The organism is Corallococcus sp. AB038B (assembly GCF_003668955.1).
Classification (GTDB): Bacteria; Myxococcota; Myxococcia; order Myxococcales; family Myxococcaceae; genus Corallococcus; species Corallococcus exiguus.
In genome coordinates, this window is record NZ_RAWO01000003.1 from 206614 (window position 1) to 262754 (window position 56141).

48 protein-coding genes (2 of these 48 only partly in view) are annotated in these 56141 nt (G+C 70.4%); 23 read left to right on the top strand and 25 right to left on the bottom strand.

The annotated features are described in order from the left end of the window. The 3 genes from D7Y04_RS17165 to D7Y04_RS17175 form a co-directional block, all read right to left on the bottom strand. A protein-coding gene (locus tag D7Y04_RS17165; RefSeq protein ID WP_121760009.1) for a serine/threonine-protein kinase crosses the window boundary here: on the bottom strand, positions 1 to 211 show its 5' end (the start). Its footprint begins 1667 nt before the window's first position; only the first 211 of its 1878 coding nucleotides appear in the window; the start codon lies at positions 209 to 211; the stop codon falls past the left edge of the window. 379 nt (positions 212 to 590) lie between these two features. Then, positions 591 to 1760, bottom strand: coding sequence for a TfuA-like protein (locus D7Y04_RS17170; RefSeq protein WP_120598031.1), 1170 nt, complete (start codon positions 1758 to 1760; stop codon positions 591 to 593). Between the two features lie 164 nt (positions 1761 to 1924). After that, entirely contained in the window at positions 1925 to 3079 is a 1155-nt protein-coding gene (locus D7Y04_RS17175) for a YcaO-like family protein (RefSeq protein WP_121760010.1), read from the bottom strand. A gap of 120 nt (positions 3080 to 3199) precedes the next feature. On the opposite strand from D7Y04_RS17175, the gene D7Y04_RS17180 reads away from it, so the two are divergent. The 5 genes from D7Y04_RS17180 (at position 3200) to D7Y04_RS17200 (ending at position 6136) form a co-directional block, all read left to right on the top strand. Beyond that, positions 3200 to 3676, top strand: coding sequence for a peroxiredoxin (locus tag D7Y04_RS17180; RefSeq protein WP_120598029.1), 477 nt, complete (start codon positions 3200 to 3202; stop codon positions 3674 to 3676). A 150-nt stretch (positions 3677 to 3826) separates the two neighbouring features. Continuing rightward, positions 3827 to 4399 (top strand): RNA polymerase sigma factor, encoded by a 573-nt coding sequence (locus D7Y04_RS17185; RefSeq protein WP_120598028.1) that lies wholly within the window; start codon positions 3827 to 3829, stop codon positions 4397 to 4399. Beyond that, the gene (locus tag D7Y04_RS17190) at positions 4399 to 4938 is read left to right on the top strand and encodes a zf-HC2 domain-containing protein (protein WP_121760011.1); all 540 of its coding nucleotides are present in this window, start codon (positions 4399 to 4401) and stop codon (positions 4936 to 4938) included. The genes D7Y04_RS17185 and D7Y04_RS17190 overlap by 1 nt, the downstream gene beginning before the upstream one ends. Before the next feature lie 5 nt (positions 4939 to 4943). Then, positions 4944 to 5432 carry a hypothetical protein gene (locus D7Y04_RS17195; protein ID WP_121760247.1) on the top strand — a complete coding sequence of 163 codons (489 nt, stop codon included), beginning with the start codon at positions 4944 to 4946 and terminating at the stop codon, positions 5430 to 5432. A gap of 128 nt (positions 5433 to 5560) precedes the next feature. After that, positions 5561 to 6136 (top strand): DUF4136 domain-containing protein, encoded by a 576-nt coding sequence (locus D7Y04_RS17200; protein ID WP_120598035.1) that lies wholly within the window; start codon positions 5561 to 5563, stop codon positions 6134 to 6136. Positions 6137 to 6144: 8 nt separating this feature from the next. Here the strand turns inward: D7Y04_RS17200 and D7Y04_RS17205 are convergent, their stop codons facing one another. From D7Y04_RS17205 to uvrA, 3 genes are all read right to left on the bottom strand, one after another. Then, entirely contained in the window at positions 6145 to 7290 is a 1146-nt protein-coding gene (locus tag D7Y04_RS17205; protein WP_121760012.1) for a chemotaxis protein, read from the bottom strand. A gap of 84 nt (positions 7291 to 7374) precedes the next feature. Continuing rightward, the gene (locus D7Y04_RS17210) at positions 7375 to 7935 is read right to left on the bottom strand and encodes a glutathione peroxidase (RefSeq protein WP_169826933.1); all 561 of its coding nucleotides are present in this window, start codon (positions 7933 to 7935) and stop codon (positions 7375 to 7377) included. A 34-nt stretch (positions 7936 to 7969) separates the two neighbouring features. Further along, positions 7970 to 13273: an excinuclease ABC subunit UvrA gene (gene uvrA / locus D7Y04_RS17215; protein WP_121760013.1), complete on the bottom strand. Its 5304-nt coding sequence runs from the start codon at positions 13271 to 13273 to the stop codon at positions 7970 to 7972. A 167-nt stretch (positions 13274 to 13440) separates the two neighbouring features. On the opposite strand from uvrA, the gene D7Y04_RS17220 reads away from it, so the two are divergent. Then, on the top strand, positions 13441 to 14454 hold the full coding sequence (locus tag D7Y04_RS17220) for a serine protease (RefSeq protein ID WP_120598073.1): 1014 nt from the start codon (positions 13441 to 13443) through the stop codon (positions 14452 to 14454). Positions 14455 to 14476: 22 nt separating this feature from the next. On the opposite strand, the gene D7Y04_RS17225 is transcribed toward D7Y04_RS17220, so the two are convergent. Beyond that, entirely contained in the window at positions 14477 to 15061 is a 585-nt protein-coding gene (locus D7Y04_RS17225; protein WP_120598074.1) for a DUF2378 family protein, read from the bottom strand. Between the two features lie 372 nt (positions 15062 to 15433). Here D7Y04_RS17225 and D7Y04_RS17230 point away from each other — a divergent pair, with 372 nt between their 5' ends. Then, positions 15434 to 17566: a M4 family metallopeptidase gene (locus D7Y04_RS17230; RefSeq protein WP_120598075.1), complete on the top strand. Its 2133-nt coding sequence runs from the start codon at positions 15434 to 15436 to the stop codon at positions 17564 to 17566. 101 nt (positions 17567 to 17667) lie between these two features. On the opposite strand, the gene D7Y04_RS17235 is transcribed toward D7Y04_RS17230, so the two are convergent. Both D7Y04_RS17235 and D7Y04_RS17240 read right to left on the bottom strand, forming a co-directional pair. Beyond that, a complete protein-coding gene (locus D7Y04_RS17235; protein WP_121760014.1) occupies positions 17668 to 18978 on the bottom strand; it encodes a M18 family aminopeptidase in 1311 nt (436 codons plus the stop codon). A 12-nt stretch (positions 18979 to 18990) separates the two neighbouring features. Continuing rightward, positions 18991 to 19824 (bottom strand): hypothetical protein, encoded by an 834-nt coding sequence (locus tag D7Y04_RS17240; protein WP_233601467.1) that lies wholly within the window; start codon positions 19822 to 19824, stop codon positions 18991 to 18993. A 120-nt stretch (positions 19825 to 19944) separates the two neighbouring features. Here D7Y04_RS17240 and D7Y04_RS17245 point away from each other — a divergent pair, with 120 nt between their 5' ends. Beyond that, the gene (locus D7Y04_RS17245; protein WP_120578381.1) at positions 19945 to 20652 is read left to right on the top strand and encodes a hypothetical protein; all 708 of its coding nucleotides are present in this window, start codon (positions 19945 to 19947) and stop codon (positions 20650 to 20652) included. Positions 20653 to 20731: 79 nt separating this feature from the next. Here D7Y04_RS17245 and D7Y04_RS17250 read toward each other — a convergent pair whose 3' ends face one another. Beyond that, positions 20732 to 21667 carry an acyl-CoA dehydrogenase family protein gene (locus D7Y04_RS17250; protein WP_121760016.1) on the bottom strand — a complete coding sequence of 312 codons (936 nt, stop codon included), beginning with the start codon at positions 21665 to 21667 and terminating at the stop codon, positions 20732 to 20734. 51 nt (positions 21668 to 21718) lie between these two features. Beyond that, a complete protein-coding gene (locus D7Y04_RS17255) occupies positions 21719 to 22387 on the bottom strand; it encodes an SET domain-containing protein (RefSeq protein WP_120598086.1) in 669 nt (222 codons plus the stop codon). 105 nt (positions 22388 to 22492) lie between these two features. On the opposite strand from D7Y04_RS17255, the gene D7Y04_RS17260 reads away from it, so the two are divergent. Then, positions 22493 to 22867 (top strand): DUF423 domain-containing protein, encoded by a 375-nt coding sequence (locus tag D7Y04_RS17260; RefSeq protein ID WP_120598079.1) that lies wholly within the window; start codon positions 22493 to 22495, stop codon positions 22865 to 22867. A gap of 18 nt (positions 22868 to 22885) precedes the next feature. Here the strand turns inward: D7Y04_RS17260 and D7Y04_RS17265 are convergent, their stop codons facing one another. After that, entirely contained in the window at positions 22886 to 23194 is a 309-nt protein-coding gene (locus tag D7Y04_RS17265) for a hypothetical protein (RefSeq protein WP_121760017.1), read from the bottom strand. 71 nt (positions 23195 to 23265) lie between these two features. Then, on the bottom strand, positions 23266 to 24525 hold the full coding sequence (locus D7Y04_RS17270; protein ID WP_121760018.1) for a glycosyltransferase 87 family protein: 1260 nt from the start codon (positions 24523 to 24525) through the stop codon (positions 23266 to 23268). A 141-nt stretch (positions 24526 to 24666) separates the two neighbouring features. Between D7Y04_RS17270 and mug the strand changes: the two genes are divergently transcribed. After that, positions 24667 to 25221: a G/U mismatch-specific DNA glycosylase gene (mug, locus tag D7Y04_RS17275; RefSeq protein WP_301540886.1), complete on the top strand. Its 555-nt coding sequence runs from the start codon at positions 24667 to 24669 to the stop codon at positions 25219 to 25221. Here mug and D7Y04_RS17280 read toward each other — a convergent pair whose 3' ends face one another. Then, positions 25222 to 26055: a 3'(2'),5'-bisphosphate nucleotidase CysQ gene (locus D7Y04_RS17280; protein ID WP_120598081.1), complete on the bottom strand. Its 834-nt coding sequence runs from the start codon at positions 26053 to 26055 to the stop codon at positions 25222 to 25224. 168 nt (positions 26056 to 26223) lie between these two features. Between D7Y04_RS17280 and D7Y04_RS17285 the strand changes: the two genes are divergently transcribed. The 3 genes from D7Y04_RS17285 (at position 26224) to D7Y04_RS17295 (ending at position 28046) form a co-directional block, all read left to right on the top strand. Continuing rightward, positions 26224 to 26727, top strand: coding sequence for a DUF3592 domain-containing protein (locus D7Y04_RS17285; protein ID WP_121760019.1), 504 nt, complete (start codon positions 26224 to 26226; stop codon positions 26725 to 26727). 187 nt (positions 26728 to 26914) lie between these two features. After that, the gene (locus tag D7Y04_RS17290) at positions 26915 to 27367 is read left to right on the top strand and encodes a GNAT family N-acetyltransferase (protein ID WP_120598088.1); all 453 of its coding nucleotides are present in this window, start codon (positions 26915 to 26917) and stop codon (positions 27365 to 27367) included. Between the two features lie 190 nt (positions 27368 to 27557). Continuing rightward, positions 27558 to 28046 carry a GNAT family N-acetyltransferase gene (locus tag D7Y04_RS17295; RefSeq protein WP_121760020.1) on the top strand — a complete coding sequence of 163 codons (489 nt, stop codon included), beginning with the start codon at positions 27558 to 27560 and terminating at the stop codon, positions 28044 to 28046. On the opposite strand, the gene D7Y04_RS17300 is transcribed toward D7Y04_RS17295, so the two are convergent. The 3 genes from D7Y04_RS17300 to D7Y04_RS17310 all read right to left on the bottom strand — a co-directional run bounded on the left by D7Y04_RS17300 (position 28041) and on the right by D7Y04_RS17310 (position 32205). Continuing rightward, positions 28041 to 29198 carry a hypothetical protein gene (locus D7Y04_RS17300; protein ID WP_147477125.1) on the bottom strand — a complete coding sequence of 386 codons (1158 nt, stop codon included), beginning with the start codon at positions 29196 to 29198 and terminating at the stop codon, positions 28041 to 28043. The genes D7Y04_RS17295 and D7Y04_RS17300 overlap by 6 nt on opposite strands. A 157-nt stretch (positions 29199 to 29355) precedes the next feature. Then, positions 29356 to 31038: a glutamine--tRNA ligase/YqeY domain fusion protein gene (locus D7Y04_RS17305; RefSeq protein ID WP_120598085.1), complete on the bottom strand. Its 1683-nt coding sequence runs from the start codon at positions 31036 to 31038 to the stop codon at positions 29356 to 29358. A 60-nt stretch (positions 31039 to 31098) separates the two neighbouring features. Then, positions 31099 to 32205, bottom strand: a complete 1107-nt coding sequence (locus D7Y04_RS17310) for a glycosyltransferase (RefSeq protein WP_233601468.1) — start codon at positions 32203 to 32205, stop codon at positions 31099 to 31101. 449 nt (positions 32206 to 32654) lie between these two features. Between D7Y04_RS17310 and D7Y04_RS17315 the strand changes: the two genes are divergently transcribed. Beyond that, the gene (locus D7Y04_RS17315; protein WP_121760022.1) at positions 32655 to 33554 is read left to right on the top strand and encodes an alpha/beta hydrolase; all 900 of its coding nucleotides are present in this window, start codon (positions 32655 to 32657) and stop codon (positions 33552 to 33554) included. Here D7Y04_RS17315 and D7Y04_RS17320 read toward each other — a convergent pair. Next, positions 33541 to 34356, bottom strand: coding sequence for an arginyltransferase (locus tag D7Y04_RS17320; protein WP_121760023.1), 816 nt, complete (start codon positions 34354 to 34356; stop codon positions 33541 to 33543). The two genes, D7Y04_RS17315 and D7Y04_RS17320, sit on opposite strands and share 14 nt — an antisense overlap. A gap of 176 nt (positions 34357 to 34532) precedes the next feature. On the opposite strand from D7Y04_RS17320, the gene D7Y04_RS44480 reads away from it, so the two are divergent. The 3 genes from D7Y04_RS44480 to D7Y04_RS17330 all read left to right on the top strand — a co-directional run bounded on the left by D7Y04_RS44480 (position 34533) and on the right by D7Y04_RS17330 (position 37285). Next, complete coding sequence (locus tag D7Y04_RS44480) at positions 34533 to 34703, top strand: hypothetical protein (protein ID WP_158620776.1); 171 nt, start codon at positions 34533 to 34535, stop codon at positions 34701 to 34703. Positions 34704 to 34964: 261 nt separating this feature from the next. Next, complete coding sequence (locus tag D7Y04_RS17325) at positions 34965 to 35825, top strand: glycosyltransferase family 2 protein (RefSeq protein ID WP_120598561.1); 861 nt, start codon at positions 34965 to 34967, stop codon at positions 35823 to 35825. Positions 35826 to 35881: 56 nt separating this feature from the next. Beyond that, positions 35882 to 37285 (top strand): pyridoxal-dependent decarboxylase, encoded by a 1404-nt coding sequence (locus D7Y04_RS17330; RefSeq protein WP_233601469.1) that lies wholly within the window; start codon positions 35882 to 35884, stop codon positions 37283 to 37285. A gap of 3 nt (positions 37286 to 37288) precedes the next feature. Here D7Y04_RS17330 and D7Y04_RS17335 read toward each other — a convergent pair whose 3' ends face one another. The 3 genes from D7Y04_RS17335 to D7Y04_RS17345 all read right to left on the bottom strand — a co-directional run bounded on the left by D7Y04_RS17335 (position 37289) and on the right by D7Y04_RS17345 (position 42961). Further along, on the bottom strand, positions 37289 to 40507 hold the full coding sequence (locus tag D7Y04_RS17335; RefSeq protein WP_121760025.1) for an ELWxxDGT repeat protein: 3219 nt from the start codon (positions 40505 to 40507) through the stop codon (positions 37289 to 37291). A 12-nt stretch (positions 40508 to 40519) separates the two neighbouring features. Then, positions 40520 to 41839: a carbamoyl-phosphate synthase gene (locus D7Y04_RS17340; protein ID WP_171813267.1), complete on the bottom strand. Its 1320-nt coding sequence runs from the start codon at positions 41837 to 41839 to the stop codon at positions 40520 to 40522. A 303-nt stretch (positions 41840 to 42142) separates the two neighbouring features. Next, the gene (locus D7Y04_RS17345) at positions 42143 to 42961 is read right to left on the bottom strand and encodes a methylase (RefSeq protein ID WP_121760026.1); all 819 of its coding nucleotides are present in this window, start codon (positions 42959 to 42961) and stop codon (positions 42143 to 42145) included. Between the two features lie 288 nt (positions 42962 to 43249). Here D7Y04_RS17345 and D7Y04_RS17350 point away from each other — a divergent pair, with 288 nt between their 5' ends. Next, on the top strand, positions 43250 to 43858 hold the full coding sequence (locus tag D7Y04_RS17350; protein WP_126936107.1) for a hypothetical protein: 609 nt from the start codon (positions 43250 to 43252) through the stop codon (positions 43856 to 43858). An 85-nt stretch (positions 43859 to 43943) separates the two neighbouring features. Beyond that, positions 43944 to 44981, top strand: coding sequence for a hypothetical protein (locus tag D7Y04_RS17355; protein ID WP_233601470.1), 1038 nt, complete (start codon positions 43944 to 43946; stop codon positions 44979 to 44981). On the opposite strand, the gene D7Y04_RS17360 is transcribed toward D7Y04_RS17355, so the two are convergent. Next, positions 44936 to 46528 carry an MBL fold metallo-hydrolase gene (locus D7Y04_RS17360; protein WP_121760028.1) on the bottom strand — a complete coding sequence of 531 codons (1593 nt, stop codon included), beginning with the start codon at positions 46526 to 46528 and terminating at the stop codon, positions 44936 to 44938. The genes D7Y04_RS17355 and D7Y04_RS17360 overlap by 46 nt on opposite strands. Before the next feature lie 123 nt (positions 46529 to 46651). On the opposite strand from D7Y04_RS17360, the gene D7Y04_RS17365 reads away from it, so the two are divergent. Further along, positions 46652 to 48499, top strand: coding sequence for an OPT/YSL family transporter (locus D7Y04_RS17365; protein WP_121760029.1), 1848 nt, complete (start codon positions 46652 to 46654; stop codon positions 48497 to 48499). A gap of 254 nt (positions 48500 to 48753) precedes the next feature. Beyond that, a complete protein-coding gene (gene thrS / locus D7Y04_RS17370) occupies positions 48754 to 49956 on the top strand; it encodes a threonine--tRNA ligase (RefSeq protein WP_120597901.1) in 1203 nt (400 codons plus the stop codon). 71 nt (positions 49957 to 50027) lie between these two features. On the opposite strand, the gene D7Y04_RS17375 is transcribed toward thrS, so the two are convergent. Continuing rightward, positions 50028 to 50447: a CBS domain-containing protein gene (locus D7Y04_RS17375; protein ID WP_120597900.1), complete on the bottom strand. Its 420-nt coding sequence runs from the start codon at positions 50445 to 50447 to the stop codon at positions 50028 to 50030. Between the two features lie 216 nt (positions 50448 to 50663). On the opposite strand from D7Y04_RS17375, the gene msrB reads away from it, so the two are divergent. After that, entirely contained in the window at positions 50664 to 51086 is a 423-nt protein-coding gene (gene msrB, locus D7Y04_RS17380) for a peptide-methionine (R)-S-oxide reductase MsrB (RefSeq protein ID WP_120597899.1), read from the top strand. A gap of 208 nt (positions 51087 to 51294) precedes the next feature. Here msrB and D7Y04_RS17385 read toward each other — a convergent pair whose 3' ends face one another. Further along, positions 51295 to 52605 carry a FadR/GntR family transcriptional regulator gene (locus D7Y04_RS17385; protein WP_121760030.1) on the bottom strand — a complete coding sequence of 437 codons (1311 nt, stop codon included), beginning with the start codon at positions 52603 to 52605 and terminating at the stop codon, positions 51295 to 51297. A 564-nt stretch (positions 52606 to 53169) separates the two neighbouring features. Between D7Y04_RS17385 and D7Y04_RS17390 the strand changes: the two genes are divergently transcribed. Then, the gene (locus D7Y04_RS17390) at positions 53170 to 55062 is read left to right on the top strand and encodes a glycoside hydrolase family 18 protein (RefSeq protein WP_121760031.1); all 1893 of its coding nucleotides are present in this window, start codon (positions 53170 to 53172) and stop codon (positions 55060 to 55062) included. Positions 55063 to 55092: 30 nt separating this feature from the next. On the opposite strand, the gene purL is transcribed toward D7Y04_RS17390, so the two are convergent. Then, positions 55093 to 56141, bottom strand: the 3' end of a protein-coding gene (gene purL, locus D7Y04_RS17395; protein WP_121760032.1) for a phosphoribosylformylglycinamidine synthase. 2848 nt of this gene lie beyond the right edge of the window; the window shows 1049 of its 3897 coding nt (coding positions 2849-3897); its start codon lies off the right edge, out of view; it ends in the stop codon at positions 55093 to 55095.

Here is a 56141-nt window from a genome sequence, read left to right on the forward strand (position 1 = left end):
CCACCTCCCGCGCGATCCGCCCGTTGACGTCCTCTTCATCGCTGGAGTGCTGGTTCGCCGGACGCAACGCGAGTTTCAGCGCGTAGACATGCCCGCCCCGCTCCACCTTGAAGACCCGGCCGAAGCCTCCCGCGCCCAGCGTCCCGACGATTCGCCACGGGCCGACGTGGTGGCCGACTTCAAGCTGGTCCGGGTGGAGCGGCGTGGTCATGCCGGTGACTCAAGCCGTGACACAACCTGGGAGGTGGGGACGGCCACCCGGGGTTTTGAGACCGGCGAGGGCGCCTTCCCTGCCACACCCCACCGCGGAGGTCGGATTCCCCGCAATCCGCGAGCGTGCCCGGCCGATGACGGCGCGGACCCACTTGGCGGAACCACCCAGGGAGCGGTGTTCAATGCGGACAACCTCCGGGGTTGACCCTATCTGGCCCTGCGGGGCTGTCACGTTTTTTCGTGACGCAGCAGGGGGGTCGAACCTGAACGGGCGTCCAACCCGCCAGGCAGCCTGGAGTTCGTGAAACAGGTTTCAGCCCGTCCGGATGTGACGGAGGGCTCTGTCTGGGATTGCGCGGGGGCGCGCCTCCGGCCGGCTATTCGCCTTCGTCGGATGCGTCGTCCGCTTCCGCCAGCGCGCGGGCGGCCTGTTCCCACTGGCCTCCCATGCGAGCCTCGGAAGCCAGGGCTTCGTCCCAGGAGGGACCATCCGGAAGGAACCGCGACGCGTGCTTCAAGGCCAGGCGCTCCAGCGCGCGGGCTTCGCACAAGCGGCGCAGCTCCAGCGCATCGAGCCCGTTCGCGGCGAGGAAGGCCTCACGGCGCGAGGCACGAACCTTCCGCTCGTTCCACCACGCGGCCTCTTCCGCTGCGATCTCCTCCTCCGTCGCGTCGAGCCCCAGCGAACGCGCCCAGCCCGCGAGCAATGCCCGCCGCAGGCCCGCCTCCGCCCAAGCCGCCGCATCGGGCGCGCCGCGCAGCAGTTCCATCACGCGCCCGGAGTCCACGGCACGCGAGCCCACGCGCGTCACGTCCTCCATCAAGCGCCGGCGCCGCACCAACGACGAAGGATTGCGCCGTACTCCAGGTTGCATCGGAGGCGCCCGGCTCACGAACTCCGCGCCCGTGCGCACGCATTCGATGGCATCCAGCCGCTTGAGGTCTTCCACTCCGCCAGAGAACCAGGCGTCCCAGGCTTCGCGCACGGGCCGCGTCCACGCGGGTTCCACGGCCTCGCGGATCCGGGGCCAGGTGCGCTCCTGGTAGAAGACGCCCGCGGCCGCGTCCACCAGGGCCTTTGCACCCGCGCGTCCCAATACGCGCGCCTTCAGTGCCAGCTCCGCAGCGTGCCGCACGTTCACCAGGGGCACCGTGAGGGGACGCCAACCGTGTTCGGCGTCCGCGTGCAGCAGCGCCACCTCCGAGTCGTCCACCGCCACGCCGTCGCGATACCAGCCGAATATGCGGCCCACGCCGACCACGCCGTGCTCGGACAGCTCCGAGGCTCGCAGCGCGCCCATGCTGCCTCCGCCGAAGACGGCCACGCCGGCCTCCAGCGCCGCGAGCAGTTCGTGATGCCAGACGGACGGCTGCGCCTCGAAGACTCCGTCCACCAGCACCAGCGCGCGGGGCTTGAGCGACAGCGCCCGCCACACGTCCCCCTGCCGCGCGGGAGGCAACACCGTGCACGGTGCGATCCGCCGCGCCTCGGCAGCGGGCAACGAGGGCCCCAGGAACACCACCAGGTCCTCCGGCCGGCGCTTCACACGAGCCCCTTCACGCGCAGGCCCCGCGTCGTGCCCTGTGGCCAGGCCCCCTGCATCCGTGGACCCGGTACCCCTGCGCTTCACGCGAGCCCCTTCACGCGCAGGCCCGCTCGCGGCATCCGGAACACTCACGGCCCCTGCCCTCTTCACACCTGACCGCCGCTTCACAGGAGCTCCGACACGCGCATGCCCGGCACCACGACCTTCCACACGTGCAGCCCGGGCACCGGGGCGTCCAGCGCCACGCCCGCCACCCTTGTGAATCCCAACTCGCCCAGCAGCGACAACACCGTGCGCACCTTCGCCGCCGCGGTCTTCGCGCGCCGGTCCATCGCGTCCGGCATCGCGTCCACCTCGCGACGGGGCCGCACCTCCGACAAGGCCTGCGCGAACCCCAGCGCCGCATCGCGGTCCGTCGCCGCCACGTCCTCACGGGCTCCGTGGATGTCCGTCAGCCGTGATTGCGCGGCCTCCAGCAAGGCCTTCAACAAGGCCTCATCCCGGTCCATCGCGCAGGCGTAGCCGGCCGTGAGCGGCACCGGGCCCTCGTCCGCGTCCACCAGCACCGCCGCGGCCACGGGCAGCCCCACCCTTCCCTTCGTCCGGGCCGTGGGCGTCACATCGAAGAGGTAGGCCCGGAACCCCTGGGCCCTCAGCGCGTCCCGCAGCGCGGCCGTTCGCGGAGCCCCGTCCTCCAATGCCTCCGGCCGCAGCATCCGCCCCACCACGCCCTCCTCCGACCAGCCCTCCGGCAGCGCCCGCGACAGCTGGTCCCGCTCCGTGGCCTCCAGCAGCGCGTGCAGCAGCGCCGGAGACGACTCCGGATGCGCCCCGGAGCCATTCGTCGTCCACGCCACCGACACCGGTCCCAGCTCCACCGTCCCCGAGGGCGGGCAGTACACCCCCTGCGCCGGCACCCAGACCCGCTCGTCTCCGTCCAGCGTCCGCGCCTCGCACCACGCCAGCCGCACCGCAGGCCCCGCGAGCCTCGGCGCCACCACCGCGCCCGCCGACCCGAGTTCCTCCACGCCCCAGACCGTGTCGCCTTCCCGCGCCAGCTCCGTCCGGGAACCCCATCGCAGCCGCTCCGGCCGCACCGTCTCCGCCGCCCACAGCTCCGCGGTCTCGAAGAGCGCGCCCCGGGCCGCGGCGTCGAAGGTCAGCCCCTTGCCATTACACACCTGGAGCACGTGTCCACCCGGACGCACCGCGCATGCGACCTCCACGCCAGTGCGGTCCAGGCCGGTGACTCGCGCGACCCGGGTCACTCCCAGGCCACGGGCCAGGGCATCGAGGAAGGCGGGGGAGACGGAATCCATCGAGGCAGTCGACACGGGGGGCACCTTAGCGGACCCCCGGCGCGGCGCGGCGTGGGATGACGGGGAAAACGTGGTAGGGGAAGGGCAACCCCCGCCGTATCGGGCTGGAGCGCGCATCGAATGATTGCCGTCGGAGAACTCGCACCGGACTTCGCCTCGACCGACTGCCATGGGCAGACCGTTCGATTGTCGGAGCTGCGAGGCCGGCGCGTCGTGCTCTTCTTCTTCCCCCGCGCCTTCACCGTGGGCTGCACCATCGAGAACCGGGCCTTCAGGGACAACCACGAGCGGATCCGCGAGCTGGGCGCGGAGCTCGTCGGCGTCTCCGTGGACACGCTCACCACCCAGTGCGACTTCGCCGAACAGGAGGGCATCCACTTCGCCCTCCTCGGAGACGACGAGCGGCGGATCAGCCGCGCCTGGGGCGTGCTGTGGCCGGTCCTCAACATCGACCGGCGCGTCACCTTCATCGTCGGCGCGGACGGCGTCGTCGAACACGTCATCCACCACGAGGTGCGCGTCTACCGCCACCTGGATGACGTGCTGAAGTACCTCCAGTCCCACCCCACCCCGGGCAGCAACACCGCCTCCGCCTGAAGCCTTGCGCCCGCCCGCCTGCCCGGTACCGGACGTCTTGCACACGTCCCGGGAGGCGAAAAACGGGCCGGAAAATAACCTTCCGGCCCCTGGAGGGTTCAAGCCCCTGTGAGCGGACGGGTCCTAGGACTGGTGCGGCCCGGTGGGGCCGTGAGCGCTCTCTCGGATGAAGCCCTGTGTGGGGCCTTCCTCGCGGGGGACGCGACGGCGTTCGGCCAGCTCTTCGAACGGCACCGGGGCCTCGTCTTCTCGCTGATGCGCCGCTACACCGTGAGTGCGGAGGACGCGGCGGACCTGACGCAGCAGGCGTTCCTCCGGGCCCTGGAAGCGTCGCGACGGGTGTTCGCGCGCTTCACGCCCACCACGCCCACGCCGTTCCGTTCGTGGTTGGTGCGGGTGGCGCTCAACCTGGCCAAGAACCACGCGCGCCAGGGGCTGCGGTGGCGGCCGGTGCTGGTGGAGTCGGTGACGGATGACCTGGCGGCGGACCTGAGCGAGGGCGCGGACGCGTCGCTGGAGCGCACCCAGCAGGGCCAACGGGTGCGCCAGGCGGTGCTCGCCCTGCCCCGCCGTCAGCGCGAGGTGCTGACGCTGCGGGTGGACGGTGGACTGCCGTTCAAGGACATCGCCGAGACGCTGGGCATCACGGAGAACAACGCGAAGGTGCAGTTCCACCACGCGGTGAAACGCTTGAAGGCCGACGTGGCCGGGGAGACGCAGTGATGGGTGCGTGCGTGGAATACGAGGAGCAGGCGAGCCTCCACGCCGCGGAGGCGCTGGAGGGCGAGGAGGCCGCGCGCTTCCAGGCCCACCTGGAGTCCTGCGCGGCCTGTCAGGCGGAGGTGGCCTCCGCGCGCGAAGTCCTGGGCCTGGTGGCGCTGCCGCCCCAGACGCCCGTGGAGGTGCGCGCGCAGGAAGGCCTGGGCTCCAGGACCCTGGCGGCGTGGCGCCGGGAGCAGACGCGCCGGGGCATGGGCCGCCGGGCGCTGGGTTCGCTCGCGGCCGTGGCGGCGGTGGTGGCGCTGATGCTGGGGCCGTCCGCGCTGGAGCGGCTCAAGGCGCCCCACCCGGTGACGACGCCGGCCGCCGTGCAGTCCGCGAGCGCCCGCGACGACGTGGACGCGGAGACGCTGGCCGCGTTCGAGGCGTGGGCCGGGTTGGATCCGCTGGAGGATGACGGCTCGGGGTACGGCCTGGACGAGGACCTGTCGTGGGACGACTCCGACCTGGACGGGGACTTCGACCTGGGAGAGACACTGTGAAGACGATGAAGCGGATGACCTGGGTGCTCGTGTTCGCGCTGCCGGTGATGGCGCTGGCGCAGCCCGGGCCGAAGGAGCCAGGGGCGCGTGACTCCGACCGCATGGCCCGGGCCGAGCAGCGGCAGCGACTGCGGCAGGTGCTGGAGCTGGCGGACACGCTGGAGCTGGACAGCGCGCAGGCCCTGAAGATGGATGAGACGCTGCGCCGCTTCGAGGACCGGCGCCGCCCGCTGCGCGAGCAGGTGCGGGACTCGGCGCGCATCCTCCATCTGGCGTCGCGAGGCGACAGCGCGGCCCTGGGTCAGGTGGACGCGGCGGCGCAGAAGGTCTTCGACGCCCGGGCGCAGATCGCCGCGCTGGACCGGGAGCTGTACCAGGCGCTCGCCAAGGACCTGACCCCGGAGAAGCGCGCGCGGCTGGCCGTGGTCATGGCCCGCTCCGAGGGCATGAAGGGGATGAAGGCCAAGGGACCGAAGGAATCGCGCGGCGACTGAGGACGCCCCTCCCTCAAGTCCGAGGCGAACGGGCGGACATGGACGGACCTCCCCGGGGGCCATACCCAACGTCATGGCATTGACCGTGTCCCTCCCCAAGGGACGCGCTTCTCCCCATGGAGTCCGCCATGCGTCTGCTGTCCCGTGTTCTTCCCGTGCTCGTGGGCCTTGGGCTCGCGTCCTGCGCGGGCGTCGATGTCAACACCAACTACGACCCCGCCGCCGTCCAGCGCATCAACCAGTTCCACACCTATGCGTGGCTGACGCATCCCCAGCAGACGAAGGACTCGCGCATCAACAACGACATCACCAACAGCCAGGTGACCGGAGCGGTGGACCAGGACCTCCAGGCCCGCGGCTACCAGAAGGTGGACGCGAGCGCGAACCCGGACTTCCTCATCGGCTGGCAGGGTGCCATCGACAAGCGGTTGTCCGCGGATACGGTGGACAACTACTGGGGCTACCCGTGGGATCCGTTCTGGGGTTCGTACTACGGGCCCTCGCAGACGTACGTGCGCGAGTACGACGTGGGCACGCTCATCCTCGACGTGGTGGACGCGAAGGAGAAGAAGCTCGTCTGGCGCGGCACGGCCCAGTCGGACATCGGCGACAGCCCGAGCGCCCAGACCGACAGCGGCAAGGTTGAAAAAGGCGTGGAGAAGATGCTGAAGGACTTCCCGCCCGAGCCGAAGGAGAAGAAGTAGGCGCTCCTTCAGCGAGTGCGCCGCCACGCCCGCGTGAGCAGCAGTCCTCCCAGGAGGCCACCCACGCCCAGCAGCACCGCCAGCAGCGTGAGCCAGAGGAACACGCGGTCCACCAGCGGGCCCAGCCGGTCGAACGCGTGGTCCACCCAGCCGCGCGCCAGCCCGTCCAACTGCTGGAACGTGGCCACGCGTTCGGCGTGCAGGGCGGCCTCCACCGCCTGCCGCTCCCGGTCCACGTCCGCGAGCACCGCCCGCCGCTCGCCGGTGATGAACTCCTGGAGGCCCAGGCGTTCGGCGTGCACCGCGTCCAGCACCGCGCGGCGCTCGCGTTCGATGAGCGCGGGCGAGTTCGCGGCCAACGCGCCCACGCGGTCCAGCAGGTCCACCGTGCGCCCCAGCTCCGCCAGCGCGGCCTGGACGGTGGGCGCATGCAGGGCATCCGTCGCGACCAGCTCCGCCTGCCAGCGCGCCTGCCGGGGCAGGCTGGTCGCGTAGAGGTCCACGCGCGCGGTGAGGTCGCGCGTGTCCTCGACGAGGCCGGCGGCCGTGGACCGCAGGCCTCCGCCCGTCACTTCCGTGAGGGAGGCCAGCAGGGCCGTGGTGGATTCGCGCGTGACGAGCGGCCCGGTCAGCGGGTGCGCCGCGGCCCAGGCGTGCACCTTGTCGCGGGTCTGGGTCACGTCCTCGCGACCGGTGACCTCGCGCCACTCGGCCTCCACTTCGGACTCCAGCGCCACCAGCGCGTCATGGGCATGCGCCAGCAGCTCCGGCGATGCGTCCACGGCGGTCTGCGGCAGCGAGTCCTCGATCTGGGCCAGCAGTGTCCAGGTGTCGATGAGGGCAGCCACCGGATCCGGCTGGAAGAGCGCGCTCTGCACGGCGGGCACCGCGTTGGCCTTGAAGCGCAGCATGGCCGAAGCCACGTGCGGCGAACCGGAGCGCGCGGCCAGGTCGTCCGCCAGGGCCTCGATGAGTCCGGAGAAGCGCCGGGCCAGGTCCCGCACCCGCGTGCGCATCACCGCCACGGACAGGTCGGACCGCCCCACGCGCGTGGTCAGCGCCGAGCGCTGCGGCGCCAGCGATGCGCATCCACCACACAGCGCCGCGAACAGCACCACGGTCACGACGCGTACGGGGAAGAGAGCCGGAGCCATGGTCCGGCACCCAAGCTGCGCACGCCCTGCCCCGCCGCCGAGCAGTCCCCCGGGGCGGAGCCAACGTCGGACGTCCGACGCCCGTCACTTCTCCGCGAGCGCCTTGTCGATGGCGGCCTTCAGCTCCGGGCTGTCCGGCGTGACGCTGCTGGGGAAGGCGGCCTTCACCTGGCCGTCCTTGCCCACCACGTACTTGTGGAAGTTCCACTTGGGCTCGCCATGGTCCTTGGCGAGGAACGCGTAGACGGGGGACTGGCCCTCGCCCTTGGTCTTCACCTTCTCGAACATGGGGAAGGAGACCTTGAAGCGCAGCTCGCAGAACTTCGCGATCTGCTCGGAGGTGCCCGGCTCCTGGCCGCCGAAGTCGTTGGACGGGAAGCCCAGGACGACCACGCCCTTGTCCTTGTAGCTGTCGGAGAGCGCCTGGAGGCCCTTGTACTGCGGCGTGTAGCCGCACTCGGACGCCGTGTTCACGACGAGGGCGACCTTGCCCTGGAAGTCCGACAGCTTCTCGGGCTTGCCGTCGAGCCGGTTGGCGGAGAGCTGGTGGAAGGACATGGTTTTCTTCTCGGTCTTGTCCGCGGCGGAAGCCACCGTGGAGAGGGAGAGCACCGTCGCGACGGTGAACAGCAGGGAAGTTCTCATGGCGGGCGCAGGATGCCGGAAGGAGCGCATGGATTCACCGTCCCCGTGAGGCGACACGCGCCTTGGGTTCTTCAGTGGAAAAAACCGACTTGAGCACACGCCCCGTGGGCGTCTTGAGCTTCGCCACCTCGCGAGGCGTACCTTCGCCCACGATGCGGCCTCCGCCCTCGCCACCCTCCGGCCCCAGCTCCACCACGTGGTCCCCCGCGGCGATGACCGACGGGTGGTGCTCGATGACGACCAGCGTGTCGCCCCGGTCCACCAGCCGGCCCATGAAGGTGATCAGCTTCTCCACGTCGCCCAGGTGCAGGCCGGTGGTGGGCTCGTCCAGCACGTACAGCGTGGGCTCGTGGCGGGAGGTGGCCGTCAGCTCCGCGGCCAGCTTGAGCCGCTGCGCCTCACCGCCGGACAGCGTGTTGGAGCCCTGCCCCAGCTGCAGGTAGCCCACGCCCAGGTCCGCCAGGCACTCCAGCGGCGCGGCGACCTTGGGCAGCGCGCGGAAGACGTCCTTGGCCTCGTCCGCGGACAGGCGCAGCACGTCGCCCACGGTGAGCCCGTGGTAGCGCACCTCCAGCGTGGCGGCGTCGAAGCGCGCCCCGTTGCAGGCCTCGCACGGCGTGACGACGTCCGGCAGGAAGGACATCTCGTGGGAGATGGCGCCCTGCCCTTCGCACACCTTGCAGCGGCCACCCGCCGCCGTGTTGAAGGAGAAGCGCGCGGGCCCGAAGCCGCGAATCTTCGCCTCCGGAGTGGCCGCGAACACGCGGCGCAATTCGTCCCAGATGCCCAGGAACGTGGCCGGCACCGAGCGCGGCGTGCGCCCGATGGGCGACTGGTCCACCGACAGCACCCGCTTGATGGACTCCGTGCCCTTGAGCGCGTCGAACGCGCCGGCCTTCGCCGTGACGAGCCCCAGCTTGTCGCGCAGCGCCGGGAACAGCACCTGCCGGATGAGCGTGCTCTTGCCGGAGCCCGACACGCCGGAGACGACGTTGAGCCGTCCCACTGGCAGCTTGAGGTCCACGCGCTGGAGGTTGTTCGCGCGGGCGCCCTTCAGCTCCACCCAGGCCTTGGGCTCACCCCGGCCGGACGGAGGCCGCACCTGCGCGGCCCGGAGCGCCTGCGCGGTGGGCGAGTCCGACTCCAGCACCACATCCGGCGTGCCCTCCGCCAGGATGTGGCCACCGCCCCGGCCGCCCGTGGGCCCCAGGTCCAGCAGGTGGTCCGCGGCGCGGATGGTGTCCGAGTCATGCTCCACCACCAGCACCGTGGAGCCCGTCTCCACCAGCGCGCGCAGGTTGTCGAGCAGCCGGTGCGTGTCGCGCGGGTGCAGGCCGATGGTGGGCTCGTCCAGCACGTACATCGCGCCGGTGAGGCCCGCGCCCAGCTGCGCGGACAACCGCAGCCGCTGCATCTCGCCGCCGGACAGCGTGGCGGCGTTGCGGTCCAGGGACAGGTAGCCCAGGCCCACGCGCTCCAGGAACTCCAGGCGCCGCAGCATCTCCTGCCGCGCCGTCTCGCCCAGCAGCGCCCGGTCGCCCTTGAGCTTCCAGGTGCGTACGCGAGCGAGCGTGGCCGTCACCGACGCCTGCACCACCTCGTGGTAGCGCGCACCCTCCAGCCGCACCGCGCGCGGCACCGGGGACAAGCGGGTGCCATCGCACGTGCGGCACGGGGCCGTCTCGCCCTCGGCCATCGCGGAGGGGCCGCCCTGCACGCCGGTGCCCTCGCACGACTCGCAGCGGCCCTGCTTCGTGTTGAAGGAGAACCAGCGCGGATCCAGCTCCGGCACGGCGGTGCCGCACTTCGGGCAGGTGCGCTCGCTGGACAGGAGCGTCTCCGCCTTGCCCGTGCGCAGCTTCACCGCGCCCTTGCCCCAGTTGAGCGAGGACTCGAACAGCTCGCGCGGCAGCTTCGCGAGCTTGCCCTCGTACATCACGAGGTCGATGTCGTGCTCCTTCGTCTTCGCCAGGCGCGGCGGGTTGTCCGTGGACGCCAGCTCCCCGTCGACGATGGCCTGGGTGATGCCCGCGCGCGCCGCCGCGGTGAAGACATCCAGGTACGTGCCCTTGCGCGAGCGCACCGCGGGCGCCAGCACCTGCCCGTCGCCCTTGGTCGCCAGCACCTGCGCGTAGAGCGCGGCCGGCGTGGTGGCGCCGATGGGCGTGTCGTCATGCGGGCAGTGCGGCTCGCCAATCTTCGCGTACATGAGCCGCAGGTAGTGGGCCACCTCCGTGACGGTGGCCACGGTGCTGGTGGACCCCGCGCGCGACGTGCGCTGCTCCAGCGCCACGGTGGGCGGGATGCTGCTGATGCGCTCCACGTCTGGACGCGGAAGCGTGGGCAGGAACTGCCGGGCGTACGGCGTCAGCGTCTCCAGGAAGCGGCGCTGGCCTTCCGCGAAGACGACGTCGAACACCAGCGAGCTCTTGCCGGAGCCGCTGGGCCCCGTCACCACCGTCATCTTCCCCAGGGGAATGCGGCAGGACACGTCCTTGAGGTTGTGCTCGCGCGCGTGCTCCACCTCGATGGCGGGCGGAGCTTCCTTCCCCGGGCGGCGCAGCTTCACTGCCTTCGCCAGCGGCTTGCCCTCGCCCCGGAGCGCGGCGGCAGTGGCGCTGCCCTGCGCCTTCGCCACATCCGAGGGCGTGCCCTCGGCCACCAGTCGGCCACCGTCCCGGCCGCCCTTGGGCCCCAGGTCGATGATCCAATCCGAGCCCTTCATCACCGACACGTCGTGGTCCACCACGAGCACGCTCGCGCCCCGGTCCACCAGCGCGTGCAGCGACGCCATCACATGGCTCACGTCCTCCGCGTGGAGGCCCGCGCTCGGCTCGTCGATGAGGAACAGCGTGCCCTTCGCGTCGCTGGCCAGCGCGCGCGCCAGCTTCAGCCGCTGCGCCTCGCCGCCGGACAGCGTGGACAGGGGTTGGCCCAGGGGCAGGTAGCCCAGGCCCAGCCGCTGCGCCGGCCCCAGGGTGCGCTTGAGCGCGGAGTCATCGCCGAAGTGCTGGAGCACCTCGTCCACCGTCATCTCCAGCACCTGCGCCACGCTGAAGCCCTGGTGCCGGACGGCGAGCACCTCCTCCTTGAAGCGTCGGCCCCGGCACACCGCGCACAGCAGGGCCACGTCCGCGAGGAACTGCATCTCCACCGTCTCGTAGCCTTCACCGGAGCAGGCCTCGCAGCGGCCCTTGTCCACGTTGAAGGAGAAGTGCGCGGACGTCAGGCCCCGCACCTCCGCGTCGGGCTCCGAGGCGAAGCGCTCGCGCAGACGGTCCCACGCCTTGGTGTACGTGGCCGCGTTGCCGCGCGACGTGCGCCCCAGCGGGGACTGGTCCACGAAGGTGATGGCCTCCACCTGCGCTCCCCCCTCTACTGCCGCCACGTCGCCGGGGGCCTCCACGTCCTTCACGCCCAGCCCGCGCGCCAGGTGCCGGTAGAGCACCTCGTCCATCAGCGTGCTCTTACCGGAGCCGCTGGGGCCGGTGATGGCGCACAGCACGCCCAGCGGCACGCGCACGGACACGTCCTTCAGGTTGTGCTCGCGCGCCTCGCGGATGACGAGTTCGCCCGTGCGGGTGCGCGGCGTGCGCGGCGCCTCCGTACCCCCGGACAGCATGCGTCCCGTGGGCAGGTCCTGCCGCTTCGCCAGCGCCTCCGGGGTGCCGTCGAAGCACAGCTTGCCGCCCTGGCGTCCCGCGCCCGGGCCCAGTTCCAACACCCGGTGCGCGGAGCGGATGATCAGCGGATCATGCTCGATGACCAGCGCGATGTTGCCCCGGTCCGCCAGCTCCGCGATGGCCTCCGTGAGCGGCGGCACGTCCCCCGGGTGCAGGCCCACGGTGGGCTCGTCCAACACGAAGAGCGCGCCCGTCAGCGACGTGCCCAGCGCCGCGGTCAGCGACACGCGCTGCGCCTCGCCGCCCGACAGCGTGCGCGCGGGCCGGTCCAGCGTGAGGTAGCCCAGGCCCACGCGCTGGAGATAGCGCAGGCGCGCGGACAGCTCCCGCCGAGCCAGGTCGCCCTGCCCCGTCAGCGTCTTCAGCCCGTCCAGCCGGGCCAGCGCGTCCGTCAGCTCCAGCCCGTGCCAGGCCGGCAGGGTCAGTCCGCCCACGCGCCACGCGCGGGCCTGCTCGTTGAGGCGCGCGCCGTGACAGCTCTCGCAGAGCGAGTACGCGCGATACCGGGCCAGCAACACGCGCACGTGCATCTTGTACGTGCGGCCCTCCATCCACCGGAACCACGCACGCACGCCCGGGTAGACGCGGCCGCCGTCGTAGTCGCCCTCACCCTGGAGCACCGCCTCGCGCTGGGCGGCGGTGAGCTTCTCCCACGGCTTGTCGAAGGGGATGCCCTTCTGCTTGCAGTAGCGCTGGAGCATCTCCCGCTCCCAGCTGGTGGACTGGCCGGACCACGGGCGGATGGCGCCCTCCGCCAGGCTCAGCGCCGGGTTGGGGATCACCTTCCCCCAGTCGATGCCAATGGTGCGCCCGAAGCCGCGGCACGGCGCGCACGCGCCCACCGGGCTCTGGTAGCTGAAGAGGCCCGGCCGGGCGAGCTCGAACTCACGCGCGCACTTGGGACACACCAGGCCCCGGCGCAGCTTCTTGGGCGCGGTCTCAGGCAGGAAGAGCAGCGCCTCGCCATCCGCGCGCGCCCACGCGTCCTCCAGCGCCTGGGTGACTCGGGACAGGTTCGCGTCCGTCAGCTTCACCCGGTCCACCACCACCTGCGCCACGCCCGCAGGGTCGGTGGCCTCGCCCGGCTTGAGCGTCTCCAGCTCCTTCACTTCCCCCTGCACCATCAGCCGGTGGTAGCCGTCCTTCAGCAGGCGGGCCCGCGCGTCGATGAACGCGGACGTGTCGGGGATGCGCACCGGGTACGTGAAGACGCCCTGCGCGTCCGGGTGCTCACGAAGCGCCGCCCGGGCGGCCACGCGCGCATCGGTGCGCACCGCCTCCAAGCCACAGTCCGGACACACCGGCATCGCCTCGCGGGTGAAGAGCGCGGACAGGTACGGCTCCACGTCCGCCAGCGTGGCCACCGTGGAGCGCGAGCTCTTCACCGGCGCGCGCCGGTCCACCGCGACGCCCGCGGCCACCGGCTCCAGCGCGTCCATGGGCGGCCGCTCCAGCCGCTCCAGGAACTGCCGGGCGTATGGGCTGAAGCTCTCCACGAACCGGCGCTGCCCCTCCGCGTAGAGCGTGTCCAGCGCGAGGCTCGATTTGCCGCCTCCGGACACGCCGGTGACGCAGACGAACTCTCCTTCGGAGAGATCGACGGACAAATCCTTGAGGTTGTGGGTGCGGGCGCCGACGAGGTGGGTCTTGTGCATGCCGGCCGGAGGTTTAACGACCGGACACTCGCGCGCCAATCACAACATGAAGGCCAACATCGCCCCGCCCGGGTGGGTTGGGTGGGGAGCGGGCAGGCTGATACAACGTGATGCAGCCGGTCACATGGAACGCATCCCGTGGGAATGCCGGCTGAACGGGGGTGGCCATGTCCGACGACGTCCAGGCACGCCGTGCGCGGGCCGAAGAGGCCCTTCGGCGCACGAGTGCCTCCCTGGTGTTGCTGGACCTGGGCGGCCACACCGCCACGGGCTTCGTCATCTCCTCCGAAGGCCACGTCGTCACCAGCCTCCACGCGGTGGCCAGCGCGCGCGCCATCACCGCCGTGCTGCCGGACGGCCTGCGCTCCTCCGTGGTCCAGGTGGCGGCCGTGGACGAGCGCCGCGACCTGGCCGTCCTGTGCCTGTCCGTTCCGGACCTGGTGCCCGCCCTCTCGCTGGGCCCGGCCACGCTGCCCTCGGAAGGCGAAGCCCTGAACGTCGTCCAGGCCCACGCGGACCGCTCCCCGGAAGCGCGCACCCTGGAGGTCCGCGCGGTGCAGGTGCTGGGCGAATGGCTCACCCTGCTGGAATTGTCCCGCACGCTGCCCGAGGACGCGTCGGGCTCGCCGGTGCTGGACGCGCGCGGGCAGGTGGTGGGGCTGGCCACCGCGGCGCTCGCCAACGGCCGCGCGCTGGGGCTGGTCATCCCGGTGCGCTACATCGCGCCGCTCCTCAAGACGCCCGGCCCACCCCGTCCGCTGTCCGCGTTGGACGCGCCCCGGCAGCGCGCCACCCGCGTGCGTCAGGTGCCGCAGCACCCCGTGGGCCTGCTCGAGGGCTGCGCGACGCCGGCCGTGGAGTCCGTGGCCTCACTGCTGGGTCAGGCCATCAACGTGGGCGCACCCGCCTACAACCGGGGCGACGTGGAGGGCTGCTTCCGGCTCTACGCGCACACCGCCGAACAGCTCATCGACGAGCGCGACGACTGCCCCGGCGTCCAGCGCGCGCTGCGCGACGGCCTTCTGCGCTGCGAGGGCCTGAAGGATGTGGAGGACCGGGCCTGGGCCCTGCGCGACACGTTCGACGGGTTGATGGACGTCATCGGCCGGTGGCGCCAGGCGCGCCCGGCGCCACTCACCCCCGCCAACAAACGCCCCCCGCCGAAGACGTACCTCAACTAGCGGCGGAGGACACGCGGGCCGCTCAGGCTTCGTCCCAGCGGATCCGCAGCGAATAGGCGTGCTCGGAGCGCTCCAGCACGTCCACGCGCGGCAGCACCCGCGTGCGGCGCAGCACCTGCTCCATCACGCCCGCCACGAAGTCCGGCAGCGGATCCGAGTCCACCACGTGCGCACGCCACTCCCGCGCGCGCACCGGTTCCAGCATCAGCTTCATGTCCTCGCGGCCCGCGCGCAGGTACGTGGGCAGCCGCGCCAGGCACCGCTCCGCGCCCAGCAGCGGCGCCGCCGCCGCGAAGATGCGGCCCACCAGCGTCTGCGCGAATCCCTCCACATAGTGGGTGCCCAGCACGCGGTTGGCGTCCTCGCTCGGAAGGCCCGGGCACGCATGCCGCCGCGCCACCGCCAGCGACGCGCGCCACACCTCTAAAGGAAGGCGCTCCTCCACCGTGTCCGGGTCATAGCCCACGTCCCGCAGCGCCTGCGCGAACGGACCCGACGGTCTCAGCGCGTGCTCGAACAGCCCTTCGAAGCTCCGGCGCGGCACCCGCACCATCAGCAGCGGCAGGCCAGGGGCCTCCCGCGTCTCCGGATGAATCCACGGCTCCATGTCTTCTAACCCCCCCAGGGTCCAGCCCCCGCACCATCCCGGCCGGGAAACCGTGTCTCACTGTATCAGCCTCCACGCGCCCGGCCTGCTCGCCTAGTTGCCGCTACTGTGGACTTTTCCAACTATTTCTTCCGGAATTTACCGCCCGGCCCGCGCTGATCCATGACGTCTCGCGTCGGGGATTTCAGGAATTTGGGTCACAGCAGACCCATACTGAAAGCAAAAATTGTGTGTCAACCGTTGAATTCACAGGAAGTCCACTGGCGCTATCCCCTGATTCCTGGGCTGCCGCGTTAACTTCTTCAACCCATCGGAAACTCTCGGTGTTCATCGTGCGAGAATTGTTCATCCCCCTTGCAGCGTGAGTGATTCATGACCATTCGCCGCACCGACGGTTCGACGCCCGTTTCTCTCCGCCCCACCACCGACACCTCGACGACGGCGAAGGCCAAGAACGTCCTTCGCGTGAAGGACGGCTTCGAGTCCGTCTCCCGCACGGGCGCCGCCGCTGGCGCGCAGCCCACGGCCGCCGCCTCCGCGACGACCCAGGCTTCCTCCACGGGGGCCACCTCCGCGCAGACCGGCCGCCTCGCGCTGGACAGCAAGGAGGCGCAGCAGGCCATCCAGACGTCCCTGAAGGCCCTGACCCCGCCGATGACCGCGTCGTCGCTGCTGGCGGCGAACAAGACCGGCCCGACGCTGGCCCCCAAGAGCGTGGAAGTCGACGAGCTGGGCATGACCCACGTCCGCCTGGACCGCGTTCACGAAGGCGTGAAGGTCTTCGGCGAGCAGCTGATCAGCCACCTGGGCACGGACGGCAAGGTGTCCAGCGTCACCGGTGAGCAGAACCCCATCCCCGCGGGCCTGGGGACGCAGAAGCCGAAGCTGGCCCCGCAGGCGGCCATCGACATCGCGAAGAAGGAGCTGGGCGGCAAGGCCGACAAGCAGCCCTCTTCCGAGCGCGTCATCTACCAGGACGCGGAAGGCAAGTACCACTCCGCCTACCAGGTGGAAGTGACGCAGATCGCCGGGCAGGAGAAGCCCAAGAAGCAGAACTACATCATCGACGCCAACACGGGGAAGGTGCTGGAGAGCTTCAACAAGATCGGCGGCTGGTCGAAGTCCGCCGCGGCGCAGATGCAGGTCAACGGCACGGCCAGCCCGAACGTGGCCATCCCGGACAAGGGTCAGGTCCAGTCGAAGATCAACATCCCGGACGGCGTCACGGTCGACAAGCTGTCCGTGGACCTGAACATCAAGCACACCTGGAGCGGCGACCTGAAGGTCACCGTGACCAGCCCCTCCGGCAAGTCCGCCGTGCTGCAGGACCGCAAGGGCGGCTCCAAGGACGACATCGCGGGCTCGTTCGACCTGTCCGAGGCCTTCAAGGGCGAGAGCGCCAAGGGCGAGTGGACGGTCACGGTCGAGGACAAGGCCGCGCGTGACACGGGCACCCTGAACAACTGGAGCCTGAACATCACCGCGAAGGAGACCACGCCTCCGCCGACGGATCCGCAGAACCCGCCCACGGGCACCGCGGACGACCTGTCCATGTACAGCGGCCACGTGGACCTGAAGACCAAGAAGGAAGCGGACGGCACGTACTCGCTGGAGGACTCGACGCGCGGCAAGGGCGTGGTGACCTACGACGCGCAGAACAAGTCCACCGCGTCCGGCCAGACGAAGATCTCCGACAACAACGACAAGTGGGGCGAGGCCACCGACCCGGCTCGCGCCAAGGCCGGCATCGACGCGCACTACGGCGCGGCCATGACCTACGACTTCATGAAGAACGTCCTGGGCCGTGACTCCATCGACGGCGCCGGTGAGAAGCTCGTCAACTACGTGCACGTGAAGAACAACTACGTGAACGCGTACTGGGACGGCGAGAAGATGAGCTACGGCGACGGCGACGGGAAGCAGTCCGGCCCGCTCACCACGCTGGACATCGCGGGCCACGAGATCGCGCACGGCCTCACCGAGCGCACCGCGGGCCTCATCTACAGCGGCGAGTCCGGCGGCCTGAACGAGTCCTTCTCCGACATCATGGGCACGGGCGTGGAGTGGTACGCCGCGCAGAACAACCCCGAGGCCAAGTGGAACTGGACCGTGGGCGAAGCCGCGTGGACGCCGAACAACGGCGACTCCGAGGACGGCCTCCGCTACATGAACGACCCGACCAAGGACAACTACTCGGTCGACAACTACAAGAACTACCCGAAGCAGACGGAGGTGCACGGCTCCAGCGGCATCTCCAACAACGCCTTCTACCTGCTGGTCGAGGGCGGCAAGAACAAGACGTCCGGCCTGGAAGTGAAGGGCGGCATCGGCATGGAGGACGGCCTGAAGATCTTCGGCCGCGCCCTCACCACGTACATGACGCCGAAGACGACGTTCGCGCAGGCCCGCGAGGCCACCATCAAGTCCGCCACGGACCTGTACGGCGCGGACTCCAACCAGGTGCAGAAGGTGAAGGACGCCTGGACCGCGGTGGGCGTGAACTAGTCTTCCGCTGAAAGCTTCCTGAAACATCCGAGGCGGGTCCGGTGTCACCACCGGGCCCGCCTCTTTCTTTTGCCGCTCATGGCGCCGTCAGGCGCCCGGGCTCAGGCGAAGAAGCGAGACAGCACCGCCACCATGCGGGCCACGTCGGACGCGGCGGCCAGCTCGCGGATGGAGTGCATGGACAGCATGGGGTTGCCCACGTCCACCGTGCGGATGCCCAGCTGCCCCGCGGAGATGGGACCAATGGTGCTGCCGCAGCCCAGGTCCGTGCGGGTGACGAAGTGCTGCGGCGTGACACCCGCCTCCTTGCACAGCGCCGCGAAGTGCGCCCACGACTCGCCGTCCGTCGCGTAGGACTGGTTCACGTTGGACTTGATGACCGGGCCACCGCCCAGCTGCGGCTGGTGCTTGGGCTCGTGCATGGACGAGTAGTTGGGGTGCACCGCGTGCGCCATGTCCGCGCTCACCATGAACGAGCGGCGGATGGCGCGGTGGAACGCGTCCGCGCGCCCATCCGAGTGCGCCTGGACGATGCGCTCCATCAGGTCCTTCAGGAACGGCGACGCGGCGCCCTGCGCGCTGCGGCTGCCGCACTCCTCGTGGTCATAGAGCACCACGCCCACCGTGGCCTCGCGAGGGCCGGTGTCCTTCAAGAGCGCGGTGAGCCCGGTGTGACAGCTGGCCAGGTTGTCCAGGCGGGGCGCGTGGAGGAACTCACCGTGCAGGCCGGAGCGGGTGGACGGCTGCAAGTCGTAGAGGCACAGGTCGTAGCCCAAGAGGTCGTCCGCGGCGGCCTTCACGCCCGAGCGGCCCAGCTCCTCCACCAGCAGCGTCTTCAGATCCGCGGGGCCCGCGCTCTCCAGGCCCAGCACCGGCACCATGTGATCCTGGGGGTTGAGCTTCAGCCCTTCCGTGTTGACGCCGCGGTTGAGGTGGATGGCCAGGTTGGGCACGCGCAGGAGCGGCCGGCGGAAGTCCACCAGGTGGTGCTGGGGGCGGCCGTTGTGCAGCGCCACCACGCGGCCCGCGAGCGACAGGTCGCGGTCCGTCCACGTGTGCAGCAGCACCCCGCCGTAGATTTCGACGCCCAGCTGCTGGTAGCCGTGGCGGTTGACGGCCGCGTTGGGCTTGAGGCGCAGGTTGGGCGAGTCCGTGTGCGAGCCCACCAGCCGGAAGCCGGTGGTGTCCACGGGCTTCGTGCCCAGCTGGAAGGCCGCGATGCTCGTGTCGCCGCGGATGACGAAGACCTTGTCGCCGGGCTTCAGCGACCAGGACTCGCGCTCGTCCAGTTCGCGGAAGCCCGCGGCGGTGAGGCGGCGCGCCGTCTCTCGCACGGCGTGGTACGGCGTGGGCGACGCGTCGATGTACTGGAGGAGGTCGTTGGCCTGCGTGTCGATGTCAGTCGGGCTCATGGGCCCGGCACGCTAACGCCGTCCGGCCCCGGTGCCACGTCCGACTGTCACGGCCCGGACAGGCGGAGGGGCGCCCGCCGGCAGGACGGTGGAGGAAGGGCGCGTCCCGGGCGCGGCGTCCAGGAAGGTGCCCAGGAGCACCCAGCGGCGCGCCGCGTCCTCCTTGGCCGGCTTCGCGACGAGCGGGGTCGTGTAGTGCCAGAAGGGCAGCCGGTACACGGTGATGCCGCCCACGGTGCTGACCTTGGTGAGCTCGGAGAAGTGCCCGTCCTTCGCGTACACGAGGTACTGGTGGTCCACGGCGGGCAGGGTGAGGCTCACGTGCATGTCCACGTAGCCGTCGCGCGCGTCCGCCTCCTCCGGGTGGTGATCATTGTGCGGGCCCGTGTAGTCGCCCGGGCCGTAGCAGAGCACCTGGATGCCCCAGCCCCGCTTGAGCGGCCGGCCGCTCACCGTCGCCGCGAAGGCCGCGAACGTGTCCGAGCGCAGGAGCGCCCTCAGCCCCACCGCCTCCGCCGCGCGCCACGAGCGCGAGCGCCGGCTCTCCAGCAGCGCGGTCCGCACGCGAACCGTCTTGGGCAGCGCCTCCGTGTAGTTCTCCACCATGCCGGAGATGGAGTCCTCCGGAATGGGGTCCTCCATGGTCACGAGCGTGTCACGCAGCGCGGCGTCCAGGATGTCCCGCGCCTCCGCCGCCTTCTTCACGTCGATGACGCCCTGCAGCGCGATGAAGGGCCGCGTGGGGTCCAGGAGCGCGCCACACGTCTCGGAGTCTCGGCCTTCGAGAATGCGGCGGCCCTTCGGGGTGAGGAAGTCAGCGAACTGGGTGGGCAGGCGCGGGGACATGGCGCGCAACATACCGGTCCCGGGGCGGAACGCACGTGCTGGGGAGGCCCAAGCAAGGCAACTCCCCTGCTCTCCCTGCGATAATCCGGTACTCCGAAGTCCAGGGTAGAAGGCACATCCATGACCGAGATCCGCAACCGTCCCGCCGCTCCCTCCGTCGCTCCGGCCCGCACGCAGGCTCCGGCCGCGCAGCCTGCCCGGACCAACCAGGCCACCGCGGCGTCTCGCGCGGACGTGCTCAACCGCGCGGAGCTGGCGCGGACCCGCGCGACGATGGCGCCGGTGCAGGCGACGCCGGGTTCCTGGCGCGGCGGTCCCAACACGGAGGTGGGTCGCGCCATCCAGACCATGCGTCAGCGCATGTCCGACGTGAACATCACCATCAAGGGTGACACGCCGCAGAGCCTGTTTGACCGGGCCATCCTGGACAACAAGCACATCACCAACGAGCAGATCCTGGAGATGTCCCGGGTGACGCTGCCCCAGCTGGCCACCGACCCGAAGACGCGCGCGAAGGTGCTGGAGCGCGTGCCCAACGCGCGCGAGCTGCCCGTGCACCACTTCACCGTGGCCATGATGTCCGCGGTGACGGGCATCGACCGGGCGGCGCTGTCCGAAGCCTGTCCGGACCTGGGCCTCACGGGCGCGCCGAACACGCCGCTGCTCTACGCCGCCAGCGGCGAGCGCATGCAGCGCTCCACCGCGCTGCACGACTTCACGGACTACATGCGCGGCGCGGGCGTGAAGGGCGTGAACAAGGCCGTCTGGGGCGTGGAGAACCGCGTCCTGTCCGCCCTCGTCTCCGCGGTGGGCGGCGGGCGGTACTGAAACACCCGTAGCACCCCAAGCCCGCGCGGCGGAGGAGGCCTTGAGGCCCCCTCCCCTCGCGGGCTTCGCATTTCAGACGTCAGTCGTCGCCAGCGCCGCCGGCCAGCCGCTGCCGCGCGACCTCCAGCCGCTTCGCGCGAACCTTGGAGGCCAGGTCGAGCAGGCGCCGGTCGCGCTGCCACCGCTCGCGCATCTCCACGTCCACGCCCTCCCAGGCCACCTCGCAGCGCTCCAGCGCGCGGTGCATCTGCGCGAGCGCGCCGCCCAGCGCCACGTGCACGGCCGGATCGCTGGGGTCCTCCAGGGCAATCGCGTGGATCATCACCGCGATGGCGACCAGCTCCTCGCGCAGCGCCACCGGCCAGCCGCAGCGGCGGGCCACCTTCACCAGCCAGCCCAGCACCGCCAGGTTGACGTGGCAGTCCTCCACCGTGCGGAACGGCTTGAGGTAGCGGGTGTAGCCATCTCCGGGCAGCACGTCCTCCGGCGCCACCTCCACGCCGTCCAACCGCAGCGCCGCGTGCGGCACCTCCGGCACGAAGCCCAGCGGCGGCAGCGGCTCCACGGTCACTCCGGGTGTGCTCGCGTCCAGCCGCACCATGCGCAGGCGGTTGCGCTCCTGGGCATCGCGGCCCTCGGAGGCGACCACCAGCAGCACCTCCGCGTGCGTGCCCAGCGTGACGTAGGTCTTCACACCATCGAGCGTCCAGCCCGCGCCCTTCGGCGTGAGCTTCGTTTCGATGGCGCTCGGGTGCCCGCCGCCCGTCTCCGTGGCGCAGAGCGCGGCGCGGCGGTCCGCCGGGAGCTGGGGGAGGAGCGAGCGCAGCGCGGCCTGGTAGCCGGAGGAGAACGCGAACCCCATCCGGTCCATCCGGAAACCGCTGGCGAGCGCCAGGTCCGCGGGCACCTGGAAGCGCGGCAGCACCGCGAGGTGCCGTCGCCACCAGGCGTCCACGGAGTCGAGCGAAGGGAAGTCAGGGGCCTCGGTGAGCAGGAAGCGCAGGACGTCTTTCACGCTTCCACTCTAATGCCCGGCTCCGGAGCGCGCGCGCTTCCGTTTGAGGCTTCAGCTCGCGGCGCGGCGGCCGCGGCCCGGAGACTTCGCGCGCTGGGTGCCCCGCTTCTTCTTCGCGGCGGCCGGCGGCGCGGCCTTCGACTTCTTGGCGGCCTTGGACTTGGAGGTCGACTTGGACTTCGACGCGGCCTGGGTCTTGGAGGTCGACTTGGACTTCGACGCGGCCTTCTTGCGCCGCGCGGGGGCCTTCTTCTCCGGGGCGAGGATGGTGCCCCGGCAGGAGGGGGTGCCACAGCGGCAGACGTAGAGCGACTCGGCGTCGGCTTCCATCTCCGGGGAGCGCTCGTACGCGTAGTCGTACGACAGCTCCTCCCCCGGTTCGATGGCGCGCAGCGCGTAGATGTGGATGCGGCCCTTGTCGATGAGCGACTGGCAGTTGGGCTCGCACGAGTGGTTGATGTAGCGCGACTCGTTGTGGAGGGTCCCCGCGTCCAACACCGTGTCGTCGTCCAGGTTGAAGAGGAACGTGTGGTGGCGCTCCATCGACTCGTCGTCGTAGCGGGCGTCCGCCTCGGACTGGGTGATGCGCTCACCGATGTACTCGATGATGCGCGCGCCCTTGCGGATGCGGCGGGTGGCGAAGGCGCCCGTGCCCTGGATGGGGGACTGGCGCAGCTCGAAGGGAATCGACGGGGTCGGCTGGAAGGAAGGGGAAGTCATCATCGCGGATAGGGGCGCGGCTGGGGCGGGTGCGTGTTCAACCAGGACGCTGCCGTGAGGCGCGGTGTAGCGTGCCGCAGTCAAGCGCGCGAAGAAAGGCACTCGATGATGCGGTGGTGGATCGTGGTGGGCGCGGTGAACGCTTTCCTGTCCGTGGCGGCGGGCGCCTTCGGGGCGCATGCGCTGAAGGCCCGGCTCGCGCAGGACCTGCAGGTCATCTTCGAAACCGGGGCGCGCTACCACATGTACCACGCGCTCGCGCTGGTGGCGGTGGGGCTCCTGGGCACGATGCGACCCTCCGCGCTCCTGGAGTCCGCGGGATGGGCGATGCTCGCGGGCATCGTCCTGTTCTCCGGCAGCCTGTACGCGCTCGCCCTGTCCGGCGTGCGAGTGCTGGGCGCCATCACGCCGCTGGGCGGACTGGCCTTCCTCGCCGGCTGGGCACTCTTCGCCGTGGCCGCGTGGCGCACCTCGCCGTGAAGGGGCGGACCGCCCGCGTCACTCCCTCAGCAGGGGCGGCAGCGGGTAGATGACGTCCAGGTCGCTGTGGTTGCGCAGGCCACAGGCCTCGCGCTGCACGGTGAGGTTCCAGCGCAGCCGCTCCGCTTCCTTCCAGAGCGCGCGGTACGCCGCGTAGCGCTCCATGCGCGACAGGCCATGCAGGGCGCGCAGCTCCTTCTCCGCCTGGGCCACCAGGGCGAGGGCGCCCTCCAGCTTGTCGCCGGAGCGGCGCAACCCGGAGGCGCGCTCGCGCTGGAACTCCACCTCGATGGGCAGCATGGCGTTGACGTTCACCGGACGGGCCATGCCTTCCCTGTAACCACGAGCGCCCGGCTTCGCAGCGGTGCTCCGGTCCACGGAGAGCAGGCAACCGGGCTTCAGGGAGGCGGTGTCGGCGCGGGTGCGTCCTTCGCCTCCGGAAGCGCCGCGACGCCAGGGTGTCCCCACCGCCAGGCCTCGCGGGCCCAGGCGAGCCCCGCGTAGAGCACCATCGCGTTGCGAGCGAGGAGCAGCAGCGTGAATGACGGCTGCCAGCCCGTCTTGTAGGTGCTGCCCGCGAAGAGCCCGCGCGTGATGGCGGCGGCCACCAGCAGCACGGCGGACGGTGCCACCGTTCCGGAGAGCAGCGCGAGCGCGGCGGCCCCGGTGAGCCAGATGAGGTACTGCGGGCTCAGCACCGGGTTGAGGATGACGAAGGCCACGAGCGGCACCAGCGTCAGCCGGGCCAGGTCCTCGATGTGCACCGGAGGCCTGCGCCACGCGGCGCGCACGGACACCGCCACGGCCAGCAGCAGGCCCGCGATCCACACCTGCCGGGTGACAGCGCGAACCATTTCGGCGGCCGCGCCGTGCAGCTCATAGGCGGCGGGGGCGTGGACCCACTGGACGTGGGCGAAGCCCATCAGGTGCGAGGCCCAGAGCAGGCCCGCGCTGAAGGCCTCCACCTGGAAGCCCCGCTCGACATGGAAGGCCGCGAACCGCCACCACGGCCACACGAAGCTCAGGGGCACCAGCGGCAGCACGCCCGCGATGAGACCGGTGAGCAGGGCCCGCGTCGGCTTCGTGCCCCGGCGCCAGCACACGGCCAGGGCCAGTGGCACGAGCACGGCCGGGTACAGCTTGGTGACGGTGCCCACCGCGAGCAGCGCGCCCGCCCAGCCTTCGCGCCGGCGCTTCAGGGCCACCAACGCGGCCAGCGCGAGCGCGGCGGGGATGAGGTCGTAGCGCTTGAGGTAGTGCACGCTCTGGAGCCAGCTGACGACGGAGTACGCCGCGAACGGCACCCACGCGCGCCAGGCCGTGCCCCACCGGCGCACGCCTTCGGACAGCAGCAGCCATTTGATGAAAGCGTCGATGAGCGTGAGCTGGAGGCCGAACGCGAGGATGAAGCCTCGCAGGTCGCCGCCTGCCCACGTCGCGGGCACGAACCACAGGAGCGCGTAGGGCGGGTATTCGAAGCGGAAGTCGCGGTTGGGGACCGCGCCATCCAGGAACGCGCGGGCCGTCCGGAAGTACAGCGGCAGGTCGCCCTCGCGAGGGGAGAACGCGTAGAGCGCCAACGGCAGTACGGCCACCGCGAGCGCGAGCCAGTGCCTGTGCGTCAGCCGCGAGGGCTCGGACGATGTCGATGCGGACACGAAGCGTCACTCTGCCCCCGAGGACCGGGCGTTGTCGCCAGGAATGGCATCCGTCCCCTTCCCCGCCCGGGCCACATCCAGGCGCATGGACGTGCGAGGCGGCACCCGACCCGCTAGGTTCCGGCCTGGATTGCCCACTCCATGAAGCTCCACCGCCCCACGAAGGACGAGCTGTTCGCCGCCACCGGCCGCACCATGCCGGACCTGCTGGCCACGGAACTCCGCGTGCTCTTCTGCGGCATCAACCCCAGCCTCTATTCGGCGGTGGTGGGCGTGCACTTCGCGCGGCCGGGCAACCGCTTCTGGCCGTCACTGCACGCGGCGGGCTTCACCCCGCGCCTCTTGAAGCCGGCGGAACAGGAGGAGCTGCTGGCGCTGGGCCTGGGCATCACCAACGTGGTGGACCGGGCCACGGCGAGCGCGGATCAGCTGGGCGCGGAGGACTACTCGGAAGGCGCGAAGTCGCTGGCGCGCAAGGTGAAGCGCTACCGTCCGAAGTACCTCGCGGTGCTGGGGCTGGGCGCGTACCGCACCGCCTTCTCGCGGCCGAAGGCGAGGTTCGGACCGCAGGAGGAGATGCTGGGCGACACCCGATTGTGGGTGCTGCCCAATCCCAGCGGGCTCAACGCCAGCTACCAGCTCCCGGACCTCGCGCGGCTGTACGGCGAGCTGCGCCGCGCGGTCCAGACGCGCTGACTACTTCAGCAGGCCGGCCTCGCGGGCCACCTGTGCAGCCACGGGCAGCACCTTGTCGAAGGCGGCGGCGTTGCACGCGAGCAGGCCCCGGCGGTTCTGGAGCTCGGAGCCGTCGTACAGGTACGCGTCGCCCGCCAGGTCCGTGAGCACGCCGCCCGCGGAGCGGATGACGGCCTCCGGCGCGCAGTTGTCCCAGCGGTAGCTCTTGTCGCTCACGTGCACGTAGAGGTCGCAGTGGGCCTCCGCCAGCAGGCCGCACTTGAGCCCCACCGAACCGGACTCCCGCTCCTTCGTGATGCCCAGCCGCTGCACCACCGCGTCCGTCGTCTTCGAGCGGTGCGAGCGCGACACCACGAGCCGCAGCTGCGCCGGGTCCGCCACGTCCGACACGCGCAGCGCGCGGCGGCCCTGCGGGTCTTCCACGTAGCCCTGCTCGCCCACGACGCCGGAGTACAGGACGTCTCCCACCGCGCGGTAGACGACGCCCAGCGCCGCCCGGCCCTCCACGGCGAGTCCGATGTGGATGGCGAACTCGCCATTGCGGTTCACGAACTCCTGCGTGCCGTCGAGCGGATCCACGAACCAGCAGCGGCTGAAGCGCTTGGCGTCGGAGACATCCTCCTTCTCCTCCGCCACCACGCCGTCCGCCGGGAAGGCCTTGCGCAGCTCGCCCACGATGAAGGCGTTGGCGCGCTCGTCCGCCACCGTGACGGGCCCGGCGCCTCCGGCCTTGTCCGTGACGGAGAAGTCCGTGGCGTAGACCTGCAGGAGGATGTCACCAGCCTGGCGGGCGATGCGCCGGGCCACTTCAAGCTCTAGGGCGAGTGCGGACATGGAGTCCCGTGAGTCTACCGGGGCGAATTGCCCCCGTGGGGAAATCTGCCCCGCCTCGCGGCTCCCTCCCTCAGAGGTAGCGGCCCTGGCCCGGGGACTGCACTGCCGAGGCGGATTCGCCTTCCTCGCCCCGGGCAGCGCGGCGGGAGGCAAGCAAGGACTCGTACGATGATGAAGTGGCTGATGGGGCTGGCCCTGCTGGGCATCGGCGTGGCGCTGGCGTTCGCGGGCGGCCGGATGGTGTACCGCTCGAAGGTGAGCAAGGACTGGCCCACCGCGCAGGGCACCGTGGTGAGCTCCCGCGTGGAGACGCTGCGCAGCAAGCGCGCGGTGAGCTTCCGCCCGGACGTGAGCTACCGCTACGAGGTGAACGGCGTCCCGTACACCTCCGACACGGTGGCTTTCGACGGCCACGGCGCGGGCGGGCTCGCGGACGCGCAGGCGGTGTCGCGCCACTACGCGGCCGGCGCCCCGGTGACGCTGCACTACGAGCCGGAGGACCCGTCCGTGGCGTGCCTCCAGTGCGGAGACACGGGCCTCGTGAACTACCTGCTGACGATGGGAGGCGCGGTGTTCGCCCTCGTGGCCGGCTGGGGCCTGGTGGAGCTGGCCCGCTCCACCCTGCGCGAGGGCAAGCGCCCCGTCCCCCAGATGCGCGCGAAGGCCCGCTAACCTGCTTCAGGTAGGTCCGTCAAGGCGATGTCCGCAGGACGAGGCGCGCGTTGACGGGGCGCCAGGAGACGAGGGTGGGTGTCGCGAAGGACGGGAGCGGTGGCGCGGGGCACGGCGGCATCGCCCCCGGCGTGGGACGCGGGCTAGAGTCGGCTCATCACTCGGCTCGCGGAGACCGGCTCTCTTGGTGATCCTGCGCAACGTTACAGATGAAGACCTCCTGACCTTCTTCGAGCACCAACGGGACGCAGTCGCGCTGCGCATGGCCGCATTCACGTCGCGGGAACGCGATGCCTTCCTGACCCACTGGCGCACGAAGGTTCTCCGCCCCGAGAACGTGACCCGCACCATCGTCGTTGGCGGACTGGTCGCTGGGTACCTCGGCAGTTGGGAACAGGACGGCAAGCGCCTCGTCGCCTATTGGATGGGTCGCGAGCACTGGGGCAAGGGCATCGCGACACGGGCGCTCTCGGAGTTCCTCGTGCTTGAGCCGATTCGTCCGCTCCATGCGTGGGTCGCTGTCCACAACGTCGGGTCGATCCGCGTCCTCGAGAAGTGTGGCTTCCGCACGGTGGCCCAGGAGAACCAGCAGCACGCGGACGGAGTTGCTGAGGTACTCATGATGCTGGGTCCGAAATAGGATGAGCCGGGTACCCGCAGGACGTAGGCCGGTTCCCAGCGCACCGCGTCCTTGAGCAACTTCCCTGAAGGGGGTCAGGCGACGCCGGACGCCTTCCGCGTGGCCAGTTGAGCACTTTCCTCCAGAAGGCTTCGACAGACGCGGCCCACGATGCGCAACCTGGAGCGGACACCCGCTTCCTGGAGAACGCATGCCCGTCACCATCCGCCCCGCGAAGGACCTGGACGCGCCCGCGCTGGGCCGCATGGGCGCGGCGCTCGCGCGCCAGCACCACGGCTTCGACCCGCAACGCTTCATGGTCCCGGACGACGTGGAGTCCGGCTACCGCTGGTGGCTGGGCAAGGAGGCGCGCCGCCCTCAGGAGGCCGTGGTGCTCGTGGCCGAGCTGGACGGCGAAGTGGTCGGCTACTGCTACGGCCGGCTGGAGGGCGTGGACTGGAACATGCTCCTCGACAAGTGCGGCGCCCTTCACGACATCTGGGTGGAGGCGACGGCGCGCGGCACCGGCACCGGCCGGCTGCTCGCGGAGGCCATGGTGCAGCGGCTCACGGAGATGGGCGCGCCGCGCGTCGTGCTCCACACCGCCGCGAAGAATGAAGCCGCGCAACGCCTGTTCGCGAGACTGGGCTGGCGTCCCACCATGGTGGAGATGACCCGCGAGACGCCGCCTCGCTCATAGCCTTCCGGTAGGCATCCGGCCCTGCTGGAAGGCCTCCACCTGCGCGGGCGTGAAGGGCGGCTGGTAGAGGACGCGGTCCTGTTGGCGTGAGCGGAACAGGTCCACGACGAGGTTCATCCGGTCCTTCAACGAGCCCCAGTCCCGCGCCGCGCTGCCCGCCGTGTCGTCCGGCGTCCGGTCTAACTGCTTCATCAGGGCGCGCAGCTCGGGGTGCTCCAGCCGCATCAGGTCCGGCGGGAAGTCCGCCGCGGAGGAGAGCGCCGGGATGTCCTCGCCCAGCCGCAGCGTCCGGTCCGGCAGCTCCATGGTCATCAACTCGCGCGTCATCAGCTCGCGCCAGCAGCGCTCCAGTTGCTCCGCCAGCGGAGTGAAGACCGCGACCAGCCACGGCTCGGGCATCCCGTGCCCACGCGCTCGCAGCAACTCCCGCAGGTGGTCCAGGAACAGCTCCTTCAGCGGTGCCCCCAGCGCCCCGATGATGGGCTCCTGCAGGCGCGTCTGCTCGTGGTAGCCCGCCAGCGCGTTGGCCAGGAACACGCGCTCCGCCCGGTCCCTGGTGCGCGTGAGGCTCAGTGCCTCGTGGTACGCGCGCACCGCGCGGATGAGCAGGTCCTGTCCCCCGGACTCCAACGGCCCCGGCTTCAGCATGACCACCACGCGCTCCAGCGCGGCGGGGCTCGTCGCCTGAGGACCGGTGAAGTGCTCCAGCATCGCCGTGTAGAGCGGCCCCAGCTCCTGGAACACCAGCAGGTTGCCTTGCGCGACGTGCTTCGCCACGGAGCTCATCACCGGATCCATGGCGCGCGACAACACGGTGGCCACGCCCGACGGCAGGCCCCACGACCCCAGCAGCCGGGCATGCGTCACGCCCAGCCCGCGCATCACGGACTCCGCGCGCATGAGCATGTCCCGCTCCAGCACGGCCACCATTTCCTTGCGGATGAAGGTCCCCGCCGTCTTTGACGCCCAGGTGGCGAAGCCGCACCACGACAGATCCACCTCTCCCAGCACGCCCGCCAAGCACACCTTCAGCACGTGGTACGTGTGGGTGATGTGAAGGTTGCGCAGGGACGCGTCCTGCATGCGGCCAATGGCCTCCACCTCGGCTTGCGTCGGCGGAGGAAGGGGACGCGGCAACGGTTGGAGCATCATGGCGGGACGAGCTCCGGGAGGCAGGGGCGGCAGTGCCCCCCCAGCATGGAGCACCCGCCCCACGGCCCGCCATCACCCACCAGGGAGGGAAACGACGAAGCCCCAGGTGCTTCCACCCGGGGCTCCGTGATGATTCAGCGGCGTGGGAAGGAGCGCCCTACTTCTTCTGCTCCTTCACCCACGAGTCCTTCAGCGTCACCGTGCGGTTGAACACGGGCGCGCCCGGCTTGGAGTCCACCGCGTCCGCGCAGAAGTAGCCCAGGCGCTCGAACTGGAAGCGGTCGCCCGGCTTCGCGTCCGCGAGCATTGGCTCCACGCGCGCGCCGGTGAGGGTCTCCAGGCTGTTCGGGTTGAGGAACTCCTTGAAGTCCTTCGTCTCGTCCTTGTCCGGCGCCTCCACCGAGAAGAGCCGGTCGAACAGCCGCACCTGCGCCACGGGCGCGTTGCCCGGCACCCAGTGCAGCGTGCCCTTCACCTTGCGGCCATCCGGCGAGTCGCCACCGCGCGTGGCCGGGTCGTACGTGCAGCGCAGCTCCGTGATGTTGCCCGCCGCGTCCTTGATGACCTTCTCGCACTTGATGAAGTACGCGGAGCGCAGGCGCACCTCCTTGCCCGGCGCCAGGCGGAAGAAGCCCTTCTCCGGCACCTCCTGGAAGTCGTCCGCCTCGATGTAGAGCTCGCGCATGAACGGCACCTTGCGCGTGCCCATGTCCTCGCGCTTCGGGTGGTTCGCCGTCTCCAGCTCCTCCGTCTGGCCCTCCGGGTAGTTCTCCAGCACCACCTTGAGCGGACGCAGGACGGCCATGGCGCGCGGCGCCGTCTCGTTGAGGTCGTCCCGGATGGACAGCTCCAGCACGCCCATGTCGATGAGGCTGTCGGACTTGCTCACGCCAATGCGCTTCGCGAAGTCGCGCAGCGACGCGGGCGTGTAGCCCCGGCGACGCAGGCCGCTGATGGTCAGCATGCGCGGATCATCCCAGCCGGAGACGCGCTTCTCCTGCACCATCTGCAGCAGCTTGCGCTTGCTCATCACCGCGTAGGTGAGGTTCAGCCGCGCGAACTCGTACTGGTTGGGCCGGTCGCCTTTAATCAGCGCGTCGACGATCCAGTCGTACAGCACGCGGCGGTTCTCGAACTCCAGCGTACAGACGGAGTGCGTGATGCCCTCGATGGCGTCCGACAGACAGTGCGCGAAGTCATAGAGCGGGTAGATGCACCACTTATCGCCCGTGCGGTGGTGGTGCGCGTGCCGGATGCGGTAGATGGGCGGGTCGCGCAGCACGGGGTTCGACGACGTCATGTCGATTTTCGCGCGCAGCGTGTGCTTGCCGTCCGGGAACTCACCCGCCTTCATCCGGCGGAACAGGTCCAGGTTCTCCTCCACCGTACGCGTGCGGTACGGGCTGTCCTTGCCCGGCGTGGTGAAGTTGCCGCGGTACTGGGAGATCTCCTCCGGCGACAGGCTGCACACGTAGGCCTGGCCCTGCGAAATCAGCTGCTCCGCGAAGGCGTAGAGCCGGTCGAAGTAATCGGACGCGAAGAAGCGCCGGTCGTCCCAGTCGAACCCGAGCCAGCGCACGTCGCGCTGGATGGACTCCACGTAGTCCGTGTCCTCGGTGAGCGGGTTGGTGTCGTCGAGGCGCAGGTTGCACTTGCCGCCATACTGCTGCGCCAGCCCGAAGTTCAGCACGATGGCTTTGGCGTGGCCGATGTGGAGGTAGCCGTTGGGCTCGGGCGGGAAGCGGGTGTGCACGCGTCCGCCGTGCTTTCCCGTCCGCCGGTCTTCCTCAACGACTTCCTGGAGGAAGTTGAGGCCCTGCGTCTCGTTCGTCGTCGTCATGATGGGGCGAATCCTCTGGGAAGCGGAACCAGGGGAGCAAGGTTTTCCTGCCCCCCCGCGTCAGACCTCCGCCAGCAGCGACTCCCAGGCCTTGAGCGCCCGTTCAGCGGACAACTCGTCCGCCCGGTCCAGGGCCCGCTGGCGCAGCCCGTCCCGCCACTTCGCGTCCGACACCACCCGGCCCAGGGCATGGGCCATGGCCGCGTCGTCCCCCATGGGCACCAGCACCCCCGCCCGCCCCCCGTCCAGGGCCTCCGAGGGGCCCGAGGGGCAGTCCGTGCTGACGATGGGGCAGCCCAGCGCGAGCGCCTCCAGCAGCACCATGGGCAGGCCCTCGAAGCGCGAGGACAGGGCGAACGCCGTGGCCCGCCGCATCAGCGCGTGCGGGTTGTCCGCGTAGCCAGGCATGAACACGGAGTCCCCCACGCCCAGTTCCGCGACCAGCGCCTTGAGCTCCGCCTCCAGCGAGCCCACTCCCAGGATGAGCAGGTTCGTGTCCGTCCCGGCCGCCTTCATCCGGGCGTGCGCGCGGATGAGCATGTCGAAGGACTTCTGCGGCTCCAAACGCCCCACCGCGATGACCACCGGCTTCTTGAACACCGGCACTGCCCACGCGGGCAGGGGAGCGTCCGCCGCGGCACGGATGCGGGCCGCGTCGACGAAGTTGGGGATGACCTCCATCCGCTCGCGGTCCACGTTCACCAGCTCCGCGAACGCCTTCGCGGAGTCGTAGCCACACGCCACGATGCGGTCCATGCCCGGGTAGAGAACCTTCAGGCCCCAGAGCTGACGCTTCGGCTGCTCGCGGTGGAAGGCGCCCCAGTCGAAGTGCACCATCCCCAACACCGGCTTGCCCAGCAGGGCTCCCGCCATCCGCGCCAGCAGGGCCGCCCTGCCCTCCTGCCCGGAGACGATGATGTCCGCCTTGCGCGCTTCCTGGAAAAGCCGCCAGAGCATCCGCGGCAGCTCCCAGCGCCGGTAGGCCTCCACGCCCACGCCCCAGGAGATGGGCACGTCCGCGGGGATGCGCCCGCGCGTGTCCGGCGGCGGCGGCCCATGGTGGAAGAACAGCGAGGGATCGAACCGCTCCCGGTCCAGACCCGCCAACACGTTGCACACGGAGCGCTCGATGCCCCCCGTCCCCATGAAGACGAGCGTGAACAACACGCGCCGTCGCCCAGGGGCTGGGACTGCCATCTCTTGCCGCGCCTGCAGTTCCAATGTCTGGGATTCCCGGTAAGAAACGATTTTCTGACCTCCTGCCCGGCGAACGCGAGTCCGCCGAGCCCACCCCTGGAGCTGAGGGTTGATCATTAGCCCACGCACCTTGCGATAGGTAGCGAAGGTCACCCGGCGCCGCCACCCAGGAGACAGTTGCACGCCGCTCTTTCGGTGGATCTTTCTGGGGCGCCCACGCCATTTCGTGACAGCGGCCATCACCGGCCCGCTGATACATCGTTGAAACACCCGGAGGGCGTCCTGCCGGGCGAGTTCCACCCTTGACGCGTCAAGAGGCGCCGGACGCGTCAGGGGACGGGGTTCACCGCTTGGGGGCTCAACGAGCCCGGGGGCCTGCCTGGAACGGGATTCCGGGTATAGGCTCACAATTCATCCTCGTGAAAAGACCCATCCACCTCCAGCCCGCCCGTTTCATCGCGCTCGCCCTCGTGGGCGTGCTCGCGGTGGCGGCCGTCATCGCGTACCGCAGCGTCCGCACCGCACACGCGGTATTGCACCCCGCGCGCCAACCGTTGAAGCCGGTGGCGGAGGGCGCGCTCGCGGAGCGCACGGACGTGGTGTTGCACACGCGGGACGGCCTGACTCTGCGGGGCTGGTACGTGCCGTCGCGCAACCACGCGGCGGTGGTGGTGATGCACGGCTTCGCGGAGAACCGCACGCAGATGCTGTTCGAGGCGGAGGTGCTCTCACGCGCGGGCTACGGCGTGCTGCTCTTCGACTCGCGTGGCCATGGCGAGAGCGAGGGCGACCTGGTGACCTGGGGCGACCACGAGCGCCAGGACCTGCGCGCGGCGGTGGACTTCGTCTCGCACCGCGACGACGTGGATCCATCCCGCCTGGGCGTGCTGGGCTTCTCCATGGGCGGCACCACCGCGATGCTGGAGGCCCTCGATGACGAGCGCCTCAAGGCGGTGGCCGCCGCGGGCGCCTACCCGTCGCTGGAGGCGGACACGCGCTACAGCTACGGCAAGTGGGGGCCGCTGAGCGTGCAGCCGGTGCTCTGGACCCTGCGCCTGTCCGGCGTGGACGTGGACGCGGTGGACCCCATGAAGCGCCTGTGTGATTTGAAGGGCCGGCCGCTGCTGCTGATCAACGGCGACGTCGACGAGTACGCACCCGCGTTCCTCCAGGACGCACTCTTCCAGGCCGCGTGCGAACCCAAGTCCTACTGGGTGGTGCCCGGCGCGCACCACGGCGAGTACGCGAAGAAGGCCCCGGAGGAGTACGCGAACCGCCTGCGCGGCTTCTTCGACGCGGCGCTGCTCAGCGGTTCCTGAGCACCGCCTCCGGGCCCACCAGCTCCGGCGCTGGCGCCGCGTCAGCCGCGGTTTCTTGCGCGTCAGCCGCGGCACGCCACTCGGGGGGCGCGTCCAGCGCGGGGCGGCCCTCCAGCAGCTCATGCGGGCGGAAGCCGGCCTTGTAGCGCAGCGAATCGCACGCCAGCACGCGGTAGCCCAGGTACACGTAGGGGATGCCCCGCTCGCGCGCCAGTTCCACCTGGAACAGCACGCTCGCCTTGCCCAGGGACAGCCGCGCGTAGGCCGGGTCGTAGAAGAAGTACACCGCGCTCCATGCGTGCGGCGTTTCGTCGCACAGGCCCAGGCCCACCAGCTTCGGGCCCGCGGGGTCGCTGTCGTCGTACCAGGCCACCTCGCGCGCGGACGGGTGCGGGAAGGCGAACTGGAGCGAATACTCGCGCGCCCCCAGCTCGGATGACTCCCAGTCGCGGGACGACTCACGGTCCGCGTGCCACGCGCGGTACAGCGCCAGGCGCTCCTCGTCCACGCGCGGCGGGCCCACCTCCACACGCAGGTGCGCGCACGCGGCGCGGGCCCGGCGCTGGCTGCGGTTGGGCATGAAGCCCGCCACCGGCACGCGCAGGGACACGCACTCGTGGCACGACGCGCAGGCGGGCCGGAAGTACTGCGGACCGAAGCGGCGCCATCCGCGCACGAGCAGGTGCTCGTACTCCTGCGCCGTCACGTTGCGCATCAGCAGCGTCTCCAGCGACGCCTCCCGCTCCGGCAGGTAGCTGCACGGGCGCGGATCTTCGATTTCGTGTGCCAGCAGGACGGCCATCGGTGTTCCCTTCCTGTCGGCCCCAGGCTCCGGCGTCAAGCCATGCCTGCCCGTCCGGCGACCCACCTCTCGTCGGAAACGACCCGTTTGAGAGGGCCGTTTCGTATCCAGAAGTGGCACACCGACTGCAAGTCCCCGGCTGAAGCCGTACCGCTTGCGGAAGAGGACGAACGCACATGGCCCGCGAGGAACTGCATCCCGGATGGCTGCCGCTGGACCCGGAAGAGGCGGACGGCCCCCTCTCGGGCGACGCCTTCTTCGAGGAGGACGACGCCTTCCACTCCGCCGCCGGAGCCGACGTCGTGGACGACCTGGACGCGTTCGATTTCGCCGTCGCCAGCTACTGAAAAACCCGTGGCCAGCGAGCCACGGTGTGGCAGCCCTGTCGCGATCCGACTGTCATTTTGTCCGGTCCGCCCCCTGATGGGGCCGTAGAAACTTCCGAGAAACCGCGAGACGGCCTCCCACGTTCGCTTCCCCGGACAGCAGGCGGGTAGCTCCGGACACAGGGTCCGAGGCGCAATGCCCCCGGGTGGCGGAATGCCCCACGCGCGGAAGGCCCGGCTCGCTTCTCAGTCGTGGGGGGCCACCGGTATAAACCGGGGCCTATGTCATCAGTCGACGTCTCGGTGGTGATGCCCACGTACAAGCGCGAGAAGGACGTGGTGGAGGCCATCCACTCCGCGCTGCGTCAAGAAGGCGTCCAGGTGGAGGTCATCGTCCTGGATGACTCCGCGGAGGGCACGGCCCGGGACGCGGTGCAGGGCATTGGCGATGCCCGCGTGCGCTACTTCAAGCAGGAGGTGCCGTCCAAGGGTCGCCCCGCGCTGGTGCGCAACCACGGCGCCACGCTGGCGAAGGGCCGCTACCTGCACTTCCTGGATGACGACGACATGCTCGCCGAAGGGGCGCTCAAGTCGATGGTGTCGGCGCTGGACGCGCGGCCGGACGCGGGCGTGGCGGTGGGCTGGGTGGTGCCCTTCAGCGAGGACCCCGAGTGGCTGGAGGACAAGAGCACCTACTTCGAGCGCGTGGCGCAGGTGGGGGCCACCACGCCCAACAGCGCGTGGACGGTGGCGCACATCCTGTTCCTGGGCACGCTGTACGTGAACTCCGCGTGCATGGTGCGCCGCGAATACTTCCAGCCCCTGGGCGGGTTCGATCCGAACATCCCCGTCTACGAGGACGTGGACTTCTACATGCGCGGCATCCGCCGCTACGGCCACGTCTACGTGAACCGGCCCATCCTCAATTACCGGGTGGGCAAGCCGTCGCTGATGAACGACCTGGGCAAGACGGGCGCGAAGGTGGAGAAGTCCGTGGCGGAGTCCAACGCCATCATCCACAATAAGTACCGGCGCGAGCACGGCGAGCTGGAGTACCGGCTGCTGCAGCTGGCCACGCGCGCGCTGAAGGACCGCTTCGGCCTCACGCGCTTCCTCCCCCTCAAGCTGCCTGGCGTTTCCTGAAAGGGCCCCACACCGTGAGCCTGCGTCGTCGTCTCGTTGGAACCGCAAAGCGCCAGTTGAAGCAGACCCTGGGGCCCGTCGTGCAGCGCGCGATGGCCCCCGCCCGTGCCTTCCTCCCCCCGGAGACGTGGGGCCTGGAGTCGCGCGCCGGCCAGGGCCTCTTCCTGGAGGGCGTGTCGCTGTCCCAGCTGGCCACTGAGTACGGCTCGCCCCTGCACGTGGTGCACATGGCGGCGCTGCACCGCAACGCGGACGCGTTCCAGGCGGTGCCCCCGGGCGCGGCGGCCGGCTGCGAGGTGTACTACTCGTACAAGACCAACCCCGTGCCGGGCGTGCTGGCCGCGCTGCACGCGCGCGGCGTGGGCGCGGAAGTGATTTCCGCCTACGAGCTGTGGCTCGCGCTCAAGCTGGGCGTGGCGCCGGAGCGCATCGTCTACAACGGCCCGGTGAAGTCGGAGGCGTCCATCCGCGAGTCCATCACCCGGGGCATCGGCCTCCTGGCCGCAAACCACCGCGAGGAGATGGACGTCTTCTCACGCCACGCGACGGAGCTGGGCAAGCGCCCGCGCGTGGCCGTGCGGGTGACGACGATGTCGGGATGGAACTCGCAGTTCGGCACGCCCATCGTGGGAGGCCAGGCGATGGCGGCGTACCGGCAGGCGCTGTCTTACGGCAACCTGGACGTGGTGGGCCTGCACGCGCACCGGGGCGAGCTCATCCGCACGGAAGCGGAGCTGGAGGGCTTCGTCGGCGCGGTGCTGGACTTCGCGGACGAGTTGCACCGCGAGCTGGGGGTGGAACTGGAGGTGCTGGACCTGGGCGGCAGCCTCTGCACGCCGACGGTGGAGCACATCGAGCAGCGGGACTGGCGGCTCAACCTCACCTTCCAGCGCGACCTGCCCGCGCCGGACTTCGCGGCGGCGCTCTCCATCGAGCGGTACGTGGCGAAGGTGGTGTCCCAGGTGGAGGCGCACTACGCGAAGCAGGGCCGCAAGCGCCCGCGCATCTTCCTGGAGCCGGGCCGCGCGATGACAGGCAACACGCAGCTGCTCCTGGGCCGCGTGCACGCGCTCAAGGACGGCGGCGAGCGGACGTGGGCGGCGCTCGACATGGGCATCAACCACGCCGAATGCGTGCGCAACGAGTACCACCAGCTCTTCCACGTCGAGCAGCCGGCCGCGCCCGCGCACCGGGCGTACACGGTGGTGGGCCCCGTCTGCACCCCGGCGGACACGCTGTACCACGCGGTGCGGCTGCCGGAGCTGAAGGTGGGCGACACGCTGGCCATCATGGACGCGGGCGCGTACTTCGTGCCCTTCGGCACGTCCTTCTCCTTCCCGCAGCCGGGCATCGTGGGCGTGGAGGACGGGAAGGTGCGGCGCCTGCGCCGGGCGGAGACGCACGAGGACCTGATCACCTTCGATGATCCGATCCCCGCGGCCCCTCCCGCCGCGGGCTGAGGCCTACGCCTGGGGAAGCCGCTTCCGCGAACGCCTCGCGGAAGCCAAGAGTCCCGCCAGGGCGAGGCCCCACGGCATCGAAGCGGGCGTCGCCTGACAGCCACAGCCTCCGGAGTCGGTCGGCACGTCGGGCCCGGCGCCGGCGTCACGTCCCGGAACGCTGCCGTCGCCCGCATCCGGGGTACCCGCGTCGGTCGTGCCCGCATCTGGGACGCCCGCATCCGCGATGCCCGCGTCTTGCGCTGGCCCTGCGTCCGCGACGCCAGCATCGGCCGTGCCCGCGTCCGTTGAACCGGCATCGGCCGTGCCCGCATCGGACGTGGAGAGCGGCGTCACGGTGACAGTGAAGGTGCACGTCCCGGTGTTCCCGGCGCCATCCATCGCCGTGAAGTTCACCGGCGTCACGCCCACCGGGAAGCGCTCGCCCGAGGCAGGGGCCGCGCGCGCGGTGGGCACCTCGCCCGAATCATCGTGCACGGTCGCGCCCGGGAACATCACCACCGCGCCCTCCGCGCCCGTGGCACCCACCGTCACGTCCGGCGGACAGGCGACCTTGGGCGGACGGGTATCCGGGACAAGTCCCGACATCCGGAACAGCGCCCTGCCCGTCCCGTCGTTCGCGGTGAAGTAGACGGCCGAGCCATTCACGGTGAGCTGCGAGGGGCGCGAAGACGCGGGCCCGGCGGCGACGTCCACAACGAGCGTGGGCTCACCCGTGGGCGAGTCCAACCGCCACAGCTCACGGCCCCCAGCGGGTGTCTCCGCGGCGAAGAGCAGCGGGCCTGCCGGCGAGACGAGCGTGAATTGATCCGGATGCGACGAGCCGAACCCCGGATGCAGGTCCGCCACCCGCACGGTGCCCTCCGCCGTGCCGTCCGTGCGCCACGGCTCCGTCCCCGACGCACCCTCCTTCCCGGAGAAGAAGGCGATGTCACCCCAGGTGACGAAGCCCTCGGGGTAGGCGGCGGTGACGGTCGCGCCCACGGGCTGCGTGCCCTCCGCCGTTCCGTCCGACGACCACAGGCGGGTCGTGGGGGTCAAGGCCCAGAAGACCACCCGGCCGCCCAGGGCGCTGAGGCTCGAGGGAAACGAGCTGCTCGCGCCGGGATTCAGGTCCGCCAGGCGCATGGTCCCCGCGGGGGTCCCGTCCGTCTTCCACAGCTCCCGGCCCACGACGCCGTCATCGGCGGCGAAGAGGGTCATCGCCCCCAGGGGCGTGAAGCCCGCGGGCTCCGAGCTCTTCGAGCCCGCCCAGATGTCCTTCAGGAAGACCGTGCCCCCTGGCGTGCCGTCGCTCACGTACAGCTCGTTGGCCAGGGTGGAGTAGAGCCCCGTGAGATAGGCCTTGCCGTTGGAGACGCCCAGGTTGCGCGCGTTCTCCACGGAGGGACTGGTCAGGTGCGTGCCCGCCTCGGTGCCGTCCGTCCGCCACAGTCCCACGGTCTGGAACGGGGTGGAGCCAATGAACATGCCCACCTGGTTGGGCAGCTGGATGACGCGCCCATAGGCCCCGCTCCCCGGCAGGTCCTTGAAGAGCACCGTGCCCGCGGCGGTCCCATCAGTCATCCACAGCCGCTCCCCGCGAGCGATGAGCAGGCGATCCCCGAAGGGAGCCATGGCCGGGAACCTGGAAGAGGACCCCATCGCGGGCGCGAGCTCCTGGGTCCCCGCGGCCGTGCCGTCCGAGCGCCAGACGACCGTGCTCCCCGACCCGGTGGGCGCGCCCAGCAGGAGCCAGTCGTCGAAGGCCTGCATCCCGGCGGCATCTCCCTGGCGCTGGGAGGGCGTGACGTCCGAGACCATCCGGGTCCCGGCCCCGGTGCCGTCGGTCCGCCACAGCTCCAGGCCGTGGGCGCCGTCATCCGCGGGGAAGAGGACCGCGTCGCCGAAGCGCACGAAGCTGCTCAGGTCCAGCGCGTAACGGCTTCCCGACGCGTCGGGCGAGACGATGTTCTTCAGAAGGGCGGTACCGTTCGCGGTGCCGTCCGTCTTCCAGAGCATCCCGGACCCACCGGGCGTCATCGCGCTGAAGAGCAGCCCGTCCGCGACCGGGATGAATCCCCGCCCGGCGATCCCGCTGGAGCTGCCCGGGTAGAGGTCCTTGAGCATCCCACTGCCGGCGGCGGTCCCATCCGAGGACCAGAGCTCGCAGCCGGACTCGGAGGTGCAAGCGGAGAAATAGAGCCGGCTGCCCAGGAGCGTCATGTCGCGGGGGCTCGAGGAGGAGCTGCCCTTGACCAGGTCGAGAACCTGGGTGCCCTCCGCGGTGCCGTCCGTCTGGCACAGCTCCGCGCCGGTGGCCCCCGTGTGGCAAGGCAGGTACGCGCGCCCCGCCAGGGTCACGAAGCCATTCACGCTGGAGTCCACGGCGTAGTTGTTGGCGACGTCGAGCAGCGCGGTGGTGACCGTGCCGTCCGTGGCGTAGAGAGCGCGGCTGGAGGCCGTGGGCGCCGCGGAGAAGAGCAGCCTGCCGTCAAGCTCGCCCAGCAACCAGGGATGACTGTTCGCGCTTCCCGGCTGCAGGTCCGCGACCAGGACCGTGCCCTCCGTCGTGCCGTCCGTGGCGCACAGCTCCACGCCCGCGCTCCCCGAGCCCAGGATGCAGGAGAAGTACAGCCGGCCTCCCATCACCCGCCAGGTGGAAGCGAACAGGGTCTCCGTCACGTTCATCGCCGCGGTGGCGATGACCTGCGTTCCCTGAGACGTGCCATCCGAACGGTAGAGCGACGTGCCCACGCTGAAGTAGAGCGCGCCATTGAAGGCGACCGGCGGCGTGGGGCTGGACGCGAAGGGCGTGTCCAGCATGGGCCGCGTGCCCTGGGGCGTCCCGTCCGACGTCCAGAGCTCATTCCGCTGGAGCCAGTAGGCCCGTCCCCCCAGCGTGACCATGTGGGGCGGGGTCTCGTAGGTGTCCAGCGTCGGCTCCAGGTCGCGCACGAGCGAGGTCCCCGCCTCCGTTCCGTCCGTGCGGAAGAGCCCCCGGCGGCTCCTGGAGAAGAAGAGGACGGAGCCGCCCACCTCCGTGAACCCGGAAGGCATCGTGTGCGCCTTCTCGAGCGTGGAAGAGAAGGCCATCACCTTCGCCACGGACGCCAGGCCCTGGGTGCGCGCTTCCAACAAGCTCGCGGCCCTGGCCGGTTCCTCGTTCGTGCAAGCCATCAGGCCCAGGGCACAAAGGCCCCCCAGCGCGCCTGCGCGCGCGCCCCCCATGCGTCGATTCATGAAACCTACCAACTAGCGGTTGAAGACCATCATCCGCAAGAAGGCGCGGGGGTGACGCGCGGCCCCGTAGGAGATGGTGGCCAGCTCCACCGCCGCGGGCATCATGTCGTCCCGGTCGATGAGCGGATCCACCGCCGTCGCCTTGTGGGTGTTGAACCACTGCCGCCACTGCCGGGCCTCGTCGGCCGGCAGCGCGCCGGACAGCCGCTGGAGGTTGAGCAGCATCTCCAGCGCGATGCGGTTGCAGAACACCGCGTCCTCGTGCGCGGCGCTGGCGTCGCGTGCGTCCTCCACCGCGCGCTTGAGCGCGTCCCGGTCCCCGGTGGCCGCGTGGTACGCGAGCAGCGGCAGGGGCAGCCCCCGCGCGATGTCGAAGCCCATCTGCCCGTAGAAGCGCGGGTTGAAGTCGATGAGGAGGTACGAGTCCTTCGTCTGGATGAACTCCACCTCGAAGACGCCGTGGTAGCCCAGCTTCTTGCACAGCCGGATGAGGCCCGCGACCAGGTCCGGGCGCAGCGGCGAGGACTCGAAGCAGACACCCACGCCCAGGCGGCGCGGACGCTGGAGGACCTTCATCGCGGCGCGGGCCTCGAAGAGCTCGCCAGATTCATCCACGAAGCCGGAGAGGCTGTAGATGCCCTCCGCGGCCTCCGGGTGGAACTCCTGCACCATGGGGTTCACCACGGCCGGGTCGAACTTCACGAGCATGGGCGCGTAGGTGTCCCGCGCGAACTCACGGTATTCGCGCGCCAGGTCGTCCGGAGAGGCCACCGGCTGGCCCTTGCGGTGCGTGGCGTGGAGGATCTGCGTGGTGGGCTTGAGCAGCACCGGGAAGTTCGCCTCGCGGCGCACCTGCTCCAGGTCCGCTTCCGACTGGGGGAACCAGGTGCGCGGCAGGTGCAGGCCCACCTCCGTGCCCACTTCGTAGAGGCGGCGCTTGTTGAGCAGCCCGTACACCGCGTCCACGCCCGGGTCGTAGAGGTGGAAGAGGTCCTCCAGCTTGGAGCGGTGCGCGGAGATGAGCCACGCCAGCTCATCGCTCGTCGGGTAGAGCACGTGCTTGACGGGCTCGCGCAGGCCGAAGTCCACCAGCCATTGGAGGAAGGCCTCCGGCTGGGACTCCGGCGGGCACTGCACGCGGCGGCTGACGAAGCGCGAGTAGCTGGCCGGCCCCAACCGGCCGGTGTCCGCCACCGTCACGTCCACGCCGTGGCGGCCCAGACAGCGGGCGGCGGCCAGGGTGCCGTAGAAGTTGGCGGAGAACAGCAACGCGGGGGGCCGGGTCGCGATGGCGGCCGCAGGGGCCTCATCGGAGTAGGCGGCCTCTTCCATCTCATGCTCCAGTTTCGCGGGGTCGCCCTCGCGGCGCGGGCGCGCGGAGGAACGACGGGATTGGCGGTGGAGACGCTGCGCAAGACGACCCCGTCCGAGCTCGGAGGTCGACGGGCCGGCGGCGGACGAGGTGCTTGCCATCAGCCCCGCGGCGAGAAGCGTCAGAAGGTGCCTGTTCATGTCGAGCCGTCTGCCTCTGGCGAGTCGGGGGGACGCCGGAAGCTCAATTCCCGACAGAATACCTTTTCCAGCGGCGCTTGGGACCGGCCCCCGCACGATTGCACCTCCAAGGGGCAACCAGGCTCACGCCGGAGTGCCGCCGGGCGGGCTCCAGCGCAGACAGCCCCGGGTCAGCAGCCACGCGTCGGTGGCGACCCCAGGGGTCATTCTCGCGAGGCGAACGGCGGACTCGGAGAAGGCGTCCGCGGGCGCGGTGTGGCCTGCCGCGCGCGCGGCCTTCCATGTCGCCTCCCACGCCTGGAAGAAGGCGTGCATGGGGTCGCCAGGGCGGACGCGGCGGCGCAGGTCTCGGGGCAGCCAGTCGCGCAGGAGCAGCGGCGCGAAGCCCCGGGAGAAGTCGGTGTGGAAGAGGAGGCCCTCACGCGTGGGAGCTTCCGCGTCCGGCGTCCGCCGCAGCAGGTGGGCCACCAGCACCGCGCCGTCCGTGTCGGAAGAGCCCTCCACGAGCAGCCCACCGGGCAGCAGGTGCCGCGACATCGCGCGGTGGGCCTCCGGGATGCGCTCCGGCGGGCCCTGGCGCAGGAGGTTCATGGCGCGCACCAGGCGGGCAGGTTCGTCCGGTGACAGCGGGAGCGCGAAGCCGCCCTCGCGGAAGTGGGTGCGCGCATCCGCGTGGTCTCGCGCGGCGGCGGTGGCGCGTTCGGGGTCCAGCTCCACGCCCACCACGGACAGCTCCGGGTTCAGCGCGCGGAAGGCGGTGGCGCTCTCCAGCGTGGTCCACGGGTGTTCACCGAAGCCCACGTCCACGAAGACGGCGCGGGCCCAGGGGCCGTCGTCACGCGTGAGCAACGTGGCCTCGAACTGGCAGAGGTACGCGTCCAGCGCGCGCAGACGCCCACGCGTGGTCCTCCCCCGGGTGCGGGTGTCCAGCTCCTGAGCCATGGGCACGACATGGGCGCTCCGGGCCGGGGACGTCAAGGGTTCCCCTCCGGTTGTAGCGCGGGAAGTCATTGCCGGGCGCTCGCCGTAACACGGCATGTCACAACTTCTGTCACAAGCCTTGTTACATCCGGAGGCTTTCCCTCTGGAGCCGGGTGGAACGCGGCCGTGAGAGGGATTGGCATCACTGCTGCACAGGGGAGCCGCCGGTGCCGAGGTCCCGTGGCATCCGCGATCGCAGTCCTCTTCCTAGAGATTGGTTCCCCGTCCCCCATGATCACTTCCAGCTTCATGCGCTCCTCCCTCGTTGCCGCCCTCCTCCTCTCCGGATCCGCCTTCGCGGGCGAGTCCAAGTACGCGTCGGCCGCCGCGGCCGCCTGCACCGAGCTCAAGAGCGAGCTGTCGCGTAGCGCGAAGGAGCAGGGCCTCGCGATCGACGAGGCGGAGATCGGCACCCACACGTCGGAGCAGGCCACCGTCGTGGCGACGAGCATCGCGGGCTTCGACAAGGTCCCCGCCACGGAGTACGCGAAGGGCGTGGACGCGGCCTTCGTCTACATCGACTCCGAGGAGGCGGGCATCCCCGCGGGCAACTACCGCGTGAGCATCCGGGCCAACCCGGAAGACATCAAGGTGGGCAAGTACAAGGCCATCGCCAGCCTCATCGACAAGGACGGCAAGGAGGTCGCGCAGCGTGCGACCGTCATCGAGACCTTCCCCTCGGCGGTGAAGTCCGCGCGCTACGGCTCGCCGATGAGCGTGGGCATCCAGCAGCACACCATCAACGACTGGAACCTCACGCGCTTCCGCAAGACCATCATCGTCGTCATCGTGCACTCGTGGGGCGTCACGGTCATCGACCTGTTCGGCACGGACTACAGCAGCTACTACGGCTTCTAGTTCCGCGTTCCGCCGCCGGGAGCCTCATGGGTTCCCGGCGGTGCGATTTTCGTCCCATCCGCGGCTCACCTAGAGTGCGGGGCCTGTGAGCCCTCCGTCCGCGACCTGCCCCCGCTGTGGCGCCCCCCGCGTGGCGGGGCCCGAGTGCCCGGCGTGCGGCGTCATCTACCTGCGCGCGGAAGTGCGCGCCGCCACCCAGCAGGCCGAAGCGCGCGACCGCGAGGCCCGGGAAGCAGCCCAGCGCGCGGCCGAGGACCAGCGGGCCGCCCTGCGCGAGGCGCTGGAAGCCCACACCGTCCCCACGTTCGTCTCGCCCCTGGTCGCGGCGCAGCCCGAGCCGGACCCGGCCATGGAAGGCATCACCTTCCACGGTGAGCACACCGGCGACGAGGGCCGCCTGGAGGCGCGGCTGCGGCTGGCGGTGCTGCCCGTCGCGCTCGGCATTGCCTGGATCGCGGTCCGTTCCCCGGGCTTCCAGGGGCTCCTGCGCATCTTCTTCACGATGCCGGTGCACGAGTTGGGACACGCCGTCACCGCGTGGTTCTGCGGCTTCAGCGCCACGCCCACGCTCTGGGTGACCCACGTGTCGGACGAGCGCTCGACGTTCATGACGCTCGTGCTGTCGGGACTGTTGGGCGCGCTCGTGTGGCAGGGCTGGAAGCGCCGCCGGTGGACGTGGCTGGGCGTGGGCGCGGGGCTCCTCGCGGTGCATTGGACGGGCAGGTTCGTGCTCACCCAGACCCAGGCCCAGGCCCTCTTCTTCTTCGGCGGCGACGCGGGCCTGATGGTGCTGGGCGCGCTGCTGATGGCCACGTTCTACGTGCCGCCGGGCCACTACCTCCACCGGCATCAGCTGCGTTGGGGCTTCCTCGTCATGGGCGCGGCGGCGTTCATGGACGGCTTCGAGCAGTGGTGGGCGGCGCGCAGGAACGTGGACCGCATCCCCTTCGGCCGCATCGAGGGCGTGGGCCTGAGCGACCCCAGCGCCCTGGTGGAGACCTACGGCTGGACCGTCGGCAACATCATCCGAGGGTACGTCACGGTGGGCATCGTCTGCCTCGTGGCCCTGGCCGTGCTCTACCTCGTCTCCCTCTGGCGGGTCCGCGACGTGCTGCGCGGCTGAGGCGCGGCCTCGCGCCAGTTCCCGAAGGGCCACTCGAAGCCCGGCGTGCTCAGCACCTCTGGCTTCCGCGCGCCCCGCCAGCGCAGGGCCTCGCCGGGCCGCAGGAGGAGCGCTTGCGGCCCTTCGCCCTGCTCCTTGCGCACCTGGGCCAGCCGCTCCGGATACGGATCCGCGTCCGGGTTCTCGTCCATGTTACTCGCGCCCTCGACGGGCTCGCCCGGATAGCCGGCGTAGCGAGGGCCCATGCCCTCGCGCCAGTACCAGGGGGCGCCGCCGTCCGCGCAGGGCACCACGTAGCGCGCGCCCAGGAGCGCGCCGTAGCGAAGCGCCTCCTCCGGTCCCGCCATCAAGCGCTGCGGCGTGGTGAGCGCGTCGCGCGGCACGTTGACGAGGAACGCATCCAGCGTGGTGAAGCCGAAGAAGATGGGCGGCAGCCGGAAGCCGCGCACGCCGCAGAAGAGCACGTCCACCGGCCCCTGCTGCTTGCGCACGCGGCGGCACACCGCGTCCATGTCCCCGCGCACGTCATGCCCCGCGTCCGCGAAGAAGGCGGCGGAGAAGTCCTTCGAGCGCACGAGCCACGTGTTGCCCTCGTTGAAGAGGTCCGGGTGGGGCCCCTCGCCGTCGGTGGGTTGCTCGCCGTGGAAGGGCAGCGCGTGCACCGTCACGTCGCCCACCTGCCGCGTCTCGCCCCAGCGCAGGGGCTCCACGTGCGTGAAGCCCAGCTGCTTCAGCCGCAGCGCGCAGTCCGTGGAGAAGAGGCTTTCGCGAGCCACCGCCGGCACGAAGATGCGCGTGTCGCGAGGCAGGGGCAGCAGCGAGCCCAGGTGGAAGTGGTCCCCATGCGAGTGGGTGATGACCACCGCGTCCACCCGGCCCAGGTCCGACGCCTGCAATGAACCATAGCCGGGCAGGTCCGCCTCCCCCGTGGGGCGGAAGTACGGGTCCACCAGCACGCGCCCTTCCCTGCCCGACACCAGCACCGTGTTGTGCCCCACGAAGAGGGCCCCCGGTCCCGGCACGTCCACCGGCCCGTCATGGCGCACGAGCCAGCCTGCCTGCGACAGGTCGCCGAGCAGCTCGCTCACGACGGGCACGGTGGCCAGAGCGCGCAGTTCTTCGCGGGGCGCGCCGCGAGCAAGCGACGCGAACAGGTCCGCCACCACGGGCCAGTCCTTCGCGCGCACAGGAACGTCCAGCCCCAGCGAGTCCTGGCGCAGGTGCAGCACGCGCGGGCGGTGGCGCAGCGGATCCGGGAAGAGGACGTCCTCGCGCAGCACGCGCCGGCCCATGCGCCGCTTCGTGCCCTGGCAGAGCGCGGCGTAGCGGGGCGTGTCCTCCAGCCAGCGGATGAGCGCGTCCGCTTCGCGCAGGGCACCCTCGCGCCCCAGCGCGGCGATGTGGCGCTTCAGCGGCACCTGCGCCCGGCGCACGGGGCGCGCCGTGGGCCCCTGGATGCTGCACCCCAGGTCCTCGTGATGGTCGGCCTCCGTGCGGGCGGAGGCGAGGACGGCCAGGCTGACGCCGCGGTGCAGGGTGAATCGCATGCGTGCGACGTCGCATGGCGCACTGGCCTTCGCAAGGGATTGCGCTTGCGACCGGCCGCCGGGCTGCCCGCGACCTCTCGGGTTGTGGGCGCCCCATGGAGGCCGGTACCCTCCCGCGCACCCATGGCCCACCCCGCCGAGCCGCTCCCGCCGGAGCCTTCCGCCCCCCTGTCCTCCGTGCCCGAAGCCGTTACGCCGCGCTTCCGATTCCTCCCCGCGGTGGGCACGTGGAAGTACCACCTGCTGCTCGCGTCGGTGGCCATCTTCTTCCTGGGCCCGCTGGGCGGCGTGGCCGCGTCGTACATGAACTTCAGCCTGGGCTTCTTCGTCGCCAGCCAGGTGCTGTCCGGCATCCTCGGCAGCGTCGTCACCTACGGCTACGGCGCGGAGGGCAAGCACGGCGCCAACTACATGCAGACGATGGCCGCGTCGGTGGCCTCGCTGTGCGCCATGTCCGTGCTCATCCAATCCATGGTGTGGCTGGGCATGCCCCAGCCGCCCGCGTGGCAGCTGATGCTCTTCGTGGGCTGCGTGGGCATGTTCGGCGTGGGCGTGGGCATGCTCTACACGCCGCTGCTCGTGGACCGGCTCCAACTGGACTACCCGTCCGGCTACGCGGTGGCCAACATCCTGCGAGCGCTCACGGACAAGCGCCTGCTCAAGGCCTCCATCGCGAAGCTGGGCGGCGGCACCGGCCTGGGCATCCTGGCCGCGTGGCTCACGGAGAAGGTGGCCGCGGTCGCCGCGCTGAGCGTGAGCAGTTCCACGGTGGGCGCCGGCATGGTGGTGGGCAGCCGCATCACCGTGCCCGCCATGATCATGGGAATCACCGGCTATGCCATCACGCCCTATCTGCGGAGCATCGGGTGGCTGGGGCCGAGTGATCCGTACCGGAAGATTGGCTTCCTCATCTCGCTGGCGATGATCTGCGGCGCGGCGCTGGTGGACCTGGCGCTGCTCGCGGTGCAGGCGGTGGACCGCATCCGGGGCCGCGCGCAGGCTCCCGCGGACACCGAGCCCGCGTGGAAGAAGGTCAACGTGCCCCGGCTCATCGCCTGGGTGGTGGGCTGGGGCGCGGCCGTCGTCGTGGTGGCCACGCAGGTGCTGCATCAGCCCGCGGGCTTCATCATCTTCGGGCTCGCGCTGTCACTCCTGTTCGTGCTCATCAACGGCATCGCCTACGGCATCAGCGACAACAACCCCATCTCCAGCGCCTTCGTGATGTCGGTGCTGCTGATGTCGCTGCTCGGACTGAAGGATCCGCTGGTGGGGCTGATGGCGTCCTCCATCCTGCTCATCTCCACGTCGGTGGGCTGCGACATGCAGCAGGACCGCTCCACCGGGTGGCGCCTGGGCACCAATCGCGTGGTGCAGTTCCGCTACCAGGTGCTGGGCATCTTCATGGGCGCGGTGCTGTGCGTGGTGCTGGCGCGCGTGTTCATGGGCGCGTACCCGGTGCTGTCCGTCAACCAGTTGGATCACCCGGACGTGAAGGTGGGCCAGTGGGGCTCCGCGATGACGTACAAGTTCGTGGGCGCCATCCGAGACCTGGGCACGCTGTCGGCGCACAAGGTGACGGCGCTGCTCGTGGGCCTGTCCATCGGCTTCACGCTGGAGGTCATCCGCAAGGTGGTCCGCCGCCACCCCGCCTACCTGCGCTACGTGCAGGGTTCGCGCACGGGGTTCGGCGTGGGCTGGGCGATGGACTCGCTGGTGCTGGCCAGCCCCTACGCGACCGCGTTCGGAGGTTTCATCGCGCTGCCCGCGACCATCTGGTTCGGCGCGGGCGGCATCCTCACGTCCCTCTTCAACACCGTGTCCAAGCGCTTCCGGCGCGAGCCCGCTCCGGGCGAAGCGGTACTGCCGGAGGACATGAGCACCATGTCGCTGGTGGGCGGAGGCCTCATCGCGGGCGAGTCGCTCTTCTACCTTTTCGTGGGCCTCGCCGGCCTGCTGGCCCTCTTGGGCTGACGCATCCTGTCCCGGCGCACGACTTGACTTTCCGTGCGCACGGGAGCACTTCTTGTCCCGTGAACCTCGTCATCAACACCACCGCGACCACGACCACCACCGCTTCGGCGGGCGTGGGTGCGGTGCGCGTGTCGGTGTCCTGACGAGCGCACGGTTTCCCGCCCCGCCGAGTTCCGGCCGGGGCGACCGTGCAACCTCACACGCCCCGTGTCCGGCCCCGGCTGCTTCATCCCGACCGACACACGGAGACGACAATGCTTGATGAACAAGACCACCGCGCGCTGGGCCAGCGTCTGGACCTCTTCCACATGCAGGAGGAGGCCCCGGGCATGGTGTTCTGGCACCCGCGCGGACTGAGGCTGTACCGGCTGCTGGAGGACCACGTCCGGCAGCGCATGCTCGAGGAGGGCTACCGCGAAGTCCGTACGCCGCAGCTGTGCTCCCAGCCACTCTGGGAGCAGAGCGGCCACTGGGAGAACTTCCGCCAGAACATGTTCTGCATGGTGGAAGGCGACCGGCAGCTGGCATTGAAGCCGGTGAGCTGCCCGGGCCACATCCAGATCGTCCAGCGCATGGCGCCCAGCCACCGCGACCTGCCCCTGCGCCTGGGGGAGTTCGGGCTGGTGCACCGCAGCGAGCCCAGCGGCGCGCTGCACGGGCTGTTCCGCCTGCGCCAGTTCACGCAGGACGATGGCCACATCTTCTGCGCGGCGGAGCAGGTGGAGGCGGAGGTGGTCCGCTTCGTGCGCTCGCTCAAGGCGTTCTACGCGGGCTTCGGCTTCGACGACGTGCAGGTGGCCTTCTCCAGCCGTCCGGCGATGCGCGCCGGCGGTGACGCGCTGTGGGACCAGGCGGAGGCGTGGCTCCAGTCCGCGGCGAAGCAGGCGGGCCTCCAGTACGAGGACCAGCCCGGCGAGGGCGCCTTCTACGGGCCCAAGCTGGAGTTCGTGCTGAAGGACCGGCTGGGCCGCGCGTGGCAGTGCGGCACGATCCAACTGGACCTGGTGCTGCCGGAGCGCTTCGACCTGCACTACGTCGGCGCGTCCGGAGAGCGCCTGCGTCCGGTGATGCTTCACCGCGCGCTGTTCGGCAGCCTGGAGCGCTTCATCGGCGTGTTGCTGGAGCATCACGGGGGCGCGCTACCGGCGTGGCTCGCGCCCGAGCAGGTGGTGGTGGCCTCCGTGGGAGCGGGGGCCGCCGCGTACGCGGAAGCACTGGCTGCGCGGCTGCGGCAGGCCGGCTGCCGCGCACGGGCGGACGTGCGGGACGAGTCGCTGTCCAAGAAGGTCCTGGGCTCGCACGAGGACGGAGTGCCGTTCCTCGCGGTGGTGGGTGGCCGCGAGGTGGAGTCGAAGGGCGTCCGCCTGCGCCAGCGCGACGGTTCCCAGCGCGACCTGCCCTGGGATGACGCGGTGGCGTGGCTGTCCGCCGCGTGTCAGCCGGCCGTGGCGGGCTGAGCGTCAGCACATGAGGCACCGGCCCGGTGCTCCCTTCCGGTACGCGAAGGGGGCGCCGGGCCTTCTTGTGGTCAGGAGTAGAGGCTCAAGTATTCCAGCGGCTCGCCGGGCCGCAGCAGCGTGAGGGACTCGGAGGCGACGTCGTCCAGGCGGAGAAGCCCCACCGCGTGGTGTTCCGCGTCCACGACCACCAGACGGTTCAGGTGATGTTCCTCCATCAGCCGCTCGCCGGCCTCCAGCGGCTCGTCCTCCGAGCAGGTAACGAGCGGCGCCGTCATCGCCTCCCGCACGGTGGTGACGTCAGGGTCGTGCCCGTGGACGGTGGAGCACAAGGAGAGCTCCGAGTCGGTGAGCAGGCCCACCACCTGGCCGTGTTCCGTAACGGGCAGCGCGCCCAGGCTGGCGCTGTCCAGCCGCTCGGCGGCGGAGCGCAGGCATTCATTCGCGTCGATGGTCTTCACGTCCCTGTGCATCAGCTCTGAAATCCGCATCAGCAGGCCTCCTCGTGGCGCGCACCGCATCCGGGAGGAGTACAACCGAAGCACGGTGCTCCAAGCCCTGGCCCGCAAGGCCCGCCGCGCCGTGAGGTAGAGAACAAGGCGGCCGGCCGCCCTGCTGCCTGCCTGGTATAGGGTGCGACGCAAAGGCCCACGGTGCATCCAAGGCCGTGCTCCGGGCTCCAGGCCCGAAACGTGGAGGAGGACCCAATGGCGGACAAGCTCAACCTTTCCAACGAAGAGTGGCGCAAGCGCCTCACCCCCGAGGAGTTCCAGGTGCTGCGTCAGCACGGCACCGAGTACCCGGGGACAGGCTGTTTCCTCGGCACCAAGACGCCGGGGACCTACGTGTGCGCGGGCTGCAACAACCCGCTGTTCAAGGCCGGAACGAAATTCGAGTCCGGCACGGGCTGGCCGTCCTTCACCCAGACGCTATCGGAGGACTCCGTCACGGAGATCCGCGACGTGTCGCACGGAATGATTCGCACCGAGGTCCGCTGCGCGCGCTGCGACGGCCACCTGGGCCACGTGTTCCCGGACGGTCCGCCGCCCACGGGGCTGCGCTACTGCATGAACTCCGTGGCGATGAAGCACGTCCCCGAAGGCAACCCCATCGAGCTGGTCCGGGCCTGAGCAGAGCGCCAGAAGTTCGTCGGTACCTCCGCATGCCATCTCAGGAGATGGCATGCGCGAGCTTCAGGAGACAGCGGACGCGATGGGCTGTCGTCGCTCACGAAGCATCTGGTCCCAGTGAACGAACCATGGAGCCCCAGAGGTGAGCGGCCCACCGGCCCTAAAGAGCCCTGGAGTCCACGAAGCGGCTCGCCCGCCTTGCGAACCGTCACGCGGATGAGTTCGAATAAGCCGGTGGGGGGAGCCTTGGATTGCTCGGGGCCCCTTCCTGAGACGCGGCGACAAAACCTGTCCGACAGTCGGGCAGGCCTCCCAAGACTGCGTCCATCACATTTCTTCTGACGCACTCTCCCCGCTGACCACAGGGCACGAACGTTGGGGCGGCTGGAGGCAACAGCGCCCCACTGTCCGACTCCAAGGGGAAGGACTCTCCATCGGGGCGAGGTGCAACCCCAAGAGCCTCGGCGGTTGGAGCGACACAGCAACCGGGGCCACGTGCATCCACAAGGAGGCGCGCCTCAAGTGCATTGTCCTGCTCAACAGATGACATCAGGCGGCCAGTTCCGCCCTCTTCAAAGCAGGGACATGCCTCCGGCGCATCGTCCTGCTCGGCGGCGGACGTAAAGCAACCGACGTCCCCCTCCTCGATGCCGGGTTGTGCCCCCATCATCTCATCCTGCGCGATGGCTGGCCCAAGGCGACCGACGTCCCCCTCCTCGATGCCGAGGTGTGTCCCCAAAGCGTCGTTCTGCTGAGTGACGGGTGCACCCTCTTGGGCGCGTGGGGCCTCGGAGGACGCAGGTTCCTGGGGCGCCGGGGCGAAGGCATTCAGCACGCGCTCATCGCGAGCCTTCAGCAGTGCTGGCAGCTCATGCTGAAGACCCTGCACGTCGCGCTCGTGCAGGATGGCCATCGCGCGGAAGGCCCACTCGCGCAGCGCCTCTCCGCCCATGAGCGGCAGCAGTTGGGCGGCTCCGCCCATGAATGCCCGCTGCAGGGACTGAACGAGGAGCACGTGCCCGGGACGCGCCGCCACCCGCGCCGCATGCCGCAGCAACTCGAATTCCGCCAGCGCGCAGGTTTCCCCCGACTCCCAGCGCGCCGCGTCCTGGAGCTGGAAGCACGTGCTCCCCAGCCGGTCCAGGTCGAGGTCCGAGGCCCTCGCGCAGCAGTCGGCCAGAAGCTCCAACAGCACCTGCCGCTTGAGGCTGAAGTAGCCCTCCAGCAACCACCGGGCATCCGGGTTACTCGCGTCATGCAGCGCCAGCCCCAAGTTCTCCAGCGTCAGCGACTCATCCAGCGACACCGCGCGCGTCTTGCGTCCGGGGCGCTGAATCACCAGGCCTCTCGCCGCCAGCCGCCGCAGCGCCTCGCGGATGGTGCCCCGACACACCTCATAGCGGCGCGCCAGCTTCGCTTCGGAGCCGAATTGTCCGCTCGGGTGCAGCCGCCCCAGCGCGATATCGCGCTCGATTTGCGCCTCCACATAGGCCACGAGTCCTCGCCGTTCCATCCCCATCCCCTTCCTCGTCTCAGCATCGCCATCCAACCACAGGGGTCTGACATGGACGTGCGGGCCCACCCTCCGCGTTGATTGCCGGGCCAGTGCGCCCCCGGGCCGCATGGGCTGAAAACCTGTCCGACTGTCGGACAGGTTTTGAGGCAACCGGCCCCGGGCGGGCGCCTCTGTCCGTGCCCTACCGTGGTGTTCGCTCACGCATACCGTCGCACCCTTGTCGGTTCGGTGCGGCCGCGGGCCCATGCGGCGAAATCCGTCCGACTGGCGGACAAGCAAACCGTCCTTGTCACCTGCCGGGTCGGCTCGGACTGGGAACTCATGCGGCGGAAACGTGTCCGACAGTCGGACAGCTTTTGAGGGAACCGGCCCCGGGCGTGTGCCTCCCTCCGTGGCCCCATCCTGGCTTCCGCGCACTCATGACATCGCAGCCCATCGCGGCGCTCCGTTGGGATCGAGCTCTCATGGACGACTTCCGGTCGTGGGACTCTTTGACGAACTCATGGCGGCCTGGCCGGTGCCTCGATGCAGGACGCGCCTCCCCTCCCTCTGCGAGGATGCGAGACCATGCGACGACCTCCGGCTGGACTCCCGGTGCTGCTGACCGCGCTCTTGCTGGGCTGTGTTTCCCAGGGGGCTCCCCCTCCGAAAGCAGCCCCTCCCACGCCGCCCCTGGTGACGTGGCTCTATCAGGACCGGTTGGCCCCGCCCTGGGAGGACCTGACGTGGGCTGGGGCTCACGCGATGAGCGCCACCGTGTCTGGGGCCTCGGGCAGCCACGCCATCACCGTGACGATGGGGCCATGGGAGGCGCTGTACTTCGGCCACCCGGGCTTCGACGTGTCACCGGATGACACCCTGGTGCTGAAGGTGAACGGCGGGAAGGATGGCGCGAACACGGCGGTGCGCGCGCGCGTCGTCATCGGCTCCGAGCAACCCGTGGGCGTGCCGCTGGGCCCCACTTGCGAGGGCGGCGCCATCCCGGCCCGGAAGTGGACGACCTGCCGCGTGCCGATGGCGAAGCTGCTGCCCGAAGGCCGCACGCGCATCACGGGCCTGTGGCTCCAGGAGGACAGCGGCAAGATGCTGCCGCCCCTCTCCTTCGACAACATCGGCATCGAGCAGGGCCTCCGGCCAGTGACCCTCACGCTGGAGACGCCCGCGGTCTTCCTGGCTCCGGGCGCTACGCACGCCTTCCGTGCCGCCGTGACGAACAGCTCGGACACGGAGGTGGCCTGGAGCGTGGAGCCCGGAAACGAGCGGGGATCCATCAGCGCCGCCGGCATCTACACCGCGCCTCGCAAGCCGGGCACGTACCGGGTGATGGTCCGGAGCAAGGCGGACCCGAGCCAGGTCGCCCAGGCCAGCGTGGTGGTGAGTGCATCCTCGGCCGTGAAGGGTCCGCCGGGCCAGGGTGGCAAGTGGGTGTCGGGTTACTACACGGGCTGGAACGCGGATGACTATCCGCCGGAGAAGGTGGACTTCAGCGCGCTCACGCACATCCTCGTGGGCCGCGTCACTCCGAAGGCGGACGGCACGCTGAGCACGAAGTTCGACAACGACCGGGGGCCGGAGATCGCCCGCACGCTGTCGAAGCGCGCGCATGCGGCAGGCCGCAAGGCGCTCATCATGGTGGGCGGATCCGGTGAGCACGACGGCTGGGTGGGCGCCGCGTCCGACGCGAACCGCGCGAAGTTCGTCCGCTCGCTGCTGAAGGCGATGGACGACTTCGGCTACGACGGGCTGGACCTGGACTGGGAGCCCGTGGAGAAGGAGGACCGGCCGAAGCTGCTGGCCCTGGTGAAGGCCCTGCGCGAGGCGCGGCCGAAGATGCTTCTCACCTTCCCCCTCCACTGGATCAACACCAACTTCCCCACTGATGCAGACCCCTGGTTCGCGGAGCTGGCGACGCACTTCGACCAGATGAACCTGATGTCCTACGAGATGATTGGCGCGTGGGACGGCTGGAAGTCCTGGCACACGTCCGCGCTGAAGGGCGAACAGGGCCTGCATCCCACGTCCATCGCGTCCAGTCTGGACCTGTGGGTGAAGGCCGGCATCCCCAAGGCGAAGCTGGGCATCGGCATCCCCTTCTATGGCCTCGCGTGGCGCCACATCACCGGGCCCTACCAGCCCTTCACGAACTGGTCCGACTACGTGGGCGGGGACAACTCGTTCACCTACAAGAAGATCCTCCGCTATTCGAAGCAGGGGAAGTACCAGTGGGACGAGAAGGCCCAGGCCAGCTACGTGACGTTCGCTCCGGACAAGCTCGTGGAGGACGGCACGGTGACGTGGATCTCCTACGACAGCCCGCAGGCCATCGCAGCCAAGGGCGCCTTCGTGAGGCAGGAGGGCTACGGCGGCACCATCATCTGGACGCTCAACCAGGGCTGCACGGACGCGGAGACCGGCGCCAACCCGCTGTTGGACGCGGTGAAGGCGGCCTTCCTCCCGTAGCGGCGAGGAAGGCCCCGTCCCGCGGACGCGTCAGCCCAGGGTGACGCGGGCGTTGCGGAACATGCGCATCCAGGGGCCGTCCTCGCCCCACTCCGCCGGGTGCCAGGAGTGCTGCACGGTGCGATGCACGCGCTCCGGGTGAGGCATGGTGATGGTGAAGCGGCCGTCCTTCGTGGTGACGCCCGCGATGCCGTGCGGCGAGCCGTTGGGGTTGGCAGGGTACTTCGCCGCCACCTGGCCCCGGTTGTCCACCCAGCGCGTCGTCACCAGGTTGGAGGCGTTGAAGCGCGCGGCGGCCTCCGCGTTGGCGAACTCCGCCCGCCCCTCGCCGTGCGACACGACGATGAGCATCCGGCTGCCCTCCATGCCCTTGTAGAAGAGCGACGGCGACGGCGCGATTTCAACAGTGCCCAGGCGGGCCTCGAACTGCTCGGAGGCGTTGCGCACGAAGCGGGGCCAGCCTTCCGCGCCGGGGATGAGCTCTCTCATCTGCGCGAACATCTGGCAGCCATTGCACGCTCCCAGGCCGAAGCTGTCCGGCCGCGCGAAGAACTCCGTGAACGCGTCGCGCGTGCGCGGGTTGAAGAGGATGGACTTCGCCCACCCGCCGCCCGCGCCCAGCACGTCGCCGTAGCTGAAGCCGCCGCACGCCATCACGCCGTGGAAGTCCTTCAGCGACACGCGGCCCGACAGCAGGTCGCTCATGTGCACGTCCACCGCGGCGAAGCCCGCGCGGGTGAACGCCGCCGCCATCTCCTGCTGGCTGTTGACGCCCTGCTCGCGCAGCACCGCCACGCGCGGCCGGGCGCCCTTGGCGATGTACGGCGCCGCCACGTCCACGACAGGGTCGAACGTGAGCACCGGCGACAGGCCCGGGTCCTGCGCGTCGCACTTCGCGGCGTACTCCTCCTCCGCGCAGGTGGGGTTGTCACGCAGCTTCTGGATTTCGTAGCTCACGCGGGACCAGGTGCGCTTGAGCGCCACCGTCTCCTCCGCGAGCAGCTCCCGGCCGCCGTGCCGCACGCGCACCACCTGCTGGGACGTGGGCCGCCCCAACTCGTGGACGTGCGCGCCCAGGC

What these genes read in the sequence shown, in the direction of transcription:
- msrB (WP_120597899.1), top strand. Translation starts at nt 50,664, where the DNA reads ATGGCGGACAAGCTCAACCTTTCCAACGAAGAGTGGCGCAAGCGCCTC.
- D7Y04_RS17260 (WP_120598079.1), top strand. Translation starts at nt 22,493, where the DNA reads ATGATGCGGTGGTGGATCGTGGTGGGCGCGGTGAACGCTTTCCTGTCC.
- D7Y04_RS17255 (WP_120598086.1), bottom strand. Translation starts at nt 22,387, where the DNA reads ATGACTTCCCCTTCCTTCCAGCCGACCCCGTCGATTCCCTTCGAGCTG.
- D7Y04_RS17365 (WP_121760029.1), top strand. Translation starts at nt 46,652, where the DNA reads ATGGCCCACCCCGCCGAGCCGCTCCCGCCGGAGCCTTCCGCCCCCCTG.
- D7Y04_RS17325 (WP_120598561.1), top strand. Translation starts at nt 34,965, where the DNA reads ATGTCATCAGTCGACGTCTCGGTGGTGATGCCCACGTACAAGCGCGAG.
- D7Y04_RS17295 (WP_121760020.1), top strand. Translation starts at nt 27,558, where the DNA reads ATGCCCGTCACCATCCGCCCCGCGAAGGACCTGGACGCGCCCGCGCTG.
- D7Y04_RS17385 (WP_121760030.1), bottom strand. Translation starts at nt 52,605, where the DNA reads ATGGGGATGGAACGGCGAGGACTCGTGGCCTATGTGGAGGCGCAAATC.
- D7Y04_RS17175 (WP_121760010.1), bottom strand. Translation starts at nt 3,079, where the DNA reads ATGGATTCCGTCTCCCCCGCCTTCCTCGATGCCCTGGCCCGTGGCCTG.
- thrS (WP_120597901.1), top strand. Translation starts at nt 48,754, where the DNA reads ATGCTTGATGAACAAGACCACCGCGCGCTGGGCCAGCGTCTGGACCTC.
- D7Y04_RS17245 (WP_120578381.1), top strand. Translation starts at nt 19,945, where the DNA reads ATGACCGAGATCCGCAACCGTCCCGCCGCTCCCTCCGTCGCTCCGGCC.
- D7Y04_RS17205 (WP_121760012.1), bottom strand. Translation starts at nt 7,290, where the DNA reads ATGGCTCCGGCTCTCTTCCCCGTACGCGTCGTGACCGTGGTGCTGTTC.
- D7Y04_RS17240 (WP_233601467.1), bottom strand. Translation starts at nt 19,824, where the DNA reads ATGTCCCCGCGCCTGCCCACCCAGTTCGCTGACTTCCTCACCCCGAAG.
- D7Y04_RS17230 (WP_120598075.1), top strand. Translation starts at nt 15,434, where the DNA reads ATGACCATTCGCCGCACCGACGGTTCGACGCCCGTTTCTCTCCGCCCC.
- D7Y04_RS17200 (WP_120598035.1), top strand. Translation starts at nt 5,561, where the DNA reads ATGCGTCTGCTGTCCCGTGTTCTTCCCGTGCTCGTGGGCCTTGGGCTC.
- D7Y04_RS17235 (WP_121760014.1), bottom strand. Translation starts at nt 18,978, where the DNA reads ATGAGCCCGACTGACATCGACACGCAGGCCAACGACCTCCTCCAGTAC.
- D7Y04_RS17345 (WP_121760026.1), bottom strand. Translation starts at nt 42,961, where the DNA reads ATGGCTCAGGAGCTGGACACCCGCACCCGGGGGAGGACCACGCGTGGG.
- D7Y04_RS17300 (WP_147477125.1), bottom strand. Translation starts at nt 29,198, where the DNA reads ATGATGCTCCAACCGTTGCCGCGTCCCCTTCCTCCGCCGACGCAAGCC.
- D7Y04_RS17390 (WP_121760031.1), top strand. Translation starts at nt 53,170, where the DNA reads ATGCGACGACCTCCGGCTGGACTCCCGGTGCTGCTGACCGCGCTCTTG.
- D7Y04_RS17265 (WP_121760017.1), bottom strand. Translation starts at nt 23,194, where the DNA reads ATGGCCCGTCCGGTGAACGTCAACGCCATGCTGCCCATCGAGGTGGAG.
- D7Y04_RS17305 (WP_120598085.1), bottom strand. Translation starts at nt 31,038, where the DNA reads ATGACGACGACGAACGAGACGCAGGGCCTCAACTTCCTCCAGGAAGTC.
- uvrA (WP_121760013.1), bottom strand. Translation starts at nt 13,273, where the DNA reads ATGCACAAGACCCACCTCGTCGGCGCCCGCACCCACAACCTCAAGGAT.
- mug (WP_301540886.1), top strand. Translation starts at nt 24,667, where the DNA reads ATGAAGCTCCACCGCCCCACGAAGGACGAGCTGTTCGCCGCCACCGGC.
- D7Y04_RS17360 (WP_121760028.1), bottom strand. Translation starts at nt 46,528, where the DNA reads ATGCGATTCACCCTGCACCGCGGCGTCAGCCTGGCCGTCCTCGCCTCC.
- D7Y04_RS17320 (WP_121760023.1), bottom strand. Translation starts at nt 34,356, where the DNA reads ATGGCCGTCCTGCTGGCACACGAAATCGAAGATCCGCGCCCGTGCAGC.
- D7Y04_RS17340 (WP_171813267.1), bottom strand. Translation starts at nt 41,839, where the DNA reads ATGGAAGAGGCCGCCTACTCCGATGAGGCCCCTGCGGCCGCCATCGCG.
- D7Y04_RS17285 (WP_121760019.1), top strand. Translation starts at nt 26,224, where the DNA reads ATGATGAAGTGGCTGATGGGGCTGGCCCTGCTGGGCATCGGCGTGGCG.
- D7Y04_RS17210 (WP_169826933.1), bottom strand. Translation starts at nt 7,935, where the DNA reads ATGAGAACTTCCCTGCTGTTCACCGTCGCGACGGTGCTCTCCCTCTCC.
- D7Y04_RS17180 (WP_120598029.1), top strand. Translation starts at nt 3,200, where the DNA reads ATGATTGCCGTCGGAGAACTCGCACCGGACTTCGCCTCGACCGACTGC.
- D7Y04_RS17195 (WP_121760247.1), top strand. Translation starts at nt 4,944, where the DNA reads ATGAAGCGGATGACCTGGGTGCTCGTGTTCGCGCTGCCGGTGATGGCG.
- D7Y04_RS17280 (WP_120598081.1), bottom strand. Translation starts at nt 26,055, where the DNA reads ATGTCCGCACTCGCCCTAGAGCTTGAAGTGGCCCGGCGCATCGCCCGC.
- D7Y04_RS17350 (WP_126936107.1), top strand. Translation starts at nt 43,250, where the DNA reads ATGCGCTCCTCCCTCGTTGCCGCCCTCCTCCTCTCCGGATCCGCCTTC.
- D7Y04_RS17190 (WP_121760011.1), top strand. Translation starts at nt 4,399, where the DNA reads ATGGGTGCGTGCGTGGAATACGAGGAGCAGGCGAGCCTCCACGCCGCG.
- D7Y04_RS17225 (WP_120598074.1), bottom strand. Translation starts at nt 15,061, where the DNA reads ATGGAGCCGTGGATTCATCCGGAGACGCGGGAGGCCCCTGGCCTGCCG.
- D7Y04_RS17375 (WP_120597900.1), bottom strand. Translation starts at nt 50,447, where the DNA reads ATGCGGATTTCAGAGCTGATGCACAGGGACGTGAAGACCATCGACGCG.
- D7Y04_RS17335 (WP_121760025.1), bottom strand. Translation starts at nt 40,507, where the DNA reads ATGAATCGACGCATGGGGGGCGCGCGCGCAGGCGCGCTGGGGGGCCTT.
- D7Y04_RS17220 (WP_120598073.1), top strand. Translation starts at nt 13,441, where the DNA reads ATGTCCGACGACGTCCAGGCACGCCGTGCGCGGGCCGAAGAGGCCCTT.
- D7Y04_RS44480 (WP_158620776.1), top strand. Translation starts at nt 34,533, where the DNA reads ATGGCCCGCGAGGAACTGCATCCCGGATGGCTGCCGCTGGACCCGGAA.